Below are 55,307 nucleotides of genomic sequence, written 5' to 3'. Positions count from 1 at the left end.
TTGCCCTGGGCGAGGCGACCAAGACCGTTCCCTATATCACCGACGCGCTGAAAGCCTATCGGTTCAGCGTACGGCTGGGTCAGGCGACCAACACCGATGATGCCGAGGGCGAGGTGATCGCTGAATCCGACGCTCGCCCAACCGATGAACAGATCAAGGACGCCCTGCCCCAATTCCTGGGCGATATCATGCAAGTCCCGCCGAAATTCTCGGCCGTGAAGATCGACGGGGAACGCGCCTATAAACTGGCCCGCGCTGACGAGGATTTCGAAATCGCCGCCCGCCCCCTGTGGGTCGAAGAATTGCTGCTGGAAGACCGCCCCGACGCCGATCACGTGGTGCTGGAGATGGTCTGCGGCAAGGGTGGCTATGTGCGCTCGATCGCGCGGGATTTGGGCGCCGCTTTGGGCTGTCATGGACATGTGGAATGGCTGCGCCGCGTCTGGTCCGGCCCGTTTGACGCAGATGAGGACGGGATCAGCATCGAGCAGATCAACGACATGGCCCGCACGCCCGAGCTGGACGATTTCCTGCGCCCGGTCGAGGATGGCCTGGCCGATCTGCCCGAGGTGAAAGCTACCGATCAGGGCGCCGTGCGTCTGCGCAACGGTAACCCCGGCATGGTCATCGCGCATGATGTCGAATGGGGCGAGGACTGCTGGGCCTCGTATAACGGCAAACCTTTGGCCGTGGGTCAGCTGCAAGGCGCCGAACTGCACCCCAACCGCGTGTTCAACCTGGATTGATCGCTTGCGCTGCGCCGCGTGCGCGGGCACAAACAGCCCATGATCACGCGTGAGTTTCAAAAGGGCGACGCCCATTCGACCGCCATCTATTCGGATTGCGAGAAATATCGCTATGAGCTGACCCGCATCTGGGATCCGGCCGGGCGCAAGGCCTTGTTCGTGATGCTGAACCCCTCGACCGCGACCGAGGTGCAGAATGATCCCACCGTGGAACGCTGCGAACGCCGCGCCCGCGCGCTGGGATTTGGGGCCTTTCGCGTGACCAACATCTTTGCCTGGCGCGACACCGATCCGCGCGCGATGCGCGCCGCCTCGGATCCCGTTGGCCCCGCCAATGACCAGACAATTCTGGATGGTTGTCACTGGGCCGATCAGATCATCGCTGCCTGGGGCACCCATGGCGAGCATCTGGATCAGGGCCCGCATATCGCGCGGCTGCTGCGCGGTACTGGCCTGCCCGTCCATCATCTGGGCCTCACCAAAGCAGGGCACCCCAAACACCCGCTGTATATCGCCTACACTCAGCAACCCGAACTGTGGGACATGCCCGATGAATGACCAGACCGAGAAAGAGACGCTGGAGGCGATACGCCACCTGGCCCGCGAAGTGGAAACGCTGAATGGGCATCGCTTCATCGCCGTGCAGAACTCGGTTGTGCGGCTGATCCTGTTCCAATTCACACGTGGTCTGGCCTTTGGATTGGGCTCTGTTCTGGGGGCGACTTTCCTTGTGTCGATCCTGGCCTGGTGGCTGTCGCAATTCGAGTTTCTGCCCCTGATCGGCGATTGGGCCGCGCAGTTGGCAGATGAGTTCGAACGGGCCGCTGGCGCGCAAGAGGGCGTTAACCAGACCGGCGAATAAGTATTGCGCAAACGCCTGACCCCATGCGGTAATGGGGTCGGGAAAATCCGTGGGTGCAAACAATGTTACTTATCGCAGGACTGTTGGGTGTTATGGCCGCCGGGGCGGCATTCGTTGGCTTTGATATGATCGGTGATGACGAGGCGATTGCTGATACCGAACAAAAGAACGAAGAGGGAACGGGCGACGACACCGATCAAAACGGGCTGACCGAGGCTTTGGACAGCGCCGAAGCCAACGCCGATGACGGCGGATCAGAGGACGATGTCATTGCGGGCGACGAAAGCGATCAGTCCATGTCTGGCGGCGAAGGCAACGACAGTCTGCACGGCTATGCGGGTGATGACCTTGTCTCGGGCGGGGACGGCGAAGACGAGGTGCACGGCGGCGAAGGCGAAGATACCATTCAGGGCGGCGAAGGCGACGACACCCTGCATGGTGAAGATGGCAATGACACGATGATCGGTGGCGCAGGAAACGATCAGATGTTTGGCCACAACGACGAGGATATCCTGTACGGCAATGAGGGCTCGGACAGCTTGGTCGGCAGTGCCGGAAACGACCAACTGGTTGGGGGTGCTGGGAACGACGCCCTGCACGGAGATCTGGATGACGACACGCTGACCGGCGGCACCGGACAGGACACGCTGTTTGGCGGCGTTGGGAATGACCTGGTTGTCGGAGACGACGATTCAGAAATGGACTTTCTGAACGGTGGCTCGGGTGATGACACGTTGGTCGGCGGCAGCGGTGATTCCATCCACAGCGGCGAAGGCGCTGACATGATCCTGATCAGTGACTGGGTCGACAGCCCCGCAACGGTGCTGGATTTCGACCCCGGCTCGGACCAAATCGGCGTGATCGTGGATGATGTCGCGGGCCAGGATCCGTCGGTCACTTTGTCCGACCCCGACGAGGCAACCGGCGAGGTGCAGATCCTGGTCGATGGCCAACAGGTTGCGACCATCAACGGCGGATCGGGACTGACGGTCGATGATATCGCTCTGATTACCCGACCCGCGTGAGTTAAGCAGCCTGCCTGACTTTTTCCTTTCCTTTTCAAAGGAATCTCCGTATACGCGCGCATCTGTCTGGGGAATCTCGGGCAGATAACTCCATGGACCCTGCTGGACGACATCCCGGCTTGCGCCCTCACCCTTAACTTAACAGGAGACCCCGATGTCGATTACCGCAGAAGAAAAAGCACGCGTTATCAAAGAGTTCGGCACCAAAGAAGGTGACACCGGTTCGCCCGAAGTACAGGTTGCTATCCTGTCCTCGCGCATCTCGACCCTGACCGAGCACTTCAAAACTCATAAGAAAGACAACCACGGCCGTCGCGGCCTGCTGATGATGGTTGCCCAGCGTCGTAAACTGCTGGACTACCTGAAAGGCAAAGACGAGGCCCGTTACCAGGACCTGATCAAACGCCTGGGTATCCGCCGCTAAGACGCCGGATCTTTCGACAGTCAGAAACGCCCGTTCAATCGAGCGGGCGTTTTTTGTTTGCCCTGCATTCGGCGACAGTCTTGGGTTGAAGTCTTCCGAGAGTTTTCTCATTTTGCGCAAAATATCAAAAAGGACAGCGGATGCGATCTGTGAAAACTCTTTTTCTGTGTACCGCACTTGGCCTGTTGGCCGCATGCGACAGCGACAGGCCCGGCAAGCAAAGTGACAACCGTGGCAGCGAAATCATCGGAAACTACAGCGTCAGTTGGTCCATTGCGCGGAGCAAATCCGAACCGCTCTCTGCGGCACCCGTCTTTTTTTCGTTCAACCACGCAAGAGGCAGCCTCCCCCCCGAAATCCCACACGCTGCTTGGCAAAAAGAGGCTGACCGCCTTAAGACAACGGTAAGAGACCTGAAGTTTTTGTCCGGTTATCCTTATGCTACCATCTACGTGAGCAAAGACGGCTATGCCCGCCAATGCAATATGCAAGACGTGAAAAAGGGCCTATGCAGTTTCTACAAGCCTAAGCCGCTCAAGCTCTCTGTCAAAACACGTGCGAAATTGGCGCAACAAGCGCTTGAGGCGTCGTCAAAATGCCGGTGGTTGGGGTTTGACGAAGGCTACAACCGTCTCAAGTCCCACTGGGCAGGCGCCATTGATACAACACTGTGGGTCAAAGCAGACTGCAGCTAGGGCGAACCAGGGGCTCAATTCGTACGTGCTCCCCTCGCGCGACAGGCTCTTCACAGAGCTCAAAACGGGGCGGCTATGGCACCAGGCCGTCCAGGTTCGCAAGGGTGTCGGCAATCGTGACTTTCAAATGCTCTGAAATTCCTGTATGGCCCCATGCATCTGAGACGTGACGCCTTTGACTCCGGGCGCATGAGAAAGATTGGGGTCGGCGGCAATGGGGCCGTCATGCAAAAAAGGAGACGCGGGAGGGCCCGCGAGTGCTCCTTATAAGGATACGATGATGTTCAACGTAACAACCAAATCCATGCAGTGGGGCGATGAAACGCTGACACTGGAAACCGGCAAGGTTGCCCGTCAGGCAGACGGCACCGTGATTGCCACGCTGGGCGAAACCAGCGTCATGGCAAACGTGACCTTCGCCAAGGAACCCAAGCCCGGGCAGGATTTCTTCCCGCTGACGGTTCACTACCAAGAGAAATACTATGCGGCCGGTAAAGTGCCCGGCGGTTTCTTCAAACGCGAGGCACGCCCGACCGAGAAAGAAACCCTGACCGCACGCCTGATCGACCGCCCGATCCGCCCGCTGTTCGTTCCCGGCTTCAAACACGAAGTTCTGGTAATGTGCACCGTGCTGAGCCACGACCTGGAAAACGACCCTGATGTGGTCGCGATGATCGCGGCCTCGGCTGCGCTGACCATTTCGGGCGCCCCCTTCATGGGCCCGATCGCCTGTGCGCGTGTTGGCTTTGTGGATGGCGACTATGTCCTGAACCCGTCGGTCGACGATATGCAGGACCTGCGCAACAACCCCGAACAGCGCCTGGACCTGGTTGTCGCTGGCACCAAAGACGCCGTGATGATGGTGGAATCCGAAGCCTACGAGCTGACCGAAGCCGAAATGCTGGGCGCCGTGACCTTTGCGCACGAGCAAATCCAGCCGGTGATCGACCTGATCATCGAACTGGCCGAAGAGACCGCGAAAGAGCCCTTCGATTTCACCCCCCCGGATTACAGCGATCTGTTCGAAGTCGTCAAAGCCGCTGGTGAAACCGCCATGCGCGACGCCTACGCGATCACCGACAAGCAAGAGCGCGTTGCCGCTGTTGCCGCTGCCAAAGACGCCATCAAGGCCGGCCTGACCGAAGAACAGCTGGAAGACGCCAACCTGGGCGCCGCTCTGAAGAAGCTGGAATCCTCGGTTCTGCGTGGCACCGTCGTGAAAGAAGGCAAACGTATCGACGGCCGTGCCCTGGATCAGGTCCGCGCCATCGAATGCGAAACTGGCCTGCTGCCCCGGACCCACGGTTCGGCGCTGTTCACCCGCGGTGAAACCCAGGGTCTGGTTGTGACCACGCTGGGCACCGGTGACGACGAGCAGTTCATCGATGCGCTGCACGGCAACTTCAAATCGAACTTCATGCTGCACTATAACTTCCCGCCCTACTCGGTTGGTGAAGTGGGTCGCGTGGGTGGCCCCGGCCGCCGCGAGATCGGCCACGGTAAACTGGCATGGCGTGCGCTGCAGGCGGTTCTGCCCTCGGCAACCGATTTCCCCTACACCCTGCGTCTGGTGTCCGAGATCACCGAATCGAACGGTTCGTCCTCGATGGCATCGGTCTGTGGTGGTTCGCTGTCCATGATGGACGCCGGTGTTCCGCTGAAGGCCGCCGTTGCCGGTGTGGCCATGGGTCTGGTTCTGGAAGATGACGGTTCTTACGCCGTTCTGACCGACATCCTGGGTGACGAAGACCACCTGGGCGACATGGACTTCAAAGTGGCCGGTACCGAGGCTGGTATCACCTCGCTGCAGATGGACATCAAGGTTGCGGGTATCACCCCCGAGATCATGGAGAAAGCCCTGGCACAAGCCAAAGAGGGCCGGATGCACATCCTGGGCGAGATGAACAAGGCGCTGTCCGGCACCGCCGAATTCAGTGTCCACGCCCCGCGCATCGAAACCATGCAAATCCCCACTGACAAGATCCGCGAAGTGATCGGCTCGGGCGGTAAGGTCATCCGTGAAATCGTCGAAGTGTCGGGCGCCAAGGTCGACATCAACGACGACGGCATCATCAAGATCGCCAGCCCGAACGGTGAAGCCATCCAGAAGGCATACGACATGATCCACTCGATCGTGGCCGAGCCCGAAGAAGGCAAGATCTACAAAGGTAAGGTCGTGAAGATCGTCGATTTCGGCGCCTTCGTGAACTTCTTTGGCAAGCGCGACGGCCTGGTGCACGTCAGCCAGATCGAAAACCGCCGCCTGAACCACCCCTCGGACGTCCTGAAAGAGGGCCAAGAGGTTTGGGTCAAGCTGCTGGGCTTTGACGATCGCGGCAAGGTTCGCCTGTCGATGAAAGTCGTCGATCAGGAAACCGGCGAAGAAGCCAAGAAAGAGAAAAAGGAAGACGCCGAGTAATCGGCCCCTCCTTTGGAAAATCGAAAGCCCCGGCCATTTGGTCGGGGCTTTTGCATTGGGGGGAGCAGGTCTTGGGTTTTTCCCCCTGAAAACATGTCTGGCAGCGTCCATATTGATCTCACGGGGCCATTAGCCCCAAGCCGTTTACTCACGGAACAGGGGCTTTGCACCCAGAAGGCAAAGCCCCGATCCGGGTCTGAATTCGCCCGTGCTCGTTGGGTGATAGAGGTGGCAGATACAGGCATTTGATTTCTTTCGGTGGTCCAATCAGCCCCTCGCAGTGTCAACTGCGGGGGGGTGCGCGCCATGCGGCAGAGGCTGTCATTCTCCGGCTGAATCGCATAATTTGATCAAATTATTGAAACAGGAGCCAACAAGGTCTTGCAGCGTCCTCGCTCGACTGACAAACTGCGCGCCAACGCTGTGGCTCAATATCCTAGAAAACAGAAAAACACCGCGGGACGGGAAACGCTTTTGGAGGTCAAGAAAATGATCGAGAAACGTCAGTTCTATATCAATGGGGCATGGGTGGATCCCATCGAATCCCGCGATTGCGCGGTGATTGACCCCTCCACCGAAGAGGCATGCGCCGTCATCTCGCTGGGCGGTCAGGCGGATGCGGACAAAGCCGTCGCTGCGGCCAAGGCAGCTTTTCCGGCCTGGATGGCCACACCACCGGCCGAGCGGATCGCGCTGGTCGAAAAGCTGTTGGAAATCTATCAACGGCGCGCCGCAGAAATGGGCGAGGCCATCAGCCTGGAAATGGGCGCTCCGATCGACATGTCCAACAGCTCTCAGGTGGGCGCGGGCACATGGCACATCAGCAATTTCTTGCGCGCTGCCAAGGGGTTCGAGTTCAACCGTCCGCTGGGGGATCACGCTCCGAATGACCGGATCGTCTATGAACCCGTCGGCGTTTGCGCGCTGATCACCCCTTGGAACTGGCCGATGAACCAGGTGACGCTGAAGGTGGTTGCCGCAGCGATCGCCGGCTGCACCATGGTGCTGAAACCCTCCGAGGAAAGCCCCTTGGATGCGATCCTGTTCGCTGAGATGATGGACGAGGCTGGCTTCCCCAAAGGGGTGTTCAACCTGGTGAACGGCGATGGTATCGGCGTGGGGTCTGCCCTGTCCGGGCACCCTGATGTGGATATGGTCAGCTTCACCGGCTCGACCCGCGCGGGCATCGCGATTTCGCAGAACGCGGCGCTGACGCTCAAACGTGTTCACCTGGAATTGGGCGGCAAAGGGGCCAACATCATCTTTAACGATGCGGATGACAAAGCGGTCAAACGCGGCGTGCTGCACATGATGAACAACACCGGTCAGTCCTGCAATGCACCCAGCCGGATGCTGGTCCAAAAGGACGTATATGATCAAGCGGTTGAGACCGCCGCCGAGGTCGCCAACAAAGTCACCGTGGGCCCTGCCAGCGAATTGGGCCGTCACATTGGCCCCGTCGTGAACGAGGCACAGTGGAACAAGATCCAGGGCCTGATTCAGACCGGTATCGACGAAGGCGCGCGTCTGGTTGCTGGGGGGCTTGGCCGTCCCGAAGGCCTGAACAAGGGCTTTTTCGTGCGCCCCACCGTATTCGCGGACGTCACCAACGAAATGACCATCGCACGCGAGGAAATCTTTGGCCCCGTGCTGTCGATCATCCCCTTTGAAACCGAAGAAGAGGCGGTGCAGATCGCCAATGACACGGTGTACGGCCTGACGAACTATGTTCAGACCACCGATGGCGACAAGGCAAACCGGGTCGCTTTGCAGCTGCGCTCGGGCATGGTGGAGATGAACGGCCAAAGCCGCGGCGCGGGCGCCCCGTTTGGGGGCATGAAACAGTCCGGCAACGGGCGTGAAGGCGGCGTTTGGGGCATCGAGGACTTCCTCGAGGTTAAATCGGTGGCCGGTTGGGCCGCCGAATAAGCGCACTCTCTGTATTGCCAATAATCGCAAAAGGTGCATCATGTCATCATGATGCACCTTTACAGTTTATTTTCCGGCGCCGCCCTAATTGTTCTGTCAGTACTTCCAGCGTTTGCAGCGGGTGATCCCGCTGAATGCATCTTTATCGACACGGATCTTGATCGCCTGGCCTGCTATGATCGGGTCGCGGGACGCACGACCTCTCCAAAGCCAGCCATGTCGCAACCCGAACATGGAGATTGGGTGGTTCGGCTGGATACCTCTGAGTTCAAAGACACAACTGACGTTTACATGACGATCAAATCAGAGGAAGAGCTAGACTGCGGCCTGTATGGGCGCTCGCAAGCGCAGCTGATGCTGCGCTGCAAGGAAAACACAACATCGCTGATCATACATACCAGCTGTCATATGGCCTCGGGATTTAGCGGATATGGTCGGGTGGAATATCGGATCGATGATCGCAAATCGTCGGCACGGAGCTTCTCTGCGAGCACCGACAATCGCGCGCTGGGTTTGTGGTCGGGGGGAAAATCAATCCCGATGATCAAGCAAATGCTGACTGGCGAGACCCTTTTGACCCGCTTTACCCCGTTTAATGAAAGCCCGGTCACGGCCAAGTTTAAGATTAGTGGGCTCGAAACCGCGATCGCTCCTCTGCGCGAGGCCTGTCACTGGTAAATCGGTTGCCTTTCTCCTTGCCCCAGCGCTATCACGGCCCCGGATTATCTTTTTACGGGGGCCTTTGTGGCGGACTACCCTTCGATCCGGCGTTTCGTGCCCGATACGGTTTTGAAACGCGATGTGTTCTCGGAAACCATCATGGGGCATCTGGCCGATGCGCCCGAGGTCAAGGTCGTGCTGCGCCGTCTGGACGGGGTGCCGTGGTGGGCGCGCTTCATCTCGCAAGTGTTGGCGCGCAAAGAGGCGCGTGGCTTGCGCGCCGTTCAGGGAATCGAAGGCGTTCCGGTGCTGCTGGAGTCGGATCGGGGTGGCATCCTGCGCGTCTGGGCCGAGGGCACGCCGCTGCATCTGGCCAAACCCAGTGATGGCGCGTGGTACAAAGACGCCGGTCGTCTGTTGCGTGAGATGCGCCGCCGGGGGGTGACCCACAATGATATCGCCAAGCCTCAGAACTGGTTGATGCTGCCTGACGGGCGTGCTGGCGTGATCGATTTCCAACTGGCCAGCGTGCACCGGCGTCAGGGAAAACTGTTCCGCATCGCCGCGCGCGAGGACCTGCGGCACATGCTCAAACAAAAGCGCAAGTATGCCCCCGATCTGCTGACGCCCAGCCAATGGCGGCTGGTGTCACGCAAGTCACTGCCCTCGCGCATTTGGATGGCGACGGGCAAGCGGCTGTATAACTTTGTCACGCGCAGCCTGATGAACTGGTCTGATGGCGAAGGCACAGAGAACCGGATCACCGAGGACGGGCCCGAGATTCGTGAATCGCTGATTGGCGCGGGTGCGCGCGACGTGGCCTTTGCCTCGTATGCGCTGCCAGCTGGTGGGGCGGGTTTGTATGCCTTTGTCGAGGCGCCCGAGGGTTGGCAGATACCGGAATGCGATCCGGCCCCGAACCTGTGTCAGTTGGTCCCTGCCCTGCCCAGGGGTGCGGATGGCACCGTGCGGGTGGACCTGCTGGAGCTGATCGCAACCAATCGCCTGGACGAGCTGGAGCAACTGCGCGGCGATGACCCTGCGCTAAAGGGCGTGTTGAAACCCATCGTGGCCGGACGCCTAAACCTGACCGATCGGTCGATGCGCTAGAACGGAGCCCTGGCCCGGAACCGCATCCCTTCGCCACTGTCGGGGTGATTGATCCGCAGCTCTTCGGAATGCAGCATCAGGCGCGGGAAATCCGCCGCCTCGCCCGTCGCATACAGCGGATCGCCCAGGATCACATGCCCCAACGCCAGCATATGCACGCGCAGCTGGTGGCTGCGCCCCGTTTTCGGGAACAGACGCACGCGGGTTTCCCTGTCACCGTATTTCAGCACCCGCCAATCGGTCACCGCGGGCTTGCCGTTTTCGTGATCCACCATCTGGCGCGGGCGGTTGGGCCAATCCACGATCAGCGGCAGGTCTACAGTGCCTGATTTCGGCTCTAACCTGCCCCAAACACGGGCCACATAGGTTTTCCGCGTGGTACGCTTTTCGAATTGCATCGACAGGCTACGCTGCGCGTGGGGTGTCATCGCGAACACCATCACGCCCGAGGTATCACGGTCCAGCCGATGCACCAGCAGCGCCTCGGGGAAAGCGGCCTGGACCCGGGTCAGCAGGCAGTCGGCTAAATGCTCGCCCCGTCCGGGCACCGACAACAGCCCCGAGGGTTTGTTCACCGCGATGATCTGGTGATCCTCGTGCAGGATCTCCAGCGGGTCATCTGGTGGGGTATACTCGGTGCTGAACGTCATGGGATCGACTTACGCGCAGGCAAGCCCCTGCGCAACCCGACGTTACGCTTGCCGCAGGCCCGATCCGCCTGTCACCATCGACAAAACGGGAGGACAAAATGCATCCAACAATCGAACGCATGACGGAAATCGTGGCCTCGGGGCAAGAGGATCAGATCAGCACCATTCTGGCCGAGGACGTGAAATTCCTACCGCCCACCTATTGGAAAACATGGTCGGGGCGCGAACCCGTGGCTGCGGTTCTGGGCCATGTCGGGCAGGTGTTTTCCGATTTCCGGTATCGCCGGATCATGGGTGCGGGCAACGATTGGGCGTTGGAATTCCAATGCAAAGTCGGCGAGCACGACGCCGTGGGTGTCGACCTGATCACGCTGGACGACGATGGCATGATCGCCGTGTTCGAGGTCGCGATGCGCCCGCATCGCTCGGTCGGGGCCCTGCGCGAGGCGATGAATGCGCGGGTGATGACGGACGCGCGGTTCCTGAAATTCCGCGATGCGCTTAGCTAGGACGTTTGCGCAGCTCTTTCCACAGCGACACCGAATAGATCACCAAGGCCAACCAGATCAGAGGAAAGGCAATCATCCGCGCCTGACCCATGGGTTCGCCAAACACAAAAAGGGCGTTCAGAAAGATCATCGTCGGCGCGATATACTGTAGAACGGCGATGGTCGACAGCCGCAGCAGCTTGGCTCCGTTGGCATAGGTGATCAGCGGCACCGCCGTAACAACCCCAGCCCCAAGCAACAGCAATGTATCCGGAACCGTAAGGGCAAAATGGCTTTGCCCCGACAGGGTCAGATACGCCAGATACGCCAGGGCGGGTGGCAGTAGTATCAGAACCTCGAGCAAGAAACCCTGGTTCGGACCGATGGGCAGTGACTTCTTGAAATAGGCGTAAAACCCCCACGAGGTCGTCAGCGCCAAAGCTGGCCAAGGAAGCGACCCCTGATCAACCCACAGAACCGCTACGGCGAGGGTGGCCAAACCCACGGCCACCCATTGTGGCCGGTTCAGGCGTTCTCGCAACAGAACCGAGCCCAAAAACACGCTGAACAACGGGTTGATGTAGTACCCTAACGCGGCGTCCAGGGTGCGCTCGGCCGCGATGGACCAGACATAGATGCCCCAGTTCATCGAGATCAACGCGGCCGTCACGCAAGCCATCCCAAGCATTTTGGGCGTGCGCAGTGCCGTCATCAAATCCCGGGTCCGGCCCAAATAGATCAGCAGACCAGCCGCGATCGGCACCGCCCAGATCACACGATGCACGACGACCTCGGGGGCCGGAATATGCGCCATTGCCTTCAGATAGAGCGGCAGAAACCCCCACATGACATAGGCCGAAATGGCAAAGGCCAACCCGCACGGGCTGTCTGTATTGTCCTGAGATTGCATGGTGGCCTCCGTCCGGGCCGGTCTAGCCCAGGGCCAATGGCGCGAAAAGGCCGTAGAAATCCGGTTGGCTTAGGGACGTTGCGGCATTCCGTCCGCGATCTGGTAATAGCTGCCCTTATCACGCGTGAAGATGTGCTTTTCCAACGTGATCCCGGGATCCCCATCGACAGCCCCCAGCGCGACGCTGATCTCGGTTTCCCCGTTGCCCTGCCAAAACAGATAGGACCCGCAATCCGGGCAGATGCCGCGGCGCGCCGTCTCGCTGAGCGTGATCCACGTGACGGGGCCTGTGATTGTCAGGCTGGTCTGCGGCAGCTGCGCCGAGGCCCAGACATGGCCGCTCATCTTGCGGCATTGGCTGCAATGACAGGCCGACGCGTTGGTCAGGGGCGCGTGGCATTCAAATCGGATGGCACCACAGGCGCAGCTTCCTTGGGTCATGTCGGGCTCCTTTTTGGGGTAGATGCAGAAGGCACCGGCCTCCCCTTTTCGTCAAGGGGGCGATCCGGACGGTGCTGTCAGGGCTTCTTTAGTTCTTTTGTGGTTTTCTGCCTAAATCTTCAGCAAATTCCGGGGATGTATCGCCGATTTTGCTGCATTGCAGCATTTTCAGTGGACGAAATCAGGAAATCACCGCGTAGATTAAGCCCCGGCAAGGGTGCCGGAGGACGCTCTGTGTCGCTGAAGACTAGCGAAGGAGAGTTGCCATGTGTCTGACGACCGAAGCGATTGCACTGTTTCTGAACCTGCTGGATCCCGAGGTGATCTCGATGGAGGCCGGCCAAATTACCATCCACGCGACCGAACGCGATGCCGTCTGGGTCCAGGTCGAAGAAAAATGGTGCACGCAAGCGCCCGAACTGGACAAGCTGGCGCGTTTTGACTGAACCGATTAGCGGAACGCTGTGCGCAACCACGCCGCAGTTTGTTCAAGGGCCTCGCGCCCTTGGGGAATGACCCGGTTCAAAGACAAAAACGCGTGCACTTGACCCGGATATTTCAGCAGGTCGACCGGAACGCCCGCCTGTTCAAGTGCTGCGGCCAATGACAACGCATCGTCCCACAATGGGTCATGCCCGCCCGCGATGATCAGCGCCTTGGGCTGCCCCGCAAGATGGGGTGACAAAAGCGGAGACACCCGAGGATCCGTGCGGTCTTGGTCTTTGGGCAGATAGAGCGACAAGTACCAAGCCACCCGCGTTGCCGCCAATAGCGGCTGGTCCTTGAGGTCGGCCATGGATTGCGAGGTCAGCCGCCCATCGGTGCCCGGGTAGATCAGAATTTGCGCACACGGCAGCGGAAGGCCCGCCGCGACCAAATCATGCATCAGAACCGCGGTTAGGTTGCCGCCTGCACTGTCCCCGCCAACAGCCAACAGCTCGGGTTGAACGTTCAACCCCTCTGCGCCGTTCAGCAGCGCCTGATAGCACGCCAACACGTCATCTGGCGCAGCCGGAAACGGGTGTTCGGGGGCCAGGCGATACTCGAACGAAATCACCCGAACGCCGGCGCCCGCGCACAAATGGCCGCACATACCATCATGCGTCTCCAGCCCGCCCTGGACCCAGCCCCCGCCATGAAGAAACAACAAGGTTGGCTGTGACGCTTTGGGGTCGCGCCCTGCGGGCACGTAAATCCGCGCCGGTTGCACCCCAGTGGCGCTCGGCAAAGAGACATCGTGTTTATTCACATCCGCAGGGCAGGGACGTTCGAATTTGGCCGCCATGGCCGCGATCTGCGCGCGGCTTTGCTCCAGGGTTGGCGGAGCATTCGGATCGCGCAGCAAGCTGACCAGATCGCTGGCCGCCTGAGCTTTGGGATCGATCTGGCGCCCGGCAATCACGGTTCGCCGCCCCGCATACAGCCACCCAACGATGGTTTCAGGCAACAGCACGCGGATCAGCGCGAAAATCGTAAACAGTTTCTTCATGGTGGCCCCCCTTGCGAGAGGGAAGCCGCTGCCCATCTATCTGTCAACTTTGACGCTACGAAAGAAACGAGGGGCCTATCCCCCAAGCAGTTCAGACCCGCTCGATCGCGATGGCGGTGCCCTCGCCGCCGCCAATACAAATCGCGGCCACGCCACGTTTCAGATCGCGTTTTTCCAGCGCGTTTAACAGCGTCACCATGATCCGCGCGCCCGAGGCACCGATTGGATGGCCCAGCGCGCAGGCACCGCCGTTCACGTTCATGATGTCCCGTGGAACACCCATTTCCTTCATAAAGGCCATGGGCACGACGGCGAAGGCCTCGTTGACCTCCCACAGATCGACATCGCTGACGGACCAGCCCAGACGCTCCAGCAGATTGCGTGTCGCCGGGACCGGGGCCGTCGGGAATTTCGAGGGCGCATGGGCAAAGCTTGCATGCCCCATGATCCGCGCACGAATGTTCAGACCCTGCGCCTCGGCCGCGTCCTCGGATGCCAGAACCAACGCCGCCGCCCCGTCCGAAATCGACGAAGAGTTCGCCGCTGTCACCGTCCCGTCCTTGCGAAAAGCCGGTTTCAGCATCGGGATCTTTTCAGGCCGCGCCTTGGCGGGCTGTTCGTCCCGGGTGATGATTTCCTCGCCCGTGCGGGTGTGCAACGCGACCGAGCAAATCTCGCCATCAAACGCCCCATCGCGTTCCGCCGCCAGCGCATTGTCCAGCGAGCCGATCGCATATTGATCCTGGTCTTCGCGGGTGAACTGGAACGCTTCGGCGCAGTCTTCGGCGAACGTCCCCATCAGGCGGCCCTTGTCATAGGCATCCTCCAGCCCGTCCAGGAACATGTGATCCTTGACCTCTTGATGGCCGATCCGGGCCCCGTTCCGCATTTTCGGCAGCATGTAGGGGGCGTTGGTCATGCTCTCCATCCCGCCGGCAATCATCGTGTCCGCATGGCCCAGCGCGATCTGGTCAAACGCCATCATCGCCGCTTTCATGCCCGAACCACACATCTTGTTCAGCGTCGTCGCAGGCACGTTTTCACCCAAGCCTCCGGCAAATCCCGCCTGCCGCGCGGGGGCTTGGCCCTGACCTGCGGGCAAAACGCATCCCATCAGAACTTCGTCAACCGTGTCAGTGCCCGCATCGGCCAGCGCCGCCCGAATGGCTGCACCCCCCAATACTGACGCCTCAACCCCATCAAAAACCCCTTGGAACCCCCCCATAGGCGTTCGCGCGGCACCGGCGATTACAACAGATTTCATGTGAACTCCTCCTCATCGACCCATGAATACCGAATGGTAAGGATTTGGGTCTAGCGTTTCCTTGCGTCGGCCAAAGTGAAAGGATTATTGATGCAGATGTCCAGTACGGATCAGGGCGGCTATCAGGTGATTACGGTTGAGGAAGAGCGTATCGACGCCGCCGTTGCCATTGCCTTCAAGGATCAGATGCGAGGGATCACCGAAGGTGGCGGGGCCGAAGTTCTGCTTGATCTCAGCACCGTCGCGTTTATTGATTCCAGCGGTTTGGGGGCGATCGTGGCCGCGATGAAACAACTGGGCAAGGATCGGCCGCTGCACTTGGCCGGGCTAATGCCCAATGTAGACAAGGTTTTTCGACTGACCCGTATGGATACGGTTTTTACGATCCACGGCACCGTCGAAGAGGCGTTTGCCCTTCATGCTGACCGCGCGTGATATCGTTGCCTCGATAGGAACAGGCCGCACCATGAACGTTCCGCACGAGTTCAAGACCAGCTTCCCAGCCACTGAAATGGCTGTGCGCGATGCGCTCGTCTCGATGACATCAAGCCTGCGAACCAGCGGGCTGGACGAAGATTGTATTGGCCGCACCGAAATCGTTCTGGCCGAAGCTCTGAATAATGTCGTCGAACATGCCTATGCGGATTCGGGCGAAGGGTCGGTTGAATTGCGTATCAAAGGGTCTTCGAACGGAATTGACATAACCATCCTGGATCAGGGGCTTCCAGTCCCAGTGCATGTGTTTGCCAAACGATCCGGTCCTGATGTTGACGTTGCCACAGATGACCTGCCCGAGGGCGGATTTGGCTGGATGTTGATACAAAGCATGAGCTCGCACCTCTCGTATCAGCGCGTCGGCCAGATGAATTGCCTACGTTTGACCGTGCCTCTAGATGGCGCCTTTTGATGAAGAGACGCCGCAGAATTGCCCCAATCCCCTCATAAAGACGCCCGAAACAAACGCAATAACGGGGGCGTAGCTGCAAGAGCTTCCCTCGGCGTCGCGTGATTACAGCCCCCACCCAGTGCGCGACGTCGAGGCTCAACTTCCTCAAAAAGAATGGACTTGGGCCGCGCCCATACTAAAGTTTCCTCGGGAACATGGGGGGCACGATGCGCGATTTTCACCAACCGGGCAGGTCGTCTGTCTTTGCCACCAACGGCATGTGCGCCACGTCGCACCCGCTGGCGGCCAAAACTGCAATCGACATCCTGCAGCGCGGCGGAAACGCGGTGGATGCGGCGATCGCTGGCGCTGTCCTTTTGGGTATCTGCGAACCTCAGATGACCGGAATCGGAGGAGATTGCTTCGCGTTGATCTCTTTGCCAGATCAAAGAACGGTAACAGCCCTCAACGGATCCGGGCGCGCGCCAATTGGGGCGGACGCGAATGCATTGCGCAAACAAGGTCTCAACACCGTGCCCAAAACCGGGGCGTTGTCAGTTACGATCCCCGGCGCAGTGGACGCTTTCTGCCATCTGGCGCAAACCCATGGCAAACTGGGGATGGAAACCTTGTTGGCCCCCAGCATTCACTACGCCACCGAGGGCGTGCCCGTCGCACCGCGCGTCGCACTGGATTGGCCAACGGCTGCGCAGGCCCTGAAGGGCGAGGCCCGCCAGCACTATTTGATCGCAGGCAAACCAGCGACCACGGGACAGATCTTTCGCGCGCCCGGTCAGGCAGAAGTCCTCAAGCGCGTCGCAACTCAGGGCCGAGATGCATTTTATACTGGCGAAGTGGCCGAAGATATGGCCGCCGCTCTGCAGGCTATGGGCGCACCCCACACGACCCAGGATTTCGCCGCCACCCGCTGTACGCCGACCATCCCAATTCAGGGGGAATACCAGGGCATTGACCTGCTGGAACACCCGCCAAATGGGCAAGGGGCGACGGCAATCTTGATGCTTAACATGCTGAAATATTTCGACATTGCCAACATGGACCCAATGGGAGCAGAACGCGCGCATATCGAGGCCGAAGTCGCAAAACTGGCCTATGACGCCCGCAACCGATTCCTGGCCGATCCGGATCACATGGCCCGGCTGGATCACATGCTAGCCCCCGAAACCGCTGAAAAACTGGCTGCGCTGGTCGACCCCAAACGCGCCATGCGTGCCCCCGCCGCCCTTACCGAGATGGTGCACAAGGACACGGTCTATATCACCGTTGTCGATCGCGACCGCATGGCGGTGTCTTTGATTTACTCGATCTTCAGCGGATTTGGGTCCGGTGTTGCCAGCCCGAAATTCGGCATCTTACTGCAAAATCGCGGTGCCGGTTTCAATCTGATCCCGGGCCATCCCAACGAGCTGGGCCCCGGAAAACGCCCGATGCACACGATCATTCCCGGGATGCTGAAACGCGACAATCGGGTGATCATGCCCTTTGGCGTGATGGGCGGGGCGTATCAGCCGAACGGACATGCGCGCTTTGTGTCAAACATGGTGGATTTCGGGATGGAGCCGCAAGCCGCGATCGACGCCCCGCGCAGTTTTGCAGATGCCGGAGAGTTACGGATCGAGCGCGGATACTCTGACACCGTGCGCCAGGATCTGTCAGACCGAGGCCATAAGATCGTTATCCCCGAACAGCCGATTGGCGGCGCGCAGGCAATTCGTATTCATGACAGTGGCGTGCTGGAGGGCGCCTCGGACCCGCGCAAAGACGGGTGCGCCCTGGGCTACTAGTTGAGCTGGAATTGCAGCGGGTACTGACCATCCTCGAACGGACCAAACAGGTCGGGGATGTCTGGATGGCTGACAGGTTCGCCCGAGTAGTCCGCGATCAGGTTCTGCTCGGACACATAGGCCACATAGTAGCTTTGGTCGTTTTCGGCCAACAGATGATAGAACGGCTGCTCTTTGGCGGGGCGGCTGTCCTCGGGGATGGCGTGATACCATTCTTCGGTATTGTTGAACTGAGGGTCTACGTCAAAGACCACCCCGCGAAAGGGGTGTTTCTTGTGCCGGACGATCTGGCCCAAATGATATTTAGCGCGTGTCTTCAGCATGTCGTTGCAGCCCCTATAGGACATGGATAGACCTAAACCCATGTATTTGTCCATGAATTGGCGCGATTTTGGGGGAAACAGTCTGTGAACCTTGCTTTGACAGTGCTGGAAATTACGGCACCGGTGTTCATTCTGGCCGCGATTGGATTCGCCTGGGTGAAGGCCGGTTTTGAATACCGGGTCGAATTTGTCACCCGATTGGCAATGACCTTGTCAGTGCCCTGCCTGATCTTCACCGCCCTGATGAAAACCGAGATCGACCCGCAGGCCCTGACCACCCTGTCGCTGGCCTCGGTCGCTGCCTATGGGGCGGTGTCTTTGGGCGCCTGGCTGCTGGTCAAGCTGACACGACTGGATGTCCGCACGTTCCTTGCGCCGATCATCTTTGGCAATACGGGCAACCTGGGCCTGCCGCTGGCGTTGTTTGCCTTTGGCGAGGTCGGGTTGGGCTATGCCGTGGTGGTGTTCGCGGTCATGGCAATCTGGTCCTTTACCTTTGGCATCTGGCTGGTCGCGGGCGGCGGAGCCCTGACAAAGGTCCTCAAAGAGCCTTTGGTCGGCGCCACCGTTCTGGGCGGGATCTTTCTGTGGCAAGACTGGCAGACCCCGGTCTTTTTGACCAACACGCTGGACCTGATCGGACAGATTGCAATTCCGATCATGCTGATCACGTTGGGGGTCGCTGTCGCGCGTATTGCCCCGGGGCATGTTGGGCGCGCGATCTGGATCTCGGCGGCCAAGCTGGCGCTGTGCTTCGGACTGACCTGGGCCGTGGGGCGACTGTTTGCGCTGGATGACACCGCTTTTGCGGTTCTGGTGATCCAGCTGTCGACCCCGGTGGCCGTGACGTCGTTTTTGCTGGCTGAAAAATACGGGGCGGATTTGGGGTCTGTCGCCGGTTTGGTGGTCGTGTCGACCCTGATGTCCGTGATCGCCATTCCGCTGATGTTGGCCGTTCTTTTGTGACCCACTGAATTGTCATTTCCTCGGCGCGTGTTTTTCGATAAAATGAAGAAAAACTAAGAAAGCGAGAGGCAAATGAGCAGAACTCTTCGCGTCATGATCATGGTCTTGCTGCTGGCATCCTGCGGCGGGGGGAATTATTCGGCCCCTCGGAATCTGGACAACGCATGCTCGATCCTGGATCAGCGCCCGAAATATGGTCGCGCCTTCCGCGCAGCCGAGCGCCGTTGGGGCGTGCCGGTTCACGTGCAGATGGCCACGATTTATCAGGAAAGCAAATTCATCGGCAACGCGCGCACGCCCTATAAATACGTGCTGGGTGTGATCCCGATGGGGCGCCAAAGCTCGGCCTATGGCTATGCGCAGGCGATCGACGGCACCTGGGACGAATACAAACGTGCCACCCGCAGCTATGGCGCGCGGCGACATAACATCCACGATGCCGCCGATTTCATGGGTTGGTACATGAACAAAACGCGCGAAAAGAACGGAATCTCGCTGTCCAACGCGCAGCACCAGTACCTGGCCTATCACGAAGGTCACACGGGCTATCGCCGGGGCTCGTATCGGCGCAAAAGCTGGCTGATGCGAATTTCTGGTCAGGTGCAATCGCGCGCGGACATGTACGAGGCTCAGCTGGCCACCTGCCCGCGCCGTCTAAGATAACAAAGGGGGCCACGGCCCCCTTTCCTAGAACTTGGTGCCGCCGCGGCTTTCCGCCTCGGCATTGATATCAAACAGCCTGTTGCGCAGGTTTGGATCAAACACCATTTCGCCCAACACCACGGTCGTTGCCCCGCCAGATTGATCATTGATGACCCATTGGCGCAGCTGCACCGGAGCGTCCGTGAACACCAGCTGGATATTGCCGTATTCCGCGTTTTCCGGATCCATCGCGGTGACGGTGGTGGTGGTCCCGTCCGAGACATGATCCACCACCATATCTGATCCGTCCAGGTCCACTGTCTCGCGCAGGATCACCGACAGAGGTGTCTGGTTCAGCGGATAGACCTCGGGGCCGGTGTTGCCCTTGGGATCAAAGATCGCGACGGACCGCTGCCCGGCCATCACCAGGGCCTGATTGGGCGGATCATATTCGAACCGCGCCTTGCCCGGACGTTTGATAAAGATCCGCCCGGTCGAGATTGATCCGTCATCATTGATCTGCGTGAACTTGCCGGCAGCAGAACGGAAACTGTTCAGATACTCGGACAGCTGTTTCAGGCTCAACTCATCCGCAAAGGCCGGGCAGGCAAGGGCCACCAGAACCGGGGCCAGGGTAAAACGAAGCATTTTCATGCCCCCCAAGGTAATCGCCCCGCCCGGGAATTCCACGGGGCGGGGCTTCACAAAAAGGCGATGGGCCAAGCGCCGCTTATTGCTGCTCGGGCACCAGGATTTCGCGTTTGCCAACATGGTTGGCCGGGCTGACCAGCCCTTCTTCTTCCATTTGCTCAACCAGACGGGCGGCCTTGTTATACCCGATCGCCAGTTTCCGCTGGATATACGAGGTCGAGCATTTGCGATCCTTGATCACAATCGCCACGGCGGTGTCATACAGCGCGTCTTCGCCGTCCGTGTTGCCGCCGGTGTTCAGGCCCAGAACCGCATCGATATTGTCGGCCTTTTCGTCATCCGGCCCTTCGACCACGCCACCCACATAATCAGGCGGCCCGAAGGATTTCAGGTGGTTGACGATTTCCTCGACCTCTTCATCGCTGACAAACGGGCCGTGGCAGCGGGTGATTTTCGCACCGCCCGCCATATACAGCATGTCGCCCATGCCCAGCAGCTGTTCGGCGCCCATTTCACCAAGGATCGTGCGGCTGTCCACCTTGGAGGTCACCTGGAACGAGATCCGGGTGGGGAAGTTCGCCTTGATCGTCCCGGTGATCACATCAACCGAGGGGCGCTGCGTGGCCATGATCAGGTGAATGCCACTGGCCCGCGCCATCTGCGCCAGGCGCTGAATGCAGGCTTCGATTTCTTTCCCGGCGACCATCATCAGATCGGCCATTTCATCCACAACAACCACGATATAGGGCATCTTGACCGGGGTGATCTCCTCGGTCTCGAATACCGGATCGCCGGTTTCGTCGTCGAAACCTGTCTGCACGGTGCGGCTGAAGGTTTCGTTCTTGGACAGCGCATCCGCAACCCGGCTGTTATAGCCATCAATGTTACGCACGCCCATTTTCGACATCTTGCGATACCGGTCTTCCATCTCGCCCACGACCCATTTCAAGGCCACAACGGCCTTTTTCGGGTCGGTCACAACGGGGGACAGAAGGTGCGGAATGCCGTCATAGACGCTGAGCTCCAGCATCTTGGGGTCGATCATGATCAACCGGCAATCTTCTGGCGTCAGGCGATACAGCAGCGACAGGATCATCGTGTTGATCGCGACCGACTTACCGGAACCGGTGGTGCCCGCAATCAGCAAGTGAGGCATTTTGGCAAGGTTCGCCACGATGGGTTCACCGCCGATATCCTTGCCCAGCGCCAGGGGCAGTTTCATGTTGGCATCCCCAAACGAGCGCGCGGCCAGAATTTCACGCAGCACCACTTTTTCACGGTTTTCGTTGGGCAATTCGATACCGATCACGCTGCGGCCAGGCACGGTGGACACACGCGCCGACAGCGCAGACATCGAGCGCGCGATATCATCGGCCAGACCGATCACGCGGCTGGCTTTCAGACCGGGGGCGGGTTCCAGCTCGTACATGGTGACAACGGGGCCGGGGCGGACGCTAACGATCTCGCCTTTTACGCCATAGTCATCCAGCACGTTTTCCAGCATCCGTGCGTTTTCTTCCAGTGCCTCGTCGCTCAGGTGATGGCGCTGAATGTTGGCCGGGTTGGTCAGCAAGTTCAGCGGAGGCAGCTCGAATTCAGCCGCGGTTTCGTCGAACTGCAACGAGGGTTGCGCCTCTTTGCGGGCCTGAGTCGAGGGCTGGATCGGCTTGCGGTTCAGCGGTTGCACCACCACTTTGCGCGGCTGTTCCACCGGAATCTGCGGCGCCGGGGTGGCGCTGGGTTGCAAGGGCAACGCCTCGTGCGGGGTCGGATCAGCCAGCATGGAATCAGACGGCGCGTCAAAGATGTTTTCCGACGGCAAATCGTCCAGATATTCAGGCTGAGCCTCGACCATCTCGGGCTGCGCCAGCTCGGGTTCGGGCATCGCGGACAATGGCGGCGTCGTGGCAGGCATCGCGGTACGCGAGGCCGTCAGCGGCGGTTCAGGCGGCAGGCCCGCGCCCAGATCGGGCTCGGAGGTGTCCAACAGCAGCGCATCCGGCCCGCGCCCACGGCCACGCGTCAGCGGGGTTGCCGCCTCGGGCCGGGCCTCGGCGCGGTTGCGGATCACATCGGCGATTTTGGCCTTGATCCGGTCATCCCCCTGCACTGGCACCGCGGCAACGGTGGGTTGGGGGTCGACCAGCTCGGGTTCGGGCATAGGGTCGGCCCGGCGGATCAAGCCAGGCACACGCAGCAACAGGCTGGGCTTTTGCGGCTCTTCAACGGGCTGTGGTTCGTCTTCCCATTCGGACGCGGCATAGGCCTGATCAAAGGGTTCGACCCATTCGTCCTGTTGATCCACAGCGGGGTCCACCGGGGCTGCGGCCTGACGCTGAGCCCGTTCGCGTTTGCGCGCCTGGATGCCTTGCGCCGCCCCGATCGCACCGGTCGCGCCACGGCCCAGTACCGTCAGCATCAGCACATAGACCATCACCACGCTGTACAGCAGATAACGGAACAAGCGTTTGATTTCGGGCCAGTTGAACCCCAGAACATAAGCGGCAAGCGCCAGCATCACGACGGCAAAGACCAGCGACAGCATCTTGATCCCAAAGGCCATGCTGAACGGCAGGATGTTCAGCAAAACGCCCAGTACGGTGTCGCCAAAATGCCCGCCCAGACCAAAGCCCTGTCCCCATTCGGGGCCAGGCGCCAGGGTGGCGGCATAGATGGACAGGGCCGCCATCCAGATCGGTGTCAGGATAACTCGGCCCAGAGCGCGATCCTCGCCCATATGCAGGCCGAAACGGAACCCCCAGACCAGCAGGGCAATCGCCAGCCCCCAGGATCCCATGCCCACGATCATCATCAGCGGCGCCGCAATCGAGGCCCCAAGCCGCCCCATCAGATTCTGGACAGGAGCATCCGTGGCCAGCATGAAGGACGGATCATTGGCACTGTAACTGCCCAACATTGCGACCACGGCCAAGCCGATCAGAACCAGCACGATGCCGATAAGCTCTTTGCCGCGTTTTTCGATGGCTGCTTGCATATCGCTGTCAAACAGCGGGTCTCGTCCTCTGGTTTGAAATGCCATTCCTGCCCTCGTTATCTTTACCTGTAGATGCAATCGCGCAGGCGGATCAGACCTTCGCGCATCTCTTCTGCCTCGGCCACCATTGCGACCCGAATATATCCTGCGCCGGGGTTTGGTTCCCCGGTCACGTCTTTGCTGAGATAAGCGCCCGGCAAGACCCGCACGCCCGTTTCGGTCCAGGCCTTCAGCGCGGCCTGTTCTCCGTCTTCGACCGGAAGCCACAGGAAAAAACCGGCCTCGGGGCCCTGATAGCCCTGAATGCCGGCGAACACCTGATCTGCAACCGCGTATTTTTGTCCGTACAGCGCACGGCTGTCGATCACATGCGCCTCATCTTCCCAGACGGCCTGACTGACCTGCTGGATCGGTAGCGGCAGCGGCGACCCGGAATAGGCGCGCAACTGCTTGATCCGCTTCAGACTTTCGGGTCCACCCGCCACAAAGCCCGAGCGCAGCCCCGGCAAATTCGACCGTTTCGACAGCGAATGGAAAATCACCACGCGTTCGGGATCAGCCCCCAGCTCGGCCGCAACCTCCATCGCACCCGGAGGCGGATCGTTGCGATAGATTTCCGAATAACACTCGTCTGCGAAAATCTGGAAATCGTATTTTTCGGCCAGCCGGATCAGATCGACCCAATAGTCACGCGTCGCCACGGCGCCCTGCGGGTTCGCAGGCGAACAGATATAGGCGGCAGCCGTGCGGTTCAGCACCTCGGCGGGCAGCGACGTATAGTCGGGCATATATCCGTTCTGGCGGGTCGCCGAGACGAACACAGGCTCGGCCCCGACCGACATCGTGCCGATCATGTAGACCTGATAGAACGGATTGGGGATCAGCACGGCTGGCGTCTGGCCGTTCTTCTGTTCCGGGATCAGCGCCATCGCAGCGTTATACAGGCCCTCGCGGGTGCCATTCAGCGGCATCACCTGCGTGTCCGGGTCCAGGCTCACCCCATAGCGGCGGTCCAAAAACCCGGTGATCGCCCCGCGCAGGCCGGGCGTGCCGTCGTTCGGAGGATATTTGGCGAACCCTTCGATATTCTCGGCCATGATCCGGGCAACAAAGTCGGGCATGGCGTGGCGCGGTTCACCAATGGTCATATGCATGACAGGGCCACCCGGTTCGTGCACGTCCAACAGGGCGCGCAAACGCGGGAACGCATAAGCCGGTAGGTTGGAAAACCGCTCGGGAAACATCTAGCACTGCCTCAATTCATCGGGATCATTCACGCCCCGTTTTGTTCAGAGTACAAAACAAGGCGCGCTTCGTCCAGATAAAGCAGCGTAAAGGCTTTTGCGACTGTTGTTTTTTGGCTTACCCAGCGCGCAAGATGGGCTCGGCCGCGGCGGTGATGCACAGCAAGCGTTCTTCTTGCATGGGCAGTCCGTTAAAGGTGATCCCGCAGGATGGCACGCCCGTCGGCAACGTCACCGCACACAGGCCCATCAGGTTGCCAACACGGGTGTTTTGCAGCGCCATGATGTTTTCGGTCACATAGTATTCCTGATCATCCATCAACCGGTCGGCTTTGGGGGGCAGTATCGGCGAAGTCGGCGCCAGCACCGCATCAAAGCCCGAGACCTTAGCGACCCATTTCTGCCGCGCCTCGTTCAACACGTTCCAGGCATGCACGTAATCTGGCGCGCTGAACTCTGCCCCGCCCCGGAACCGAGCCAGGATGCGATCAAACATCAGGTGCGGCGCGGCCTCGATCACGTCGCGCCATTCACCATAGGCATCGGTGGGAAACAGCGGTCCGGCCTGATCCATCGCGGCCACAACCTCGGGGACCTCCAGGGGTTCGATGATCGCACCGGCCTCTTTCAGCTTTTCCAGCGCCATGTTGTATGCTGCCAGCGGTTCGGGCCGAATTTTGTTCAGCACCACGGTTTGCAGCGCAGCAAAGCGTTTCCCTTTCAGGCTGGCTCCGCGCAGATCAGCCGGTTGGCCGCCCTCCAGCATCGCCAACATCATCGCCGCATCCTCGACCGAGCGACACAGTGGCCCGATCGTGTCGAACGTTTTGCACAGGGGCACCACGCCTGTCAGCGGAATGCGCCCCGAGGTGGTTTTCAACCCCACCAAATCGTTCCAGGCCGAGGGAATGCGCACCGATCCGCCTGTATCCGAGCCGATCCCACATGCCGCCAGCCCGAATGCGACCGAGGTCGCCGCCCCCGATGAAGACCCGCCCGACACGGCGTCGTGGTCATTCACACAGGGCGAGGTCGCCGTCACCGGGTTCAACCCCAGCCCGGAAAAGGCCAGTTCGCTCATATGGGTCTTGCCCAGGCAGACCAGCCCCATCGCCGTAGCATTGCGCAACACCCAGGCGTCCGCGTCCGGCACCCGGCCTTTCAACAACGCGGAACCGGCCTCGGTCGCGGTGCCTGCGCTGTCGAACAAATCCTTCCAGCTGATCGGCACCCCATCCAATGGTGACAGCCGAAAGCCAGCCTTGGCCCTGGCCGCTGCGGCCTCGGCCTCGGCCAGCGCCCGATCATGGGTGACGACTGAATAAATACGGTCGCGAAATTCGTGGCTGTCGATGGCGTCCAGATAGGTTTGCGTCAACGCCACCGGATCAATTGCGCCTTCCCCGATCCCGCGCCCCAGTTCCGTCGCGCTTTGCCACAGCCAATCGTTCATACCCATCACCCCTCGGTTTTGTCGCACGGTAGCGGCAGCGCAGCGCATGGACAATCCCGGATCAAGCGCCATATTTGCCCCATGACAAATGATAGCGACATCCTGATCGTCGGCGGCGGGCTGAACGGCCCCGCGCTGGCCCTTGCCCTGGCGCAGACCGGGCTCCGCTCAACCGTGATCGACGCCCTGCCGGGCGGCGTTCAGACCGACGACAATTTCGATGGGCGCGGCTATGCCTTGGCGCTGGCGTCGCAGCGGTTGCTGGCCGGTATCGGCGTGTGGGATCAGGTCGCGCCCCAGTCGCAACCCATGCTGGAAATCAAGGTCAGCGATGGCCGCGCAGGCGAGGGCCCGCTGTCACCCTTCTTCCTGCATTTCGACCATGCCGAAATCGAAGAAGGCCCCATGGGCTTTATGCTCGAGGATCGTTTCCTGCGTCGCGCGCTGGCCGAAGCCATGGAGGCCAGCGACCTGATCACCGTTCTGAACGGGGAAACCGTCACCGCCCAGACCACCGATACGGCGGGCGTGACCCTAACGCTGGCCTCGGGGGGAACCTTGCACGGCAAACTGCTGGTCGGCGCGGATGGCCGCCGTTCCGGCACCGCTGAACGCGCCGGGATCAAGCGCAGCGGCTGGGACTATGGCCAAACCGCCCTCGTCTGCGCGATCGAGCACGACCTGCCCCACAATGGCACCGCGCATCAGTTCTTCATGCCCCCTGGCCCACTGGCGATCCTGCCCCTGCCCGGCAACATGTCCTCGATCGTGTGGTCCGAGACCCATGAAAATGCGGCCCTGTTCCACAGCCTGTCAGACGAGGACTACATGCAGGTCCTGCGCCCCCGGTTCGGGGATTTTCTGGGCGAAATCCGCCTGGTCGGAAACCGTTTCACCTATCCGCTGAACCTGACCGTCGCGAACAGCTTCACCGCAGAACGCCTGGCGCTGATTGGGGATGCGGCCCACGGCATGCACCCTATCGCCGGCCAGGGTCTGAACGCAGGCCTGCGCGACGTTGGCGCGCTGGCCCACGTGATCACCCATGCGCTACGACGCGGCGAAGATTTCGCCTCGGAACTGGTGCTGGACCGCTATCAGGAATGGCGTCGTTTCGATACGTCCACTCTGGCCCTGACCACGGACCTGACGAACAAGCTCTTTTCGAACGACAACCCCCTGCTCCGCCTTGGCCGCGACCTCGGCATGGGCGCTCTGAACGCCCTGCCCGGCCTACGCCGCACTTTCATCCGCGAAGCAGCAGGCCTGAACGGCGACCTGCCCGATCTGATGCGCTAACCCATCCGCGCGCGCCACCCCCGAGGACGCGGCCGCAGGCCAAGGACGAGACATCCAGCGCGCCGCAGGCGCACAATCTAACAACAGCCCAAATAACAAAAGCCCCGCCAAATCAGCGGGGCTTTCGCAACTCTAAGGGTCCGTCAGGCTCAGGCCTTCTTGGCGGCCTTTTTGACGGGGGCCCAGATTTTCTTGTTGGTCAGGTACAGCAGAACCGACAGAATGGTCAGCATCAGCACAGCCACAAAACCAGCTTGCTGGCGCGCCATCATCTTGGGCTCGGCGGTCCACATCAGGAAGGCCGCAACATCTTCGGCTTCGTGGTGCAGATCGGTCGAGTGACCATCGGCATACTCAACATCCTCACCGGCCAGCGGGGGCGCCATGGCGATCCAGCCACCGGGGAAAGCGGTGTTTTCGTAATAGGTGGTGCCGGCTTCTTCTTTTTCCTCACCGGTGTATCCGGTCAGGATCGAGACGATGTATTCCGCGCCACCGATGCCTTTGAACAGCTGGTTCATACCCGAGCCATAGGGCCCATGGAAACCCGAGCGTGCCTTCGCCATCAGCGACAGGTCAGGCGCGTTGGGATCTCCACCTTCGGGGAAGAAATCGGCCGGTTTGCGGGGACGGTCGTCCTCCAGCTCTTCGTCATAGACGTCGAACTGAGCCGCATAGGCGCGCACCTGGTCCTCGGGCAGCTGCGGGCCGCCTTCGTCTGCCAGGGTGCGGATCGGCACGAATTTCAGACCATGACAGGCCGAGCACACCTCGGTGTAGACCTGCAGACCGCGTTGCAGCTGCATCTGGTCATACTTGCCGAACGGACCCTCGAACGAGAAGTCCACATCATGCACGTGACCTGCGCCACCGGCTGCCATTGCTGCGCCAGCCGAAAGGGTCAGGGCGGCAACAGCGGAGGTTGCTAGTTTCTTAAACATTATCCCGTTTCCTCACTTATTCGGCAGGTTTGCCATAGTGGTTGTTGAAGTCTTCCTCGATCGTTTCCGGCATTGCGCTCGGCTTTTCGATCACACCCAGCAGCGGCAGGATGACCAGGAAGTAAGCGAACCAGTAGGTCGCACCGATCAACGAAATGGTCGAGTACGGCGGCTCGGCAGGCATTGCACCGGCCCACATCAGGACGATGAAGTCGATTGCCAGCAGCAGGAACCACCACTTGAACATCGGACGATACCGACCCGAACGCACGCGCGAGGTGTCCAGCCAGGGGGCCAGAGCCATCACGGCGATGGCGCCGAACATGGCCAGAACACCAAAGAACTTGGCGTCGATGATGCCGCCGGTGATCCAGCTGGCAAACATCACCACCCAGACGTCGCCGGTAAAGGCACGCAGGATCGCGTAGAAGGGCAGGAAGTACCATTCAGGCACGATGTGTGCAGGCGTCGCCAGCGGGTTTGCCTCGATGTAGTTATCGGGGTGACCCAGGTAGTTCGGCATAAAGCCGACGATGGCAAAGAAGACCAGCAGAACAACGGCCAGGGCGAAAACGTCCTTGATCACGAAGTAGGGCCAGAACGGAACGGTGTCCTTGGCGGCTTCTTCTTTCGAGCCACGACGCACGTCAACACCGGTGGGGTTGTTGTTGCCCGTGGTGTGGAAGGCCCAGATGTGCACGGCGACCAGCGCAGCGATCACGAAGGGCAGCAGGTAGTGCAGCGAGAAGAAGCGGTTCAGCGTTGCGTTATCAACCGCCGGTCCACCCAGCAGCCAGGTCTGGATCGGCTCGCCGATGAACGGGATGGCACCGAACAGGCCGGTGATCACGGTCGCGCCCCAGAAGGACATCTGACCCCAGGGCAGAACGTAGCCCATGAACGCGGTGCCCATCATCGCCAGATAGATCAGCATACCGATGATCCAGGTGATTTCGCGAGGTGCCTTGTAGGAACCGTAGTACAGGCCACGGAAGATGTGCAGATACACAGCCACAAAGAACAGCGAAGCGCCGTTTGCGTGCAGGTACCGCAGCATGTGGCCACCGTTCACGTCGCGCATGATGTGCTCGACCGAGGCAAAAGCCAGGTCAACATGCGGGGTGTAGTGCATCACCAGAACGATGCCGGTGACGATTTGCAGCGCCAGGCAGAAAGTCAGGATGATACCCCAGATCCACATCCAGTTCAGGTTCTTGGGGGTGGGGATCATGATGGTGTCGTAGAGAAGGCCCACGATGGGAAGGCGCGAATGCAGCCACTTCTCGGCGCCCGTTTTGGGCTCGTAATGATCGTGCGGAATACCGGACATGTTCGCGTTTCCTTATCCCAGTTTGATCGTGCTTGCGTCTTCGAACGCAGCCACAGGTACATCCAGGTTCCGCGGTGCGGGACCTTTGCGGATACGGCCAGAGGTGTCGTAGTGCGACCCGTGGCAGGGGCAGAACCAGCCGCCAAAGTCACCGGCGCCGTTCCCGATCGGAACACAACCCAGGTGGGTACACACGCCGATCATCACCAGCCATTCGCCGGCTTCGTCCAACGAGCGGTTGGCGTCCGAGGCGTCGGTCTCGGGCTTGTTAGCGTTCTGCGACATCGGGTCGATCAGGGTCGCGCCATCGTCAGCGCGGGCCTGGGCGATTTCTTCCTCGGTCCGGCGGCGGATGAAGACGGGCTTGCCCAGCCACTTAACGGTCAGCTGCGAGCCGGTTTCAACGCCCGAGACGTCAACACGGATCGAGGCCAGCGCCTTAACATCTGCGGAGGGGTTCATCTGGTTGACCAGCGGCCAAACGGCGGCACCGGTCGCCACGGCACCTGCACCTGCGGTGGCGTAGTACAGGAAATCCCTGCGGGTGCCTTCGTGATCTTCTGCGTGGGACACGAGGTTTTCTCCAATTCTTTGACCGTAAACGGCCTATACGACATGGGGCCGCGCAAATCGCAGCCGTACCGAGGCGCTGTTTAGCCGGGGATTCCTGTTCAGTCCAGCAGACAATGCCGCGCAGGGGTGCCCCAATTGCAACAGGTGCGCATGTGTCGCGCTTGAACAAGGGAAAATAGCACAGGAAACGGCCTTGCCGCATTCCTTGGCAGCAAAAGCGGACGCCCGACCAGGGCCTTCAATGATTCGAGGCGCTTATTCCGGCGCGGTGGCCTTCATGCTGTCGCGTTCGGCGAAAACGGCATACCAATCGTCCAGATCTCCGCGCCCGTCGCGCCAGTTCCGGGCGCCGTGGCGCAGATCCAGATAGCCCAAGGCGCAGCCCACCGCGATCTGCCCCATGTTCAAAGGGCCGCGCAGATGGCTCATCCAGCGGTCGTTCAGCGCGTCCAAGGCACCGCAGACCTTCAGCCATTGCGCCTCGACCCATTCCTCATAGACCATGTGTTCGGGGCGCACCCGGCCCTCGTAGACCATCAGCACCGCCGCATCCATCAGCCCATCGGCCGTGGCCTCCAGCGTCAGAATCTCCCACAGTTCCGAGTCGGGATAGAGCCCCGCCCCAGCGCGATCATCCAGATACCGGCAAATCACCCGGCTGTCGTACAGCGCAGGCCCGTCCGGCCGGATCAAGGCGGGAATCTTACCCACCGGGTTGGCGGCGCGCACTTCGGATGGGGTGGAAACGGGCGTAGTCATGACTTCGACCAATTCGATGTCATCCACCATCCCGGTTTCGTGGCGCACCACGTTGACCTTTCGAACAAACGGCGACGCGCCGGAAAATATCAGCTGCATGGGTCCCTCCTGATGCTCCGATAGGAACCCTAGGACGCAGCACCGGGGCTGTCCATCATTCCTGCGGAGGATTGCGCATCAAGTCGGCCAAGCGGTCCAGTTCCATCCCCATTCCCTGTTCGGCCACCATATCGGCGACAGCCAGCCGCGCCGCGTCTGGTTTGTTTTGGCCCAGTTTCCACGTGCCTTGGATATCCGTGATCTCTAGCGTGCACGGCACGATCTGGCGCATCAGCTTGCCGCGCTGCGCGTCGCTCATCTTGTCGGCGGTCCAGATGGGTTTGGGCAGCAATCGCCGTTCGAACGTGTCCGACAGTTTGTCCAGCACCCCACGCAGGTCATCTTGCGGCAGTTGCCGCACCGTTCCAGCCAGATGCACCGCGATATAGTTCCAGGTGGGTGCCTGATCCTCCAGCCCGTACCAATCGGGCGAAACATAGCTGCCCGGCCCCTGAACGAACATCTTGCCGGGGATGCCTGCACCCAGCGCCCGCGCCACGGGATTCGAGCGCACAAGATGAAACAATACGGTCCGATCCTCGATCACGAAGGGCACATGCGCCATCAGGGGCATCCCGTCTGGCCCGTTCACGGCCAGTGTCCCCACCCCCATTTCCGCAGCGAATGCCAGGTTACGGGCGTCGGTTTGACCACGAAAAGCTGGATTGGGATGCATGGGGTCGGTCCTTTGCGTTGTAGCGAAAGGTTACGCCAGCAGATGATCCCCGTCACGCCCGGAAATTACGGTATCCACAAGCGCGCCCTCGGTCTGCGGATCGGCAAAATACACCTCGGCGAACTGTTCCGTGCGGCCCATCAGCGGATTTTCCATCAATACGCTGTGACGGCGCCCCAATTGCTGCTGCAAATGCAGATCCACGCGCCGCTGCCCGGCCGAGCGCAGCGCCGCCGCCCGTGCCTTGATCAGCCGCCCATCCACCTGCGGCATCCGCGCGGCAGGCGTGCCGGGGCGCGGGCTGTAGGGAAAGACATGTAGCCAGGTCAGTTGGCATTCCTCGACCAGTTTCAGCGAGTTTTCGAAATGCGCGTCCGTTTCCGTGGGAAACCCGGCGATGATATCGGCGCCAAAGGTCATATCGGGGCGCAGTTTGATCGCCTCTTGGGCGAAACGGATCGCATCGTCGCGCAGATGGCGGCGCTTCATCCGTTTCAGGATCAGATCGTCGCCATGCTGGAGCGACAGGTGCAGATGCGGCATAAGGCGCGGCTCGGTCGCGATGGCCTGCATCAGGTTTTCATCCACCTCGATCGAATCGATCGAACTGATCCGCAGCCGCCGCAGATCGGGCACCAGCTTCAGGATGCGCATGACCAGATCGCCCAACTTGGGTTCGGCCGGCAGGTCTGCGCCCCACGAGGTCAGATCGACCCCGGTCAGCACCACCTCGTTAAAGCCCTTGTCGACCAGCCGTTTGATCTGTTCGACCACCACTCCGGCGGGAACCGAGCGCGAATTGCCCCGGCCATAGGGGATGATGCAAAACGTACAGCGGTGATCACAGCCGTTCTGAACCTGCACATAGGCGCGGCTGCGAGTGCCGAAGCCATCAATCAAATGCCCGGCGGTTTCGGTGACAGACATGATGTCATCGACCTGCACGCGTTCCGTCTGGCCGATGAAATCGGGGCCCATCGCGTTCCAGGTCTCGGGCTGCATCTTTTCGGAGTTGCCGATGACCACGTCGACCTCGTCCATATTGGAAAAGGTCTCGGGCTCGGTCTGCGCAGCGCAACCGGTGACGATCAGCTTTGCGTCAGGGTTTTCACGCCGCAGCTTGCGGATTTCCTGACGCGCCTTGCGCACCGCCTCGGAGGTCACGGCGCAGGTGTTCACGACCACGGCGCCTTCGATTCCGGCCTGCTGAGCCAGATCCTTCATCGCCTCGGTCTCGTACGCGTTCAGACGGCAGCCGAGCGTGGTGAAAATGGGCGTTTTCTCAGTCATACCGAGGCCAAAAACTCGGGCGTCAGCTGCGCGGTGAACACATGCATGGTGGCCCCGGTCATCCAAACGCCATCCTCGCGCCAGTCGATCCAGATCGTTCCGCCATCCAGATCAATCTGCACCTTGCGCCCGGTCAGCCCGCGCCGCGCGGCCGCCACAGCCGTCGCGCAGGACGACGAGCCCGAGGCCAGCGTGACACCAACGCCCCGTTCCCACACCCGCATCCGCAGATGATCGGGGCCAATCAAGCTGGCGAATTGCACGTTGGTGCGTTCAGGGTACAGCGGGTGGTGTTCGATCGCAGCACCACCCGCTTCCAGATCCACCGCCTCGGCATCCTCCACGAAGAAGGTGCAATGAGGGTTGCCCATGCCAGTGGCCGTCGGCGCGCCCTCGATCGGCAGCTCCAGCGTGTCCATTTCGCGCGCCAGCGGTATCTCGGACCACACCAGTTGCGGCGGCCCCATATTGACCGAGGTCAGCCCATTCCCAGCATCCACCGCATAGAGATCGCCGCGATCCGTGGTCAGGTGCAGGCTGTCCTTGCCGGTCTCGTCAAACAGATAGCGCGCAATACAGCGCGTCGCATTCCCACAAGCCGCCGAGGTCGACCCGTCCGCGTTGTAAAACACCAGATGCGCATCGCCTGCGCCCTGCTGAATCACCGCCAGCTGATCATAGCCCACACCCATGTGCCGATCCGCAATCGCCACCACCAGATCGGCAGGCAAGGCCACATCGCGCGCGCGCGCATCGACAACGACAAAGTCGTTGCCCAGCCCATGCATCTTCATGAACGGCAGAGTTTTGGCCTCGGTGTTTTCCATCGCGCCGATATACGCCCGAATCCCTGGCGTTTCCAGAGCACCACCAAAGTTTGTTCGCGTCCGCCAGCCCTTGTTTTGTTGGACGCCCTTGATAAGAATCGAAAAACTTTCAAAAAGGCCGCTTTTCGGGGTTGACCCTATCGGCGTCTGTTTCTAGAAGCTGCCTCCACAGTGGGCCGTTAGCTCAGTTGGTAGAGCAACTGACTTTTAATCAGTGGGTCGAAGGTTCGAATCCTTCACGGCTCACCACTGAAATCAATGACTTAGACGATTTCAACGTGTAGCCGCGTTTTGCGTGGCTACCACCGGGCTACCACCGATTAAGATTTCGCGCGTTTTGGGGTGCTGCAAGGCGCTGGGCTTGTGGTGCAGTAGAATCATTTCCCCCGCACCCCGCAGGGGCAGGCGGTTAGGTCGCGCTCGTTTCCGCCTCAGTCTTAGCCATGAAAGCAAGAGGCGGCTTTGGGTGTAATCCCGCTTTCATTGGCCTGGAAGGTGCCTGCCGTGGACTTGGGCAGGCGCGGGGCTTGTCTGCCTCAAAACGAATTCCAGACACGTTAAAAATCTCTGTAACTCTGTAACTTTGTTACGCATATATGTAACTTATTGATTTCACTTATATTTATCTCCCTATTTTGGTAACAAAAAAAGTAACAGAAAAATTGGCCTGTTACGCGTAAGCCATTGATTTTGCTCAATCCGCGCCTTTTGAGACACACCCACCTTGGGCCTTTCCAGTGCAATTACAGCTTTGCACACAGAAACCTTCCCCATCCCGTCCCCAGCGCAATCAAATTTCCTTCGTCCTTCCCCCCAAGCTACATCAGCGGTCTTTTTTGCCAGAGACACCCCGTGCAAAAAGAAAGGTATCCACGCCGGTGGGGGTAGGGTTGCGCTGGATTTTCAGCATACCCCCCTTGCTTGGCTTTGGCTCTTTCGACCCATTTCAACTTTGATCCTATCGCGCATCCATGAAAGTCATGGATATTCAACAGCCACCCCATGCGGAACGGTGAGAAGGCCGCGCGACATAGCCGCCGCCCCAGATGGGGCGCGGGGTACAAAAAAACCGGCTGGGGTTAGCAGCTAGGTCTTTGCGCCAATGTGTGATCTGATTCCTAGGCTCAGGACCCATTGATTTCCGTCCAGCGTCGTGATTCACGGTTCGAAAACAAGCGGTGAACATGTCTGACCTTTTCTGGCTGAGCGACGAGCAGATGGCTCGTCTGGAACCCTTCTTCCCAAAGCCCCACGGCAAGCCGCGCGTTCACTGCCCGGCAGGGTATTGCGCAGCGATGTCCCGAGAGGGGATGACCGGCCTGTGCAAATCGGGATTATCTTCATCAATCGCAATGGGTTACGGTGGTGTGATGCGCCCAAGGAATATGGCCTCCACAAGACCCTCAATAACCGTTGGAAGCGGTGGAGTGAAAAGGGCACCTTTGCTCGGATGATGGCACGACTGGCCGCCGAACACGGCGAAGAGAAGACCGTGATGATCGACGCGACCTATCTCAAGGCCCATCCAACAGCGACCAGCCTGGGCGTGAACAAGGGCGTCCGCTGAACCTCTTTGTGACCGCCGGTCAGCCTCTCGGGACATTGCTTTGCAATGCCCTGTCGGCCAATGGGTCAGCGACTACATCGGCGCGCGGGCATTGTTGAGCAACCTGCCGGATGTTGACTGGCTGCTCGGGGACCGCGGATATGATGCCGACTGGTTCCGATAAGCGATGAAAAACAAAGGGATACGCGCCTGCATCCCTGGGCGATCTACAGCCGCTTTGAAGTCAGTTTGCGACGTGTCACTCACTTCATCTTTGTTGAAATGTGATTCAGACCGAAGTGATCGCCTGTAACAGATGCAGTATCTGTGGTGGTGGAATATTGAAAATTGGTACTTGGCATAACGGCTACCTTTTAAGTCGTCGAAACTTGAATCCGAAAGAGCACATTCAATATCGAATTTCCCTCTGGGGTTGAGGATTACAAAATACTTCGCCAGTGCAAGGAGTTTTTCCGGGCTCGCGCAAACGCCAGCCATCCAAGGCCCGTTGGGTCCACCCAAAATGGGCTATCCAGGCGCGACGCAGACGAACGCATTGTGCACGGTTTCGCACCTGGTCGGGTTTTCAAAAAAACGGAACAAGTGTTGCCTGCCTCTCGGCTCTGGCATTTCCCTGCGTTTCAAAGGCATAGTGGGGAAAAGTCGACGCAGGAGCCCTTATGACCTCGAAATACTATGCGCCCCAGGGCGGCCACCCCGGACAGGATCAGCTTCTGACCGGGCGCGCGGTGTTTACCGAGGCCTATGCCGTCATTCCGGCCGGCACAATGCAGGATATCGTGGTCAGCTCGCTGCCCTTTTGGGAAAACACGCGCACCTGGGTTCTGGCGCGTCCGATGTCCGGTTTTGCCGAGACATTCTCGCAATATATCCTCGAAGTGCAGCCGGGCGGTGGGTCAGACACCCCCGAAACCGACCCGCAGGCGCAGGCCGTCCTCTTCGTGGTCGAGGGCCAGGCGACACTGACCCTGGACGGGACAACACATGACATGACTCCGGGTGGTTATGCCTATCTGCCCCCCAGCGCCAACTGGACCCTGCGCAACACCAGTGATGCACCGGTCAGATTTCATTGGATTCGCAAAGCCTATGAAAAGGTCGAGGGCGTCGATATCCCCGAACCCGTGATCGCCAATGAAAACGACATCACCCCCGATCCCATGCCGGGCACCGATGGCAAATGGGCCACCACGCGTTTTGTCGATTCTCTCGATGTGCGCCACGATATGCACGTTACGATCGTGACATTTGAACCGGGCGCCGTGATCCCGTTTCTGGAAACCCACGTCATGGAGCACGGCCTGTATGTGCTTGAAGGCAAAGCCGTTTACCGGCTGAACAAAGATTGGGTCGAGGTCGAGGCTGGCGATTTTATGTGGCTGCGCGCCTTTTGCCCGCAGGCCTGCTATGCCGGGGGGCCCGGACGGTTCCGATACCTGCTGTACAAGGACGTGAACCGCCACATGAAGCTGCGCTAAAGCGTGATCTGATAGGGGTCGTCGAACCAATGCTCTTGCAGGTTCGCCCCCGCGCCGATCCGATCCACCACCGCAAACAATCCCGGCGCTGACAGCGGCGTCAGCACCCCGTGCCAGGTCCCGCGATGGAAATTGATGCCCTGCCCGGCACGGGTGACAAAGGCGACCGGCGCGCCCGGCTGCCCGCCCGCATCCGGGGCCACGATCACCAGGAACGGATCCATCGACATCGGCAAAAAGGCCTGACTGCCCTCGGGGTGGCGCTCGACCATATCCAGGCTATAGGGCAGGCTCCGAGGCTCGGTCTGAAACAGGCTGATCCCCGCGCGACCATCAGAAAAATCCATCTGCGCGCGGTCGTGAAAGCGGCCACATTTGCCCTGGTTGATGATCTTATCCGGGTCTCCTGCCGCCTCCAGCACATCCCCATACGGCGCGAAAGCCAAGGCTGTCAGCGGCACAGCTTTGATCACGCGGCTCATTCCCCGAAAATCTCGTACACGCGAAACTCCGCGATGCGCTCGACCTGCCGACAAGCCTCAGCAAACTCGGTTGCGCGGTCCTGTGCTACACGCCGTTGAAACGCTGCCAGGATCGACGCTTTGTCATGATCCCGCACCGCAATGATGAACGGAAACCCGAACGTCTCGGTGTATTCAGCGTTCAACCGGGTAAAGGCCGCATGCTCTTCAGCCGTCAACGAATCCAGCCCAGCCGAGGCCTGCTCCGCCGTCAATTCAGCCGTCAAGCGTTTGGCCGCCGCCAGTTTCCCCGCCAGGTCAGGATGCGCACGCAAGACGCCCAAACGCTCATCTGTACTGGCCGCGCGGAACACCCGCGCCAGCAGGCTATGCGCCCCTGCCGCACAGTCATGCGTGGGCCCGAACTCCAAATCAAACGCCCGCTCGGCCACCCAGGCACTGTGTTCGAACACCCCGCCAAACCGGTCCACAAATTCCGCACGATCCATGTCTGTTATCCGCAACACCGGCGCCACAGGATGCTCTTGCGCCCAATGCCGCGCGATCTGTTCACGGGTGGCAAACCACACGCCTTCTTTGCTCTGAAAATACTCAATCGCCCGCTTCAAAGCTGCCACCCGGCCCGGACGGCCCACCAAACGGCAATGCAATCCAATCGAGAGCATCTTGGGCGCACCGGCCAAACCTTCGGCGTACAAAACGTCAAAACTGTCCTTCAGATAGCGTTCGAATTGATCCCCTTCGGTGAACCCGGCCTGGATCGCAAAGCGCATGTCGTTACAATCCAGCGTGTAGGGCACGATCAACTGGTTCTTGCCGCCTGCCTGCACCCAATAGGGCAGATCATCGGCATAGCTGTCGGCGATATAGGCAAAGTCGCCCTCTTCTGCGGCCAGTTCGACCGTTTGCATGGAACAGCGCCCAGTATACCACCCCGGCGGAGGAGACCCGACCACCTCGGTGTGCAATGCAATGGCCTCTCGGATCTGTGCGCGTTCCTCTTCGGGGGGCATGTCCTTGTGTTCGACCCATTTCAGACCGTGGCTGGCGATTTCCCATCCGGCGTCTTTCATTGCGGCCACTTGCGCAGGTGCACGTGCCAAGGCCGTTGCCACGCCATAAACGGTCACAGGCAGGTCCTTCAGCAGAGAATGAACCCGCCAGAACCCCGCACGCGCGCCGTACTCATAGATCAATTCCATGTTCCAGTGGCGCTGACCCGGCCAGGGCTGCGCGCCCGTGATCTCGGACAGAAACGCCTCCGAGGCCGCATCGCCATGCAGGATGTTGTTCTCGCCGCCCTCTTCATAGTTCAGCACGATCTGTACGGCAATTCTGGCCCCATTCGGCCAATTGGCTGCGGGCGGGATTGCGCCATAGCCGGTCATGTCTCTTGGATAGCGTGTCACGTCGGGTTCCCTTGCTCTATGTGCTGAATAAAGCAGAAAATCCGCGATGTTTTTCAAAAAATGCAGAATGCAGCCTCAATCTCTTGGGGCTTTGTGTTGATCCGCAGCATCGGACTATTAACCTAGCAGAAATCACAAAGGAGACGCCCGTGACCGGTTACCTGACGACCCATGTTCTTGATACCGCGCGCGGCTGCCCCGCCGAGGGGCTGAAAATCGAGCTTTTCCGGATCGAGGGCGACACCCGCACCCACTTGAAAACGTTGCTCACCAATGATGACGGGCGCACCGATGAACAGATCCTGCCCGCAGACGCCTTTCAAACTGGTGTGTACGAGCTGGTGTTCCACGCCGGTGCCTATCTGGATGCCATCGGCACCCCGCCCGAAGAACCCCGGTTTCTGGACGTGATCCCCCTGCGCTTTGGCATGTCCGAGCCCTCGCACTATCACGTGCCGCTGCTGCTGTCGCCGTTTGGGTATTCCACCTATCGCGGCAGCTGATCAGCGTTCAGAACGAACGGTTTCTGCGATCCGATCAATCATGAATTCCATGAACAGACGGGTTTTAGGGTCCTGACGTCTGCGATGGGTAAACAGGCAGGCCATTTGCACGGGCTCTGGTGGGGTATCCGTGGCGACGGGCACCAAAGAGCCATCTTTCAGGTGCTCGGCGATCTCGAATACGGGCTTCAGCGCGATCCCATGGCCTGACAATGCCCAATCGGTCAGCACGTCCCCGTCATCTGCCTCGTACCGCCCCGAGACCCTGTATCGTTTCGATCCATCCGGCCCAGACAGACGCCATTGGAATTCGGTCGCACCGGGAAAGCGCAGCGACAGGCATTCGTGCCCCTCGTCAATCAAGTCCTGTCCGGTGCGCGGCATCCCCCGCCGCGCAACATAATCCGGCGCCGCGCACAGGACCCTTTCGACATCCGCGATTTTACGAATGCGCAGGTTGCTGTCTTCGGGTTGGCCCAGGAAAAACGCCAGATCCAGCCCTTCGGTGGTCAGGTCAATCTTGCGGTCGGTCATGCGCAGGCGGACGTTGACCTCGGGGTATTTGTCCAGAAACTCGGGCACGCGCGGCGCGATCAGCCGCCGACCCACGCCCAACGGCGCGGCTACATACAAAGAACCGCGCAGGTTTTCGGTGATGCTGGCGATCTGCGCCTCGGCGCTTTGCACGGCTTCCAGTATCTCGGTTGCGCCACGATAGAAGGATTTCCCCTGCTCGGTCGGGGTCAGGCTCCGAGTCGTGCGCTGAAACAGCCGAACGCCCAAATGCTCTTCGAGTTGGGAAATCCGCGAGGACGTCACCGCCGGAGAAATGCGCAAATCGCGCCCCGCAGCGGACATACTGCCCAGTTCATAGACACGAACGAAGGTGCGGATATTGTCGAGGTAGGACATTGTTCGGTTATTTTTGATGCTGCTTGGGTTTTTGTGGCAATACCTTAAAAAAGCCTGCTCGCCTAGGGTGAGCACGACAGCCGGCGCAAAGGGGACACATATGTACGATCTGGCAATCTTGTGGGACTGGGCGGCCTTTGCGGTTCGCTGGCTGCATGTCATCACCGCGATGGCCTGGATCGGGGCCTCGTTCTATTTCATCGCGCTGGATTTGATGCTGAAACCGGCCCCCAACCTGCCCGATGGCGCCTATGGCGAAGAATGGGAGGTCCACGGCGGCGGGTTCTATCACACCGTCAAATACCTGGTGGCCCCGTCCGAGATGCCCGAGCACCTGACCTGGCACAAATGGCAAAGCTACACCACCTGGCTGTCCGGGGCAGCTCTGTTGATGATGGTCTATTGGGTCGGAGGAGAGCTGTTCCTGCTGGACCCGACCAAGGCCGATCTGGCGCTGTGGCAGGGGATCGTGATCTCGGGCGGGTCGCTGACAATCGGCTGGATTCTGTATGATCTGATGTGCAAATCCAAACTGGGCGAGACGCCGACCATTCTGATGCTATTGCTGTTCGTGATCCTGGTGGCCATGGCCTGGGGCTATAACCAGATCTTCACTGGCCGCGCGGCTCTGCTGCATCTGGGGGCGTTTACCGCGACGATCATGACGGCGAACGTGTTCTTTCAGATCATGCCCAACCAGCGGATCGTGGTGGCCGATCTGAAGGCCGGGCGCAAACCGGACGCGAAATACGGCAAGATCGCCAAGCTGCGCTCGACCCATAACAACTATCTGACACTGCCGGTCGTGTTCCTGATGCTGTCCAACCACTATCCGCTGGCCTTTGCGACCGAGTACAGCTGGATCATCGCCAGCCTGATTTTCCTGACCGGGGTCACGATCCGGCACTACTTCAACACCATGCACAAGACCGGCAAAGGCCCGCATTGGACCTGGGCAGTGACCGTGGTGATCATGATCGTGATTGCCTGGCTGTCCACTGTTCCGGGGATGGAAACCTATGACGAGGCCGAGGCCCGCGACATGACCCCGATGGAACAGAAATTCGCCAGCGTGTCGGGGTTCGAAGACGCCTATTACGCTGTGACTGGCAATTGCTCGATGTGCCACGCGCGCGAACCTTCGTGGGACGGGATGCACTGGCCGCCCAAAGGCGTTGTTCTGGAAACCGAGGCCGATGTGGCCCGCCACGCGCAACAGATCTATCTGCAAGCCGGCCGCAGCCACGCCATGCCCCCGCCCAATGCCATCGAAATGGACACCGAAGACCGTCAGTTGATCGTTGCCTGGTATCGTCAGGCCACTGGGGCCTGAACCTGGCCAGAGCTGGCTGTCATCGAGGCGCTCAGAGCTTGATCCAGGCCGTTTTGAGATCAAAGTACTTGTCGAACGCGTGCAGGGATTTGTCGTGCCCATTGCCCGATTGCTTTACCCCGCCCAAGGGAACGGTGGCATCGGCGCCGCCATAGGTGTTGACGTGCACGACCCCGGCCCTCAGCGCGCGGATCATGCGATGGGCGCGTGACAGGTTCGCTGTCCAGACCGCGCTGGCCAGGCCATATTCGCTGTCGTTGGCGATTTGCAGGGCTTGCTCTTCGGTGTCAAACGGGATGACGGCCAGAACCGGGCCGAACACCTCTTGCGTGGCCAGCCTGTCCTTGGGGTCGACGCCGGTCACGATCGTAGGCGCCATGAAATAGCCGCCGGTGTCCTCGAATATGCGGGTGCCGCCTGTGCGAATGGTGCGGCCCAAGTCACGGGCCTCGTCCACGAAACGCAGATTCTGGGCAAGTTGCGTGGCCGAATTGACCGCCCCGGCGGTTGTGGTCACATCCAACGGGTCGCCAACGGTCATTGCTTCGGCGTGGCGGGCCAGTTTTTCCACGAACTCATCTTGGACCGAGCGTTCCACCAACAGGCGCGACCCGGCAATGCAGACCTGCCCGGAATTGCGGAAGATCCCATTGGCCGAGACTTTGGCCGCCTCGCCCAGATCCGGCGCGTCAGCAAATATGATGTTGGGGGATTTTCCGCCCAGCTCCAGATAGCAGCGTTTCAGGTTCGAGCGCGCTGAGTACTCCAGCAACCTGCGGCCAACCCCGCCCGACCCGGTAAAGACCAGCACATCCACATCCATCGACATCCCGATCGCCTGACCGACCACGGCGCCCTCGCCGGTGACAACGTTGAACACACCCGGCGGGAGGCCGGCCTCGAGCGCCAGTTCAGCCAGGCGCACCAGGGTCAACGAGGCAGTCTCGGCCGGTTTCATCACCACGGAATTGCCCGCCGCCAGAGCAGGCGCGAATTTCCAGGCTCCGATCATCATGGGGAAATTCCAGGGCACGATGGCCCCCACCACGCCGACAGGTTCGTGATGCACCAGCGCCAGAACCGACGGATCGGTGGGAGCGATCTGGCCATAGATCTTGTCCAGGGCCTCGGCGTAGTACCGGATGGTCCCGGCAGCCGACAGGGGTTCGGCCTTCAGCGCCATGCCGATTTCGGTTCCGTTATTACGCACGCCCAGAACGGCCAACTCTAACGCGTTTTGTTCCACCAGATCGGCCCATTTCAACAAGACCTTTTTGCGCGCGGCCGGGGCCATTTGCGCCCATCTCCCGTCTTCAAAGGCGCGCCGCGCGGCCGCAATGGCGGCCTCGGTGTCTTCGACAGTACCGTGCGCCATGGTGGTCAGAACCTGCCCATTCAGCGGTGAAATCACCTCGTACCGCCCCCCATCCGAGGCCGGGCAGTGTTCTCCGTCAATGATGTGTTGGAACGCGGGCACCGGCGCATCACGCAGATCATCAATTCGGGATTGGTCAAGCATAGGTCTGTCTCTTGTTCGGGCTGAATCTGGACGGCGAAAAACCGGGTGGCGATGGGTATTCATCTGGTATGTCATTATATGACACCCTATAATCAAATATTGATGACGTCCGCAGCGGGACCTGTCAACACAAACAACCGCGCCAGTGCGATCAATCACGACAAGGGGCACAAACCAAATGGGCACGATCACCAAGGCGCTTCGGCTGTTGTCTCATTTTTCCTCGGATCGTGGCGAAATTGGATTGGCCAGTTTCGTGCGCCTTAGCGGTGGGGACAAAGCAACCGTGCGTCGACACCTGGTCGAGCTGGAGGCAAACGGATTCCTGGAACAACACCCCGAAACCCGCAAATACCGGCTGGGACCGGCGCTGTTGCGTCTGGCCTCGGTTCGGGAAAAGCACTTTCCGATCCGCAGCGCTGTCGTGCCCGTGGTGGATCAGTTGGCGGACACGCTCGGAGAATTGGTCCACGCGTCCTTGCTGCAAGGCGCCTATATGTCCCCGCTGTATCATGCGGATCCTTTGCGCCATGGGCTTAGGGTGATCTTTGATCAGGGCGAGATGCTGCCCCTGCATGCGACCTCGTCGGGATTAACGATGATGGCCTTTGGCCCCGAGGGCGTGATCGACACGGCCCTATCCGTTGACATGTCGTCCTATGCGCCCAACACGATCATCACCCGGTCAGATATGTTGCACCTGATCCAGCAGATCCGCGCCGTGGGCTATGGCTATTCCGACCAGTTCTATACCCGCGATATCATGTCATTCGGTATGCCGTTCTTTGGGCCCGAGGGCGAGGCGATTGGCACGCTGGCGGTGCCCTTGCCCCGCTCGCGATTGAACGACGCCAAAAAGGCGGAAATCCTGCGAGGGCTGCGGGATGCCTGCTCGGCCGCCACCCAATCCTGCGGTGGGGATGTCCCTGTGCATCTGCAACAGATCTGGCAGGCCCTGCCCGCCGACTAGGATTGCGCCGATTTCGACCTTGCGCGCTGCCTTTGCATCGGTTTCAACATGGGCATGACTGCTCCTGATTATTCCATTGAAACGTCCGTGCATGCGCAGGGCTATGCCCGGATCGCTGGCGTGGACGAGGTCGGCCGCGGGCCCCTGGCCGGGCCCGTCACCGCCGCTGCCGTTATTTTGGATCCCGATCGCATTCCCGCCGGGCTGAACGATTCCAAAAAACTGTCTGCCAAGAAACGCTTGGCCGTGCTCGACGAGCTGCAAGAGGTCGCCCAAATCTCAGTTGCCCATGCCAGTGTCGAGGAAATCGACACACACAACATCCTGCGGGCCAGTCACATCGCGATGGTCCGCGCCATTCAGGGCCTGCCGCAGCAGCCAGATTTTGCCCTGATCGACGGCAACATGATTCCCCGCGACCTGACCCTTCCGTCGCAAGCGGTGATCAAGGGCGATGCCCTTTCCGTGTCCATCGCAGCGGCCTCAATTGTGGCGAAAATAAGGCGTGATCAACTGATGGTGGAGTTAGGGCAACAGTTCCCCGGTTATGGCTGGGAGAAAAACGCCGGTTACCCCTCGAAACAACACCGCGAGGCGCTGGTAAATCTGGGCGTGACCCCACACCATAGACGTTCGTTCAAACCGGTCCACAATATCTTGTATCAACAGAAAAATGTAAGTGACTGATTCAAAAAAGAATTTGACGCGGAATCCCATTTGAATTATCTTTGTCTCAAACCAAAGAGCGCAAAAGCGCCGTGGATTTTGAGGCAGAGAATGAAGACCAAGACCAACGAACAGGGCGCTCCGGCGCTCCCTCTAAACACAATTCTTGCTGGCGACTGCATCGAGATGATGAACAGTCTGCCCGAGAATTCGATCGACCTGATTTTTGCAGACCCGCCCTATAACCTTCAGCTAAAAGGCGATCTGCACCGTCCGGACAATTCCAAGGTGGACGCCGTGGATGATGCCTGGGATCAGTTTTCCTCTTTTGCGGCATATGACAGATTTACCCAAGACTGGCTGGCCGCAGCTCGCCGATTGCTCAAACCCAATGGGGCTATTTGGGTGATCGGCTCTTATCACAACATCTTTCGGGTGGGCGCTGCGTTGCAGAACGCGGGCTATTGGATCCTGAACGATGTGGTCTGGCGCAAATCGAACCCGATGCCCAACTTCCGCGGCAAACGGTTTACCAACGCGCATGAAACGATGATTTGGGCGTCGAAGTCCGAAGGCGCGAAATACACCTTCAACTACGAGGCGCTGAAAGCCCTGAACGAAGGCATCCAGATGCGCAGCGATTGGGTTCTGCCGATCTGCAATGGGGGTGAGCGCCTGAAGGATGACAACGGCGATAAAGCCCATCCCACCCAAAAACCCGAAAGCTTGCTGCACCGTGTTCTGGTCGGGTCGACCAACCCCGGTGACGTGGTGCTGGACCCGTTCTTTGGCACTGGCACCACCGGCGCCGTGGCCAAGATGCTGGGACGTGATTTCATCGGCATCGAACGCGAAGAGGCCTATCGCAAGGTCGCCCAGAAACGTCTGGACAGCGTGCAAAAATTTGATCGCGAGGCTCTGACGGTCAGCGCATCCAAACGCGCAGCGCCTCGCGTGCCCTTTGGCCAGCTGGTTGAACGCGGCATGCTGCGCCCCGGCCAGATCCTGACCAACGCGCGGGGCCAGATCGCCAAGGTCCGCGCTGATGGATCGCTGGTGGCGGATGGGGTTAAGGGCTCGATCCACCAGGTCGGTGCCGCATTGGAAGGCGCGCCCAGCTGCAACGGATGGACCTATTGGAACACGCAAAGCGAGGGCAAAACCGTGCCCATCGACGTGTTCCGCCAGCAAATCCGCGCCGAGATGGCGAACTAAGCCAATCAGTTTACCGCCGGTGCCTGTGGCCTAACATGGCACCAACCTCCCCGCTGGTTCGCCCAGCGGGGCTTTTTCGTTTGGGTCAGGTGACTTTGAGGATCACCGCCATCGCGGAATCCCCGGCCGCACAGCCTTGGAACAGGCCGATACCACCGCCGCGGATTTCCAGCTCTTCGATCATCTCGATCATCGCGCGCAGGCCGGTCGGCCCCTGTGGGTGCCCCCAGATCAGCGACGAGCCATAGTTGTTCATCCCCCGCCAATCCAGATCGAACGCCCGCGCAAAGGCGATGTCGTTCACCGCGAACGGATTGTGGGATTTGAACACGTCGATATCGCTGATCTGCAGGCCCGTCTGGCACAACACATTTTCGGCCGCCTTGATCGGCGCGGCGGGCATGAAGCCCTTTTCCTCGCGCGCCTGGGCGATGCCCAGCACCTCGATCACCGGATTGGCACCGCCCACCATCTCAGCGGCCCGCTCGGCGCTGTCCACAACGATCATGCCAGCGGCCCCGTCTGCGGGATGCGTCTGACCGGCAAAGGTCACGGTGCCACCGGGGACAACAGGCTTCAGCGTCGCCAGTTTCTCGGCCTTGGAGGGGTAAACGCCCTCGTCCCCGTCCAGAGTCGCCACCGTCTTGCGGAACCGCGCGTCAGGCACGTCGAATGCCGCGTCCATATAGCGTTTCTGAAACGCGCGATCATCGGCCAGGCCATCCTGATATTGCGCCTGTCGGTGCAGGACGACCTCGTGCTGCTCGGCCGTGTCGATGCCAAAGCGCGCGGCTACGTTCTCGGCCGTCTGGACCATCGCACCCTTGGCCCAGGGATCATAGTTAAAGCTGCCCAGAACCCAATCCTCGGACTGACCGGTGCCGCCGGGGCCAGAGGGCGCAGGATAATACACATGCGCCCCGTTCGAGGTCCGATCCCCCGAGGCAATCAACACTGTCCCGGCCAGACCCTGCGCGATTTCACCCATAGCGGCGGCCAACAGGCGCGGCCCGGTTGCACAAGCCTGGTTCATCGTCGGCCCGCCCAGATTTTCCGCCCCGATCATCGCGGTGAACCACGGGGTCGCATAGAAACAGCCCGGTTGGATCACGGTCATGCCATAGGCACAGAAATCAATCTGATCCGTGGCGATATCGCGCGCGGCCAGGGCAGATTTTGTAACATGCGCCGACAGCTCGATCGAGTTCAGATGTGACAGGCTCCCTTGCCAACGCGCAAAAGGCGTAGACCAGTAGGCCCCGTAAGGAATGTAGCTGGGCATGGCGTCCTCCCTCTGCTTCGCTATGCACTATAATGCTATATACTGCACAATAGTTACGATCAATAGCGAATCAGAGGGGGTCATCTGCACTAAATTGCCAATCTGGCGATTCAATGGGTTCCACGTTTGTAGGGCGTCCAATCCTCGATCTCAGGATAGTAGGTCTTGCGCCAGGCCCGGACACGCGGGTTCATCCGGCGGCGCCACAGGGGTGGGATCATCGCCATAGCTGCCATCAACGGATACCCAAAGGGCAATTGCGGCGCCTTGGTCGCGTCATAGGTTTGCAACAGGGGGAACCGTCGGTCGGGTTTGTAGTGGTGGTCCGAGTGGCGCTGCAAATTGATCAACAGCCAATTCGTCGCCTTATGCGCCGCGTTCCAGCTGTGATGCGGTTTCACATGTTCGTATTTCCCGTCCCCCAGGTATTTCCGGGTCAGGCCGTAATGTTCGACATAGTTGGTCATCTCCAGCTGCCAGACGGCGCTGGCGGCCTGTACGATGAACAGGGCTACGCCCTCGAGCCCGCCCAGCCAGAACGCCAGCACCAAAGCGGCCAGTTGCAGGACGGCATAGCGCCAGAACGGATTGCGCAGGCTGAACATCGACAGCCCCCGCCGCGCCAGCAGCGCCTTTTCCGCCATCCAGGCCGAGAACAGGCATTCGAACAGAACCCGCACAAAAAACCGGTGGAATCCTTCGTTATAGCGCGCGGTCACCGCGTCGCGCGGGGTCCCGACATGGACATGATGAACCAACAGGTGCTCCGAGCGAAAATGCGAATACAGCACCGTCGCCAACAACAGATCGCCCAGCCAGCGTTCCAGATTGTTTTTCTGGTGCATCAGCTCGTGGCTGTAGACGATCCCGATGGTGCCGCTCAGCACCCCAACGCCGAAAAACAGCACGATCTTTTCCAGCAGGTCCAGATGCCCGGTGTGGGTCACGTACCAGATCAGCCCGAACTGAGTCAGGCCCTGCACGGGGAACCAGATCAACGTAATCAGGCGATACCAGAACAGTTGAGAGTCATCCGTCTGGGGATCGGGGTTGTGCAACTCCATCCCCATCAATGCGTCCAGCCCGGTGAACACCCACCAGCCCAACAGCGGCAACAGGATCACCGTCCAGCCGCCATAAACCGCGCCGATCCAAGCCAAGGGGACCAGCCCCAGCGACAACCAAAAGGGTACTGCACGGCGGAAAGCAGAGATCGGGGTGCTCATGATATGGCTCCGGTTCAGGCGCGTCCGTCGTCATTGTTGAACTCGGATCGTGCCAGGTCAAATGCCTTTCGCATCACGGTCGGCAAATCCGAAGGGCGAAATGTCGCGTGCGGGTGGAATTCGCCGCGATCAGGTGTGTGGTCGGGAACATCCGCGACCATCACACGCAAACGCAGGTGAAAATGAGTGAAGGTGTGCAGGGCTTCGGCGGGCAATTCTCGCCAGTCGGCCTGCATCGGTGGGGCCTCAGCGGGGGCATCGTTCCATTCGGACCCCGGCCAGCCGAGCATCCCGCCCAGCAGACCTTTGTCTGGGCGCCGTTCCAGCAGAAACGCTCCATCCTGACGCCTGGCGACATAGGCAATGCCAAGGCGAGTGGGTTTCGGCTTTTTGGGTTCTTTCTTGGGCAATTCGGGCGCGGTTCCGGCCTGTCGCGCCAGACAGGGATCGCGCCAGGGGCAGATACCGCAGGCCGGATTGCGCGGAGTACAGAGGGTGGCGCCCAGATCCATCACCGCCTGGGCATAGTCTCCGGGGCGTTGGGCGGGCGTCAGCGCCGCCGCCAGCGCGGTCAGTTCAGGCTTGGCCCGTGGCAGTGGCGTGTGGATGTCATAGACCCGCGCCATCACCCGCTCGACATTCCCATCCACCACGGTTTCGGGCAAATCAAACGCGATCGAGGCAATGGCCGAAGCCGTATAGGGCCCGATCCCGGGCAGCTTCAGCAGCTCTTTGTGCGAGGCGGGGAACACACCCTCCAGTTCGCCGGATACCACGCGTGCGCATTTCAGCAGGTTGCGGGCGCGGGCGTAATACCCCAGACCGGCCCACTCGCCCATCACGTCCTCGTCCCGCGCGGCAGCCAGCGCATGCACATCCGGCCAGCGGGTGGTGAACCGGTGGAAATAGTCTTTGACCGCTGCCACCGTGGTTTGTTGCAACATCACCTCGGACAGCCAAACCCGGTAGGGATCAGGCAACACACCCGCCAGACGATCCGCAGGCCCCACCCGCCAGGGCATCACCCGCGCATTGCGGTCGTACCATTCCAACAGCACCCCGGCCTGATCTGTCATTTCGTCACGCAATGTTTATCCCCTGTCAGGTCGCAATCTGCTGGCGTCTTTGGTTCGCGATACTAGAATAGCGCTCAGGAAAAGGAAGCAAGTCATGGCCACGCGCCCCAGCACGACCAAGGGTTTCGCCCGCACGTCCAGCCTGTTGCAGGCGCGGATACGTAAGGCTGGCGAGCAGCGTGGCTTTGCTGAATCCCGGCTGCTGACCCATTGGCCGGATGTTGTCGGCGAAGATATCGCTGCCATCGCCCGGCCAATTGATGTGAAATTCGGGCGCAAAGGCAGCTTCGGGGCCACGCTGACCCTGCTGACCACGGGCGCGCAGGCTCCGATGTTGGAAATGCAAAAAGAGCAGATTCGCGCCAAGGTGAACGGGATCTATGGCTATAACGCCATTTCGCGCATTCGGATCACCCAGACGGCCGCCACCGGATTTGCCGAAGGTCAGGCAGATTTCACCTACCGCAGAAAATCCCAGCCCAAGCCCCCCGATCCCGCTGCCGAAAAAGAGGCACAATCACTTACGCGCGAGGTCGGTGACACAGACCTGCGTCAGGCGCTTGAAAGACTGGCGAAAAACGTAATAACCAAGTCGAAACTTTAGAAAGGCTTACACATGGACCGCAGACTTGCACTTGGCGTCATTGGATCGGCTGCCGTTTTGGGCGGCGCATGGGCGCTGACCCGCAAACAGGACGCGATGCCTCCGCTGGCCGCCCTAGCCGAAGGGTCCGAAGGCGACGCCATGCCCGTCATGGAAATGACTATGGGCAGCGCCGACGCCAAGGTGACGCTGATGGAATATGCCTCGTTCACCTGTCCGCATTGCGCCACTTTCCACAATGGCCCGCTGAAAAAGATCAAATCCGAATACGTGGACACCGGACTGGTGAAATTCGTCTATCGCGACGTGTATTTCGACCGCCCCGGCCTGTGGGCCGCCATGGTTGCACGCTGTGACCCGGCCAAGTTCTTTGGCATTTCGGACCTGCTGTATGCCGACCAGAAATCCTGGATCGGATCGGGTGATCCGGGCGTGATCGTGGAAAACCTGCGCAAAGTGGGCCGCATCGCGGGCCTGACCGAGGAACAGCTGGACACCTGCCTGAACGACGGCGCAAAGGCGCAAAGCCTGTACACCTGGTTCCAGGACAACGTGAAAGCCGACGACGTGGACAGCACGCCGACGCTGTTTATCGATGGGAAGAAACACTCGAACATGTCCTATACCGACCTCAAGGCCCTGCTGGACAAGGCACTGAACGCCTGATGAGCACGCCTCTGGACGGACTGAAGGTCGTTGAACTGGCCCGTATCCTGGCCGGCCCCTGGGCGGGTCAGGCCTTGTCGGATCTGGGGGCCGAAGTCCTTAAGATAGAAAGCCCCGCAGGCGATGACACCCGCCAGTGGGGGCCTCCGTTCATCGAGCGCGAAGACGACAAGACCGCCGCCTATTTTCATTCCTGCAACCGTGGAAAACACTCGATCACAGTGGATTTCCGGACACCCGAAGGGCAGGAAAAGGTCCGCGAACTGGTGCGCGACGCAGACATTCTGATCGAGAATTTCAAGGTCGGTGGATTGGCAAAATATGGGCTGGATTATCAGTCGCTGCGCGAGCTCAATCCAAGGCTGATCTATTGCTCGATCACTGGATTCGGACAAACCGGCCCCTATGCGCATCGCGCGGGATATGACTATATCATCCAGGGCATGTCCGGGCTGATGTCGATCACCGGCGACCCTGACGGGCAGCCCCAACGCGCAGGCGTGGCGGTGACGGACCTGTTTACCGGGATGTACTCGGTCACCGGAATTTTGGCCGCGCTGTATCAACGCGAACGCACGGGCCAAGGCCAGCATATCGACATGGCGCTGCTGGATTGCGCGGTGGCCGCGACGGCGAACCAGGCGATGAACTATCTGAGCACCGGGGTGCCGCCGGGCCGGACAGGGAATTATCACCCCAACCTGACCCCCTATCAGGTGTTTGATTGCGCGGATGGGTTCATCATCATCGCCACCGGAAATGATGGGCAATATCAACGGCTTTGCGGATTGTTAGGGGTGGATTGGATGGCCGAGGCGCCCGAGTTTCTGAAGAATGCGGATCGCATCCAAAACAGGGATCAGATGATTGATCTGCTGATGGCCGAGACCCGCAAGCTGACCAAGGCTCAACTGCTGGAGGGGTGTGAGGCGCGTGGCATTCCCGCAGGCCCCATCAATGATATGGCAGAGGTCTTTGCCGATCCTCAGGTACAGGCGCGCGGGATGCAGATTGAGCTTGGTGGCGTTCCCGGTGTGCGGATGCCGATCCTGTTTTCTGAGGCTGAACTGAAGCTGGACCGCCCGTCGCCCAAGTTGGATGAGGATGGCTGATTTGGGGCGTTGCCCCCGCGCCTGTCGGCGCTCCCCCAGAGTATTGTCGGAGCAAAGAAGGCGTTAGCCGTAGTCGCGCGCGCCGAAAATGGCCGAGCCGACGCGGACATGTGTGGCGCCTTGCGCGATGGCTTTTTCGAAGTCGCCGGACATGCCCATGGACAGCTGATCAAGGTCGTTTCGATCGGCGATTTTCTTGAGTAGGGCGAAGTGGAGGCTGGGCTCTTCGTCGACCGGGGGGATGCACATGAGGCCTCGGATCGGCAGGTCCAGTGCGCGGCATTCGGCGATGAAGGCGTCGGTCTGGGCGGGCAGGATGCCTGCTTTTTGCGGCTCTTCGCCGGTGTTCACCTGGATGAACAGGTCGGGGCAATGGCCCAGTTCCTGGGCCAGACGGGCCAGAGTGTTGGCCAATTTCGGCCTGTCGACCGAGTGGATGGCCTGAAACAGCTGCATCGCCTGGCGCGCTTTGTTGGTTTGCAGCGGACCGATCAGATGAACCTGTGCGTCGGGGAAGTCTTCGAGGAAGGCGGGCCATTTGCCAGCGGCCTCTTGCACCTTGTTTTCGCCAAACAGGCGATGGCCCTGATTTAGAACGGTCTGGACCCTATCATTGGGTTGCACTTTGGACACTGCGATCAGTTGGGTGCTGCCCAAGGGGCGGCCTGCGGTTTCTTCGGCCTTGGCGATACGGGTCTGAATTTCGGATAGGGACATGGGGGCCTCGGGGTTGCTGCGCCTGACATGAATCACAAAATCGTGGGACAGTCAAAGACGCCACCCCAAAAGAAAAGAGCGGGCACTTGGCCCGCTCTTCCCTTAAGACTGGTTGCTCAACTTAGAAGTTGAAGACAACGCCGGCTTCACCGCGGGTGCGGCCGTTCATGTCAGCAATACCTGCAGCGAACGACACGCCGCCGCCCAGATCGTGGTTTACACCAACACCAACGTTGCTGCCGCCAGCGGCCAGCTCAACGGCGGTCAGGGTAACCGAGGTACCAGCGCCAACCGACATGGTGCCGGTCAGGCCAACGGCGTTACCAGCTGCCGAGTCATCGATGAACAGGCCAACGGTTGCGCCGCCCAGGGCACCTTGGACATACAGCTTGGTGATGTCTTCAGCGGCCAGCGACGATTCCTGATGCGACAGAGCAACAACGTAGCCGTTGTCGGCGTAGGTTACGCCCAGGTGCTTACGCTCGGATGCGCCCGAGGGGCCGGTGCCTTCCGAGATAGAAGCACGGACGGTGAACGGGCCAGATTGGTACGTGGCCATGACCACACCGTAGTCACCACCGGGTGCATCCGCAGTGAAACCGATGTCTTCACCCAAGAGGCCAACCGACCAGGGGTCAACGAACATGACGCCGGTGTAACCAATACCGCCAGCGTAGTGGCCAGGAGTGGCTTCAGCCGCCGAGACGTTACCAACAGACAAGGTCAGGCCACCAGCAGAGGCGTGGAATGCCGCGCCATAAATGGTGTTACCCGCCATAGCGACTGCGTCACCAGCAGCACCGTGACCACCAGTACCACCATCGTTCCACTGAATACGGGTCTGTGCACGGAAAGCGATACCGTTCTGCGATTTTGCAGTACCGGTGATGTTGATACGCAGACGCTGCTCAACCAGCGTTTCGCGAGCTGCGCCGTCGCGGTAGCTCAGACCAAAACGGCCAAAGCCCGAAAAGGTGATATCGGCTGCTGCTGCGCTGGCGCCAGCGATCAGAGCGGTCGAAGCAAGGAGAAGCTTTTTCATAATTTTTTCCCTCGGTTTTCCAATCATGCGCCCAAAACGGGGAATCCGATTTGGGTATGGCGGTTGTGTCGCTCTTTTTGTGGGCAGTTTGCAAGTGTACCGCACCCCCTGTGGCTGAAAGTGCGCTACATGGTGCAGCTTTGCCACACCCGTTTCGGGCGGAACCTTGCTGCTGGACGATTCGCGGGTCTGACTAAGACCTTGCGACGTCCTTAGGGGTTGGATAGGTATGTGACGAAGATCTGAGGACCGGGCGAACCCATGGCACTTACTTTGATGAAACCAATGACCCTTGCGCTGATCGCGGCTGTGGCTGTGGCCGGGTGCAGCCGTGGTTCGGACCAATCTGCACAGCCTGACAACCGGCGTGACGATGATATGGATGTCATTTTGGCGCCTGAACTGGCCCGCCAGGCTGGTTTGCAACAAAACAAATCCTCGATCACTGATTTGTTCCGTCCGCGCAACAACGATTTGGAAGTGGCGGTAAACCGCTATATCTGGAACGCTGCGCTTGAGATCCTGAACTTCTTGCCCGTGCAATCGGTTGATCCGTTCACCGGAGTCATCGTGACAGGATATGGTACGCCTCCGGGCGGAGGCCGATCGTATCGCGCGACGGTGTATGTGAAGGATCCTGCGCTTGAGGCCCGTTCGTTGCTGGTGGCCATGCAGACCCGGGGTGGCAAACCCGTCAGCACCAGCACGCAGCGCGCGATCGAGGATGCGATCCTGACCCGGGCCCGTCAGCTGCGTGTGGCAGACCGAGCCTTCTGATCCCACCTTGGCATTGAGAATCTGACCCCGCCTGCGCATGCTTGGCGGGGTTATTTTTTGCCGACCGAGCCTTCCAGTTCTTCCAGATCTGCGTGGTTGACCAGCGTCCACGGAAGACTTGCATTGCGAAAGATGCGTTTGGCCTTGTTCGGGTAATCGGCAACGTCATGCGCCAGACGTTGCCCGATCACCAATAATCTCAGGGTTTTGCCCCAGTATTCAGGATCGTGTGCGCCTGCCCGCCAGCGCGGTATCCGATGAAATCACCCGGCCCGATTGCATGGCGCTGCTCGCCGATCACAGCCGTCGCGTTACCAGACAGAACATACACGCATTCGTCTTCGTGATGATGCGCGTGGGTTTCGGTGGTTTCATGCCCGGGCTGCACCTCGATCAGATGAACACCCAAACCGGTCAGCCCCGTGGCGTCCCCCAGGGATTTGTTCACCCGTTTGGCGTTCGGGTTCAGGAAATGAGTTTTCTGCACCCCTTCCATGGCTTTGATTTGCGCGGCGGTCAGCAGATAGGTTTCTTGCTCAGTCATGAACTTGTCCCGGCTCCATGTCATATAGCGTCTGAATCCATTCCAGCTGTCGCGGCAAACATACCTTTTGAAGATCGTAGTTTTCGACCATATGAGCCCGTGCGGCCTGACCCAAACGTTCGCGCGTTTCGGTGTCATCCAACAGGGCACAGACCTCTTCGACCAGCGCGTCTTGGTCGAAGAAATCGACCAAACGGCCGTTCTGATCGTGTTCAATCGCCTCGATCACCGGTGCGGTCGAGCTGGCAACGATAGCAGCCTGGGTGGACATGGCTTCGAACAGGGACCAGGACAGAACAAACGGGTAGGTCAGATAGACATGCACCCGACTGACCT

At 60.0% G+C, this 55,307-nt stretch carries 56 protein-coding genes, 1 tRNA gene and 2 pseudogenes (2 of these 59 only partly in view); 30 read left to right on the top strand and 29 right to left on the bottom strand.

Annotated features, from left to right (window positions below; genetic code table 11):
- The 10 genes from truB to ACXADQ_RS07260 all read left to right on the top strand — a co-directional run.
- Positions 1-746, top strand: the 3' portion of a protein-coding gene (gene truB, locus ACXADQ_RS07305) for a tRNA pseudouridine(55) synthase TruB (RefSeq protein WP_475317824.1). It extends 166 nt beyond the left edge of the window; 746 of the gene's 912 nt are visible here — the last part of the coding sequence; its start codon lies off the left edge, out of view; its stop codon occupies positions 744-746.
- A gap of 39 nt (positions 747-785) precedes the next feature.
- Positions 786-1,304 (top strand): DUF1643 domain-containing protein, encoded by a 519-nt coding sequence (locus ACXADQ_RS07300; protein WP_475317819.1) that lies wholly within the window; start codon positions 786-788, stop codon positions 1,302-1,304.
- Positions 1,297-1,608: a DUF5665 domain-containing protein gene (locus ACXADQ_RS07295; RefSeq protein ID WP_475317813.1), complete on the top strand. Its 312-nt coding sequence runs from the start codon at positions 1,297-1,299 to the stop codon at positions 1,606-1,608. Before ACXADQ_RS07300 ends, ACXADQ_RS07295 begins: the two co-directional genes overlap by 8 nt.
- A gap of 62 nt (positions 1,609-1,670) precedes the next feature.
- Positions 1,671-2,633 carry a calcium-binding protein gene (locus tag ACXADQ_RS07290; protein WP_475317808.1) on the top strand — a complete coding sequence of 321 codons (963 nt, stop codon included), beginning with the start codon at positions 1,671-1,673 and terminating at the stop codon, positions 2,631-2,633.
- Between the two features lie 154 nt (positions 2,634-2,787).
- Entirely contained in the window at positions 2,788-3,057 is a 270-nt protein-coding gene (gene rpsO / locus ACXADQ_RS07285; protein ID WP_475317804.1) for a 30S ribosomal protein S15, read from the top strand.
- A gap of 140 nt (positions 3,058-3,197) precedes the next feature.
- Complete coding sequence (locus ACXADQ_RS07280; protein WP_475317799.1) at positions 3,198-3,752, top strand: hypothetical protein; 555 nt, start codon at positions 3,198-3,200, stop codon at positions 3,750-3,752.
- Positions 3,753-4,032: 280 nt separating this feature from the next.
- Positions 4,033-6,171 carry a polyribonucleotide nucleotidyltransferase gene (pnp, locus tag ACXADQ_RS07275; protein ID WP_475317794.1) on the top strand — a complete coding sequence of 713 codons (2,139 nt, stop codon included), beginning with the start codon at positions 4,033-4,035 and terminating at the stop codon, positions 6,169-6,171.
- Positions 6,172-6,660: 489 nt separating this feature from the next.
- Positions 6,661-8,100 carry an aldehyde dehydrogenase family protein gene (locus ACXADQ_RS07270; protein ID WP_475317791.1) on the top strand — a complete coding sequence of 480 codons (1,440 nt, stop codon included), beginning with the start codon at positions 6,661-6,663 and terminating at the stop codon, positions 8,098-8,100.
- Positions 8,101-8,148: 48 nt separating this feature from the next.
- Positions 8,149-8,778, top strand: coding sequence for a type VI secretion system-associated protein TagO (locus tag ACXADQ_RS07265; RefSeq protein WP_475317787.1), 630 nt, complete (start codon positions 8,149-8,151; stop codon positions 8,776-8,778).
- Between the two features lie 66 nt (positions 8,779-8,844).
- Positions 8,845-9,870, top strand: a complete 1,026-nt coding sequence (locus ACXADQ_RS07260; protein WP_475317781.1) for a serine/threonine protein kinase — start codon at positions 8,845-8,847, stop codon at positions 9,868-9,870.
- Here the strand turns inward: ACXADQ_RS07260 and ACXADQ_RS07255 are convergent.
- Complete coding sequence (locus tag ACXADQ_RS07255; RefSeq protein ID WP_475317777.1) at positions 9,867-10,520, bottom strand: RluA family pseudouridine synthase; 654 nt, start codon at positions 10,518-10,520, stop codon at positions 9,867-9,869. The two genes, ACXADQ_RS07260 and ACXADQ_RS07255, sit on opposite strands and share 4 nt — an antisense overlap.
- 98 nt (positions 10,521-10,618) lie before the next feature.
- Between ACXADQ_RS07255 and ACXADQ_RS07250 the strand changes: the two genes are divergently transcribed.
- Entirely contained in the window at positions 10,619-11,029 is a 411-nt protein-coding gene (locus ACXADQ_RS07250) for a nuclear transport factor 2 family protein (RefSeq protein ID WP_475317771.1), read from the top strand.
- On the opposite strand, the gene rarD is transcribed toward ACXADQ_RS07250, so the two are convergent.
- Both rarD and ACXADQ_RS07240 read right to left on the bottom strand, forming a co-directional pair.
- The gene (gene rarD, locus ACXADQ_RS07245) at positions 11,022-11,918 is read right to left on the bottom strand and encodes an EamA family transporter RarD (RefSeq protein ID WP_475317766.1); all 897 of its coding nucleotides are present in this window, start codon (positions 11,916-11,918) and stop codon (positions 11,022-11,024) included. The genes ACXADQ_RS07250 and rarD overlap by 8 nt on opposite strands.
- A gap of 69 nt (positions 11,919-11,987) precedes the next feature.
- Positions 11,988-12,359, bottom strand: coding sequence for a GFA family protein (locus tag ACXADQ_RS07240; RefSeq protein WP_475317759.1), 372 nt, complete (start codon positions 12,357-12,359; stop codon positions 11,988-11,990).
- Between the two features lie 266 nt (positions 12,360-12,625).
- Here ACXADQ_RS07240 and ACXADQ_RS07235 point away from each other — a divergent pair, with 266 nt between their 5' ends.
- Positions 12,626-12,805: a hypothetical protein gene (locus tag ACXADQ_RS07235; protein ID WP_475317754.1), complete on the top strand. Its 180-nt coding sequence runs from the start codon at positions 12,626-12,628 to the stop codon at positions 12,803-12,805.
- A gap of 5 nt (positions 12,806-12,810) precedes the next feature.
- On the opposite strand, the gene ACXADQ_RS07230 is transcribed toward ACXADQ_RS07235, so the two are convergent.
- A complete protein-coding gene (locus ACXADQ_RS07230; protein ID WP_475317750.1) occupies positions 12,811-13,848 on the bottom strand; it encodes an alpha/beta hydrolase in 1,038 nt (345 codons plus the stop codon).
- A 91-nt stretch (positions 13,849-13,939) separates the two neighbouring features.
- On the bottom strand, positions 13,940-15,112 hold the full coding sequence (locus ACXADQ_RS07225) for a thiolase family protein (RefSeq protein ID WP_475317745.1): 1,173 nt from the start codon (positions 15,110-15,112) through the stop codon (positions 13,940-13,942).
- A 90-nt stretch (positions 15,113-15,202) separates the two neighbouring features.
- On the opposite strand from ACXADQ_RS07225, the gene ACXADQ_RS07220 reads away from it, so the two are divergent.
- From ACXADQ_RS07220 to ggt, 3 genes are all read left to right on the top strand, one after another.
- Positions 15,203-15,547 carry an STAS domain-containing protein gene (locus tag ACXADQ_RS07220; RefSeq protein ID WP_475317738.1) on the top strand — a complete coding sequence of 115 codons (345 nt, stop codon included), beginning with the start codon at positions 15,203-15,205 and terminating at the stop codon, positions 15,545-15,547.
- A complete protein-coding gene (locus tag ACXADQ_RS07215) occupies positions 15,531-16,019 on the top strand; it encodes an ATP-binding protein (protein ID WP_475317734.1) in 489 nt (162 codons plus the stop codon). Before ACXADQ_RS07220 ends, ACXADQ_RS07215 begins: the two co-directional genes overlap by 17 nt.
- A 206-nt stretch (positions 16,020-16,225) precedes the next feature.
- A complete protein-coding gene (ggt, locus tag ACXADQ_RS07210; RefSeq protein WP_475317731.1) occupies positions 16,226-17,803 on the top strand; it encodes a gamma-glutamyltransferase in 1,578 nt (525 codons plus the stop codon).
- Here the strand turns inward: ggt and hspQ are convergent.
- Positions 17,800-18,126 carry a heat shock protein HspQ gene (hspQ, locus tag ACXADQ_RS07205; protein WP_475317726.1) on the bottom strand — a complete coding sequence of 109 codons (327 nt, stop codon included), beginning with the start codon at positions 18,124-18,126 and terminating at the stop codon, positions 17,800-17,802. The two genes, ggt and hspQ, sit on opposite strands and share 4 nt — an antisense overlap.
- A gap of 84 nt (positions 18,127-18,210) precedes the next feature.
- Between hspQ and ACXADQ_RS07200 the strand changes: the two genes are divergently transcribed.
- A complete protein-coding gene (locus ACXADQ_RS07200; protein ID WP_475317723.1) occupies positions 18,211-19,092 on the top strand; it encodes an AEC family transporter in 882 nt (293 codons plus the stop codon).
- A 72-nt stretch (positions 19,093-19,164) separates the two neighbouring features.
- The gene (locus tag ACXADQ_RS07195; RefSeq protein ID WP_475317722.1) at positions 19,165-19,755 is read left to right on the top strand and encodes a transglycosylase SLT domain-containing protein; all 591 of its coding nucleotides are present in this window, start codon (positions 19,165-19,167) and stop codon (positions 19,753-19,755) included.
- Positions 19,756-19,779: 24 nt separating this feature from the next.
- Here ACXADQ_RS07195 and ACXADQ_RS07190 read toward each other — a convergent pair whose 3' ends face one another.
- From ACXADQ_RS07190 to ACXADQ_RS07175, 4 genes are all read right to left on the bottom strand, one after another.
- Positions 19,780-20,382, bottom strand: a complete 603-nt coding sequence (locus ACXADQ_RS07190; RefSeq protein ID WP_475317720.1) for a LolA family protein — start codon at positions 20,380-20,382, stop codon at positions 19,780-19,782.
- Positions 20,383-20,464: 82 nt separating this feature from the next.
- Positions 20,465-23,425, bottom strand: coding sequence for a DNA translocase FtsK (locus ACXADQ_RS07185; protein WP_475317715.1), 2,961 nt, complete (start codon positions 23,423-23,425; stop codon positions 20,465-20,467).
- A gap of 17 nt (positions 23,426-23,442) precedes the next feature.
- Positions 23,443-24,624: an aminotransferase class I/II-fold pyridoxal phosphate-dependent enzyme gene (locus ACXADQ_RS07180; protein ID WP_475317710.1), complete on the bottom strand. Its 1,182-nt coding sequence runs from the start codon at positions 24,622-24,624 to the stop codon at positions 23,443-23,445.
- A gap of 118 nt (positions 24,625-24,742) precedes the next feature.
- Positions 24,743-26,077 carry an amidase gene (locus ACXADQ_RS07175; protein WP_475317706.1) on the bottom strand — a complete coding sequence of 445 codons (1,335 nt, stop codon included), beginning with the start codon at positions 26,075-26,077 and terminating at the stop codon, positions 24,743-24,745.
- Positions 26,078-26,158: 81 nt separating this feature from the next.
- On the opposite strand from ACXADQ_RS07175, the gene ACXADQ_RS07170 reads away from it, so the two are divergent.
- Positions 26,159-27,376: an FAD-dependent monooxygenase gene (locus ACXADQ_RS07170; protein ID WP_475317702.1), complete on the top strand. Its 1,218-nt coding sequence runs from the start codon at positions 26,159-26,161 to the stop codon at positions 27,374-27,376.
- A 149-nt stretch (positions 27,377-27,525) separates the two neighbouring features.
- Here ACXADQ_RS07170 and ACXADQ_RS07165 read toward each other — a convergent pair whose 3' ends face one another.
- From ACXADQ_RS07165 to dapF, 7 genes are all read right to left on the bottom strand, one after another.
- Positions 27,526-28,317, bottom strand: coding sequence for a cytochrome c1 (locus tag ACXADQ_RS07165; RefSeq protein ID WP_475317696.1), 792 nt, complete (start codon positions 28,315-28,317; stop codon positions 27,526-27,528).
- A gap of 16 nt (positions 28,318-28,333) precedes the next feature.
- A complete protein-coding gene (gene petB / locus ACXADQ_RS07160; protein ID WP_475317691.1) occupies positions 28,334-29,647 on the bottom strand; it encodes a cytochrome b in 1,314 nt (437 codons plus the stop codon).
- Between the two features lie 12 nt (positions 29,648-29,659).
- Entirely contained in the window at positions 29,660-30,220 is a 561-nt protein-coding gene (gene petA, locus ACXADQ_RS07155; protein WP_475317685.1) for a ubiquinol-cytochrome c reductase iron-sulfur subunit, read from the bottom strand.
- A gap of 255 nt (positions 30,221-30,475) precedes the next feature.
- A complete protein-coding gene (locus tag ACXADQ_RS07150) occupies positions 30,476-31,078 on the bottom strand; it encodes a glutathione S-transferase (protein WP_475317678.1) in 603 nt (200 codons plus the stop codon).
- Positions 31,079-31,133: 55 nt separating this feature from the next.
- The gene (locus ACXADQ_RS07145; protein WP_475317673.1) at positions 31,134-31,754 is read right to left on the bottom strand and encodes an FMN-binding negative transcriptional regulator; all 621 of its coding nucleotides are present in this window, start codon (positions 31,752-31,754) and stop codon (positions 31,134-31,136) included.
- A gap of 30 nt (positions 31,755-31,784) precedes the next feature.
- Positions 31,785-33,044: a tRNA (N(6)-L-threonylcarbamoyladenosine(37)-C(2))-methylthiotransferase MtaB gene (gene mtaB / locus ACXADQ_RS07140; RefSeq protein ID WP_475317669.1), complete on the bottom strand. Its 1,260-nt coding sequence runs from the start codon at positions 33,042-33,044 to the stop codon at positions 31,785-31,787.
- Complete coding sequence (gene dapF, locus ACXADQ_RS07135; RefSeq protein ID WP_475317663.1) at positions 33,041-33,871, bottom strand: diaminopimelate epimerase; 831 nt, start codon at positions 33,869-33,871, stop codon at positions 33,041-33,043. The genes mtaB and dapF overlap by 4 nt, the downstream gene beginning before the upstream one ends.
- Before the next feature lie 173 nt (positions 33,872-34,044).
- Here dapF and ACXADQ_RS07130 point away from each other — a divergent pair.
- From ACXADQ_RS07130 to ACXADQ_RS07120, 3 genes and pseudogenes are all read left to right on the top strand, one after another.
- Positions 34,045-34,120: transfer RNA gene (locus tag ACXADQ_RS07130), tRNA-Lys, on the top strand.
- 935 nt (positions 34,121-35,055) lie between these two features.
- Positions 35,056-35,598: pseudogene (locus ACXADQ_RS07125) on the top strand (transposase); the annotation flags it as partial.
- 499 nt (positions 35,599-36,097) lie between these two features.
- Positions 36,098-36,916 (top strand): bifunctional allantoicase/(S)-ureidoglycine aminohydrolase, encoded by an 819-nt coding sequence (locus ACXADQ_RS07120; RefSeq protein WP_475317660.1) that lies wholly within the window; start codon positions 36,098-36,100, stop codon positions 36,914-36,916.
- Here the strand turns inward: ACXADQ_RS07120 and ACXADQ_RS07115 are convergent.
- Positions 36,913-37,398, bottom strand: coding sequence for an ureidoglycolate lyase (locus ACXADQ_RS07115; protein ID WP_475317655.1), 486 nt, complete (start codon positions 37,396-37,398; stop codon positions 36,913-36,915). The two genes, ACXADQ_RS07120 and ACXADQ_RS07115, sit on opposite strands and share 4 nt — an antisense overlap.
- A complete protein-coding gene (gene puuE / locus ACXADQ_RS07110; protein ID WP_475317652.1) occupies positions 37,395-38,807 on the bottom strand; it encodes an allantoinase PuuE in 1,413 nt (470 codons plus the stop codon). The genes ACXADQ_RS07115 and puuE overlap by 4 nt, the downstream gene beginning before the upstream one ends.
- A gap of 149 nt (positions 38,808-38,956) precedes the next feature.
- Between puuE and uraH the strand changes: the two genes are divergently transcribed.
- Positions 38,957-39,310: a hydroxyisourate hydrolase gene (uraH, locus tag ACXADQ_RS07105; protein WP_475317649.1), complete on the top strand. Its 354-nt coding sequence runs from the start codon at positions 38,957-38,959 to the stop codon at positions 39,308-39,310.
- On the opposite strand, the gene ACXADQ_RS07100 is transcribed toward uraH, so the two are convergent.
- Complete coding sequence (locus ACXADQ_RS07100; protein ID WP_475317648.1) at positions 39,311-40,222, bottom strand: LysR family transcriptional regulator; 912 nt, start codon at positions 40,220-40,222, stop codon at positions 39,311-39,313.
- A gap of 100 nt (positions 40,223-40,322) precedes the next feature.
- Here ACXADQ_RS07100 and ACXADQ_RS07095 point away from each other — a divergent pair, with 100 nt between their 5' ends.
- The gene (locus ACXADQ_RS07095; protein ID WP_475317643.1) at positions 40,323-41,555 is read left to right on the top strand and encodes a urate hydroxylase PuuD; all 1,233 of its coding nucleotides are present in this window, start codon (positions 40,323-40,325) and stop codon (positions 41,553-41,555) included.
- A 31-nt stretch (positions 41,556-41,586) separates the two neighbouring features.
- Here the strand turns inward: ACXADQ_RS07095 and ACXADQ_RS07090 are convergent, their stop codons facing one another.
- A complete protein-coding gene (locus tag ACXADQ_RS07090) occupies positions 41,587-43,074 on the bottom strand; it encodes an aldehyde dehydrogenase (protein ID WP_475317638.1) in 1,488 nt (495 codons plus the stop codon).
- A gap of 178 nt (positions 43,075-43,252) precedes the next feature.
- Between ACXADQ_RS07090 and ACXADQ_RS07085 the strand changes: the two genes are divergently transcribed.
- The 3 genes from ACXADQ_RS07085 to ACXADQ_RS07075 all read left to right on the top strand — a co-directional run bounded on the left by ACXADQ_RS07085 (position 43,253) and on the right by ACXADQ_RS07075 (position 45,925).
- Positions 43,253-44,044, top strand: a complete 792-nt coding sequence (locus ACXADQ_RS07085) for an IclR family transcriptional regulator (protein WP_475317635.1) — start codon at positions 43,253-43,255, stop codon at positions 44,042-44,044.
- 54 nt (positions 44,045-44,098) lie between these two features.
- Positions 44,099-44,731 carry a ribonuclease HII gene (locus ACXADQ_RS07080; protein WP_475326044.1) on the top strand — a complete coding sequence of 211 codons (633 nt, stop codon included), beginning with the start codon at positions 44,099-44,101 and terminating at the stop codon, positions 44,729-44,731.
- 90 nt (positions 44,732-44,821) lie between these two features.
- Complete coding sequence (locus ACXADQ_RS07075) at positions 44,822-45,925, top strand: DNA methyltransferase (protein WP_475317630.1); 1,104 nt, start codon at positions 44,822-44,824, stop codon at positions 45,923-45,925.
- An 85-nt stretch (positions 45,926-46,010) separates the two neighbouring features.
- On the opposite strand, the gene ACXADQ_RS07070 is transcribed toward ACXADQ_RS07075, so the two are convergent.
- The 3 genes from ACXADQ_RS07070 to mutY all read right to left on the bottom strand — a co-directional run bounded on the left by ACXADQ_RS07070 (position 46,011) and on the right by mutY (position 49,509).
- Entirely contained in the window at positions 46,011-47,207 is a 1,197-nt protein-coding gene (locus ACXADQ_RS07070) for a thiolase family protein (protein WP_475317624.1), read from the bottom strand.
- A gap of 110 nt (positions 47,208-47,317) precedes the next feature.
- Positions 47,318-48,433, bottom strand: coding sequence for an alkane 1-monooxygenase (locus tag ACXADQ_RS07065; RefSeq protein WP_475317622.1), 1,116 nt, complete (start codon positions 48,431-48,433; stop codon positions 47,318-47,320).
- Positions 48,434-48,447: 14 nt separating this feature from the next.
- Positions 48,448-49,509, bottom strand: coding sequence for an A/G-specific adenine glycosylase (gene mutY, locus ACXADQ_RS07060; RefSeq protein WP_475326043.1), 1,062 nt, complete (start codon positions 49,507-49,509; stop codon positions 48,448-48,450).
- A 94-nt stretch (positions 49,510-49,603) separates the two neighbouring features.
- On the opposite strand from mutY, the gene ACXADQ_RS07055 reads away from it, so the two are divergent.
- From ACXADQ_RS07055 to ACXADQ_RS07045, 3 genes are read left to right on the top strand one after another with little or no spacing between them, the layout of a single operon-like run.
- The gene (locus ACXADQ_RS07055) at positions 49,604-50,113 is read left to right on the top strand and encodes a DUF721 domain-containing protein (protein ID WP_475317621.1); all 510 of its coding nucleotides are present in this window, start codon (positions 49,604-49,606) and stop codon (positions 50,111-50,113) included.
- Positions 50,114-50,125: 12 nt separating this feature from the next.
- Positions 50,126-50,779 (top strand): DsbA family protein, encoded by a 654-nt coding sequence (locus ACXADQ_RS07050; protein WP_475317618.1) that lies wholly within the window; start codon positions 50,126-50,128, stop codon positions 50,777-50,779.
- Positions 50,779-51,891 (top strand): CaiB/BaiF CoA transferase family protein, encoded by a 1,113-nt coding sequence (locus tag ACXADQ_RS07045; RefSeq protein ID WP_475317616.1) that lies wholly within the window; start codon positions 50,779-50,781, stop codon positions 51,889-51,891. The genes ACXADQ_RS07050 and ACXADQ_RS07045 overlap by 1 nt, the downstream gene beginning before the upstream one ends.
- A gap of 63 nt (positions 51,892-51,954) precedes the next feature.
- On the opposite strand, the gene ACXADQ_RS07040 is transcribed toward ACXADQ_RS07045, so the two are convergent.
- Entirely contained in the window at positions 51,955-52,608 is a 654-nt protein-coding gene (locus tag ACXADQ_RS07040; RefSeq protein WP_475317614.1) for a YggS family pyridoxal phosphate-dependent enzyme, read from the bottom strand.
- A 121-nt stretch (positions 52,609-52,729) separates the two neighbouring features.
- On the bottom strand, positions 52,730-53,650 hold the full coding sequence (locus tag ACXADQ_RS07035) for a porin (protein WP_475317611.1): 921 nt from the start codon (positions 53,648-53,650) through the stop codon (positions 52,730-52,732).
- 261 nt (positions 53,651-53,911) lie between these two features.
- Between ACXADQ_RS07035 and ACXADQ_RS07030 the strand changes: the two genes are divergently transcribed.
- Positions 53,912-54,427, top strand: a complete 516-nt coding sequence (locus tag ACXADQ_RS07030; RefSeq protein ID WP_475317607.1) for a DUF3576 domain-containing protein — start codon at positions 53,912-53,914, stop codon at positions 54,425-54,427.
- Positions 54,428-54,477: 50 nt separating this feature from the next.
- On the opposite strand, the gene ACXADQ_RS07025 is transcribed toward ACXADQ_RS07030, so the two are convergent.
- The 3 genes and pseudogenes from ACXADQ_RS07025 to ACXADQ_RS07015 all read right to left on the bottom strand — a co-directional run.
- Positions 54,478-54,618 (bottom strand): hypothetical protein, encoded by a 141-nt coding sequence (locus tag ACXADQ_RS07025; protein ID WP_475317601.1) that lies wholly within the window; start codon positions 54,616-54,618, stop codon positions 54,478-54,480.
- 8 nt (positions 54,619-54,626) lie between these two features.
- Positions 54,627-54,971, bottom strand: a complete 345-nt coding sequence (locus tag ACXADQ_RS07020; protein ID WP_475317593.1) for a cupin domain-containing protein — start codon at positions 54,969-54,971, stop codon at positions 54,627-54,629.
- Positions 54,964-55,307, bottom strand: a pseudogene (locus ACXADQ_RS07015) (glycosyltransferase) (it continues 915 nt past the right edge of the window). The gene ACXADQ_RS07020 and the pseudogene ACXADQ_RS07015 overlap by 8 nt, the downstream one beginning before the upstream one ends.

It is taken from the genome of Thalassovita sp. ABM4_323 (genome assembly GCF_056158665.1).
The sequence above is the reverse complement of the archived record's forward strand: the minus strand, read 5'-3'. Positions and strand labels throughout refer to the sequence as shown.

Bases quoted from the DNA above. Each gene is read 5' to 3' on its own strand.
- ACXADQ_RS07030 (WP_475317607.1), top strand. From the start codon at position 53,912: ATGGCACTTACTTTGATGAAACCAATGACCCTTGCGCTGATCGCGGCT.
- ACXADQ_RS07220 (WP_475317738.1), top strand. From the start codon at position 15,203: ATGCAGATGTCCAGTACGGATCAGGGCGGCTATCAGGTGATTACGGTT.
- ACXADQ_RS07265 (WP_475317787.1), top strand. From the start codon at position 8,149: ATGATGCACCTTTACAGTTTATTTTCCGGCGCCGCCCTAATTGTTCTG.
- ACXADQ_RS07115 (WP_475317655.1), bottom strand. From the start codon at position 37,398: ATGAGCCGCGTGATCAAAGCTGTGCCGCTGACAGCCTTGGCTTTCGCG.
- ACXADQ_RS07040 (WP_475317614.1), bottom strand. From the start codon at position 52,608: ATGTCCCTATCCGAAATTCAGACCCGTATCGCCAAGGCCGAAGAAACC.
- ACXADQ_RS07295 (WP_475317813.1), top strand. From the start codon at position 1,297: ATGAATGACCAGACCGAGAAAGAGACGCTGGAGGCGATACGCCACCTG.
- ACXADQ_RS07150 (WP_475317678.1), bottom strand. From the start codon at position 31,078: ATGCAGCTGATATTTTCCGGCGCGTCGCCGTTTGTTCGAAAGGTCAAC.
- ACXADQ_RS07175 (WP_475317706.1), bottom strand. From the start codon at position 26,077: ATGAACGATTGGCTGTGGCAAAGCGCGACGGAACTGGGGCGCGGGATC.
- rpsO (WP_475317804.1), top strand. From the start codon at position 2,788: ATGTCGATTACCGCAGAAGAAAAAGCACGCGTTATCAAAGAGTTCGGC.
- dapF (WP_475317663.1), bottom strand. From the start codon at position 33,871: ATGGAAAACACCGAGGCCAAAACTCTGCCGTTCATGAAGATGCATGGG.
- ACXADQ_RS07190 (WP_475317720.1), bottom strand. From the start codon at position 20,382: ATGCTTCGTTTTACCCTGGCCCCGGTTCTGGTGGCCCTTGCCTGCCCG.
- ACXADQ_RS07075 (WP_475317630.1), top strand. From the start codon at position 44,822: ATGAAGACCAAGACCAACGAACAGGGCGCTCCGGCGCTCCCTCTAAAC.
- ACXADQ_RS07270 (WP_475317791.1), top strand. From the start codon at position 6,661: ATGATCGAGAAACGTCAGTTCTATATCAATGGGGCATGGGTGGATCCC.
- ACXADQ_RS07300 (WP_475317819.1), top strand. From the start codon at position 786: ATGATCACGCGTGAGTTTCAAAAGGGCGACGCCCATTCGACCGCCATC.
- ACXADQ_RS07250 (WP_475317771.1), top strand. From the start codon at position 10,619: ATGCATCCAACAATCGAACGCATGACGGAAATCGTGGCCTCGGGGCAA.
- hspQ (WP_475317726.1), bottom strand. From the start codon at position 18,126: ATGCTGAAGACACGCGCTAAATATCATTTGGGCCAGATCGTCCGGCAC.
- ACXADQ_RS07180 (WP_475317710.1), bottom strand. From the start codon at position 24,624: ATGTTTCCCGAGCGGTTTTCCAACCTACCGGCTTATGCGTTCCCGCGT.
- ggt (WP_475317731.1), top strand. From the start codon at position 16,226: ATGCGCGATTTTCACCAACCGGGCAGGTCGTCTGTCTTTGCCACCAAC.
- ACXADQ_RS07035 (WP_475317611.1), bottom strand. From the start codon at position 53,650: ATGAAAAAGCTTCTCCTTGCTTCGACCGCTCTGATCGCTGGCGCCAGC.
- ACXADQ_RS07085 (WP_475317635.1), top strand. From the start codon at position 43,253: ATGGGCACGATCACCAAGGCGCTTCGGCTGTTGTCTCATTTTTCCTCG.
- ACXADQ_RS07235 (WP_475317754.1), top strand. From the start codon at position 12,626: ATGTGTCTGACGACCGAAGCGATTGCACTGTTTCTGAACCTGCTGGAT.
- ACXADQ_RS07165 (WP_475317696.1), bottom strand. From the start codon at position 28,317: ATGTTTAAGAAACTAGCAACCTCCGCTGTTGCCGCCCTGACCCTTTCG.
- ACXADQ_RS07120 (WP_475317660.1), top strand. From the start codon at position 36,098: ATGACCTCGAAATACTATGCGCCCCAGGGCGGCCACCCCGGACAGGAT.
- ACXADQ_RS07045 (WP_475317616.1), top strand. From the start codon at position 50,779: ATGAGCACGCCTCTGGACGGACTGAAGGTCGTTGAACTGGCCCGTATC.
- petB (WP_475317691.1), bottom strand. From the start codon at position 29,647: ATGTCCGGTATTCCGCACGATCATTACGAGCCCAAAACGGGCGCCGAG.
- ACXADQ_RS07020 (WP_475317593.1), bottom strand. From the start codon at position 54,971: ATGACTGAGCAAGAAACCTATCTGCTGACCGCCGCGCAAATCAAAGCC.
- ACXADQ_RS07290 (WP_475317808.1), top strand. From the start codon at position 1,671: ATGTTACTTATCGCAGGACTGTTGGGTGTTATGGCCGCCGGGGCGGCA.
- ACXADQ_RS07055 (WP_475317621.1), top strand. From the start codon at position 49,604: ATGGCCACGCGCCCCAGCACGACCAAGGGTTTCGCCCGCACGTCCAGC.
- pnp (WP_475317794.1), top strand. From the start codon at position 4,033: ATGTTCAACGTAACAACCAAATCCATGCAGTGGGGCGATGAAACGCTG.
- ACXADQ_RS07095 (WP_475317643.1), top strand. From the start codon at position 40,323: ATGTACGATCTGGCAATCTTGTGGGACTGGGCGGCCTTTGCGGTTCGC.
- mutY (WP_475326043.1), bottom strand. From the start codon at position 49,509: ATGACAGATCAGGCCGGGGTGCTGTTGGAATGGTACGACCGCAATGCG.
- ACXADQ_RS07195 (WP_475317722.1), top strand. From the start codon at position 19,165: ATGAGCAGAACTCTTCGCGTCATGATCATGGTCTTGCTGCTGGCATCC.
- ACXADQ_RS07100 (WP_475317648.1), bottom strand. From the start codon at position 40,222: ATGTCCTACCTCGACAATATCCGCACCTTCGTTCGTGTCTATGAACTG.
- mtaB (WP_475317669.1), bottom strand. From the start codon at position 33,044: ATGACTGAGAAAACGCCCATTTTCACCACGCTCGGCTGCCGTCTGAAC.
- ACXADQ_RS07230 (WP_475317750.1), bottom strand. From the start codon at position 13,848: ATGAAGAAACTGTTTACGATTTTCGCGCTGATCCGCGTGCTGTTGCCT.
- ACXADQ_RS07080 (WP_475326044.1), top strand. From the start codon at position 44,099: ATGACTGCTCCTGATTATTCCATTGAAACGTCCGTGCATGCGCAGGGC.
- ACXADQ_RS07255 (WP_475317777.1), bottom strand. From the start codon at position 10,520: ATGACGTTCAGCACCGAGTATACCCCACCAGATGACCCGCTGGAGATC.
- ACXADQ_RS07070 (WP_475317624.1), bottom strand. From the start codon at position 47,207: ATGCCCAGCTACATTCCTTACGGGGCCTACTGGTCTACGCCTTTTGCG.
- ACXADQ_RS07185 (WP_475317715.1), bottom strand. From the start codon at position 23,425: ATGGCATTTCAAACCAGAGGACGAGACCCGCTGTTTGACAGCGATATG.
- ACXADQ_RS07215 (WP_475317734.1), top strand. From the start codon at position 15,531: ATGCTGACCGCGCGTGATATCGTTGCCTCGATAGGAACAGGCCGCACC.
- ACXADQ_RS07065 (WP_475317622.1), bottom strand. From the start codon at position 48,433: ATGAGCACCCCGATCTCTGCTTTCCGCCGTGCAGTACCCTTTTGGTTG.
- ACXADQ_RS07280 (WP_475317799.1), top strand. From the start codon at position 3,198: ATGCGATCTGTGAAAACTCTTTTTCTGTGTACCGCACTTGGCCTGTTG.
- ACXADQ_RS07050 (WP_475317618.1), top strand. From the start codon at position 50,126: ATGGACCGCAGACTTGCACTTGGCGTCATTGGATCGGCTGCCGTTTTG.
- rarD (WP_475317766.1), bottom strand. From the start codon at position 11,918: ATGCAATCTCAGGACAATACAGACAGCCCGTGCGGGTTGGCCTTTGCC.
- ACXADQ_RS07225 (WP_475317745.1), bottom strand. From the start codon at position 15,112: ATGAAATCTGTTGTAATCGCCGGTGCCGCGCGAACGCCTATGGGGGGG.
- ACXADQ_RS07170 (WP_475317702.1), top strand. From the start codon at position 26,159: ATGACAAATGATAGCGACATCCTGATCGTCGGCGGCGGGCTGAACGGC.
- ACXADQ_RS07090 (WP_475317638.1), bottom strand. From the start codon at position 43,074: ATGCTTGACCAATCCCGAATTGATGATCTGCGTGATGCGCCGGTGCCC.
- ACXADQ_RS07240 (WP_475317759.1), bottom strand. From the start codon at position 12,359: ATGACCCAAGGAAGCTGCGCCTGTGGTGCCATCCGATTTGAATGCCAC.
- ACXADQ_RS07145 (WP_475317673.1), bottom strand. From the start codon at position 31,754: ATGCATCCCAATCCAGCTTTTCGTGGTCAAACCGACGCCCGTAACCTG.